Source organism: Desulfosporosinus sp. FKB, from assembly GCF_002196705.1.
In the GTDB taxonomy this organism is placed as follows: Bacteria; Bacillota; Desulfitobacteriia; order Desulfitobacteriales; family Desulfitobacteriaceae; genus Desulfosporosinus.
Window position 1 is genome coordinate 1 of record NZ_NADJ01000024.1, and the last position, 57,671, is coordinate 57,671.

General features: G+C 43.0%; 60 protein-coding genes, 1 pseudogene and 1 riboswitch (1 of these 62 running past the window's edge). Of the genes and pseudogenes, 12 read left to right on the top strand and 49 right to left on the bottom strand.

The annotated features are described in order from the left end of the window. Positions 1 to 175: 175 nt before the first annotated feature. From B5Y67_RS07005 to B5Y67_RS07035, 7 genes are all read right to left on the bottom strand, one after another. Complete coding sequence (locus B5Y67_RS07005) at positions 176 to 2,056, bottom strand: Z1 domain-containing protein (RefSeq protein ID WP_088225788.1); 1,881 nt, start codon at positions 2,054 to 2,056, stop codon at positions 176 to 178. Beyond that, complete coding sequence (locus B5Y67_RS07010; protein ID WP_021315221.1) at positions 2,056 to 3,123, bottom strand: restriction endonuclease PLD domain-containing protein; 1,068 nt, start codon at positions 3,121 to 3,123, stop codon at positions 2,056 to 2,058. Before B5Y67_RS07010 ends, B5Y67_RS07005 begins: the two co-directional genes overlap by 1 nt. A 14-nt stretch (positions 3,124 to 3,137) precedes the next feature. Next, the gene (locus tag B5Y67_RS07015; RefSeq protein WP_088225789.1) at positions 3,138 to 4,247 is read right to left on the bottom strand and encodes a DNA cytosine methyltransferase; all 1,110 of its coding nucleotides are present in this window, start codon (positions 4,245 to 4,247) and stop codon (positions 3,138 to 3,140) included. 39 nt (positions 4,248 to 4,286) lie between these two features. Next, entirely contained in the window at positions 4,287 to 4,520 is a 234-nt protein-coding gene (locus B5Y67_RS07020; RefSeq protein WP_034378010.1) for a helix-turn-helix transcriptional regulator, read from the bottom strand. A gap of 571 nt (positions 4,521 to 5,091) precedes the next feature. Then, a complete protein-coding gene (locus B5Y67_RS07025; RefSeq protein ID WP_021315226.1) occupies positions 5,092 to 5,475 on the bottom strand; it encodes a DUF6527 family protein in 384 nt (127 codons plus the stop codon). Further along, the gene (locus B5Y67_RS07030) at positions 5,465 to 6,631 is read right to left on the bottom strand and encodes a ThiF family adenylyltransferase (protein ID WP_088225790.1); all 1,167 of its coding nucleotides are present in this window, start codon (positions 6,629 to 6,631) and stop codon (positions 5,465 to 5,467) included. The genes B5Y67_RS07025 and B5Y67_RS07030 overlap by 11 nt, the downstream gene beginning before the upstream one ends. Then, positions 6,606 to 6,851, bottom strand: coding sequence for a multiubiquitin domain-containing protein (locus B5Y67_RS07035; protein WP_088225791.1), 246 nt, complete (start codon positions 6,849 to 6,851; stop codon positions 6,606 to 6,608). Before B5Y67_RS07035 ends, B5Y67_RS07030 begins: the two co-directional genes overlap by 26 nt. A gap of 181 nt (positions 6,852 to 7,032) precedes the next feature. On the opposite strand from B5Y67_RS07035, the gene B5Y67_RS07040 reads away from it, so the two are divergent. Continuing rightward, positions 7,033 to 8,109: an XRE family transcriptional regulator gene (locus B5Y67_RS07040; protein WP_088225792.1), complete on the top strand. Its 1,077-nt coding sequence runs from the start codon at positions 7,033 to 7,035 to the stop codon at positions 8,107 to 8,109. A gap of 238 nt (positions 8,110 to 8,347) precedes the next feature. Here the strand turns inward: B5Y67_RS07040 and B5Y67_RS07045 are convergent, their stop codons facing one another. The 8 genes from B5Y67_RS07045 to B5Y67_RS07075 all read right to left on the bottom strand — a co-directional run bounded on the left by B5Y67_RS07045 (position 8,348) and on the right by B5Y67_RS07075 (position 15,546). After that, positions 8,348 to 8,836 carry a DUF4314 domain-containing protein gene (locus B5Y67_RS07045; RefSeq protein ID WP_088225793.1) on the bottom strand — a complete coding sequence of 163 codons (489 nt, stop codon included), beginning with the start codon at positions 8,834 to 8,836 and terminating at the stop codon, positions 8,348 to 8,350. A 68-nt stretch (positions 8,837 to 8,904) separates the two neighbouring features. Further along, positions 8,905 to 10,560, bottom strand: coding sequence for a recombinase family protein (locus tag B5Y67_RS07050; RefSeq protein ID WP_088225794.1), 1,656 nt, complete (start codon positions 10,558 to 10,560; stop codon positions 8,905 to 8,907). Between the two features lie 21 nt (positions 10,561 to 10,581). Next, positions 10,582 to 11,481, bottom strand: coding sequence for a recombinase family protein (locus B5Y67_RS07055; protein ID WP_075365494.1), 900 nt, complete (start codon positions 11,479 to 11,481; stop codon positions 10,582 to 10,584). Beyond that, positions 11,450 to 13,081, bottom strand: a complete 1,632-nt coding sequence (locus tag B5Y67_RS07060; protein ID WP_075365495.1) for a recombinase family protein — start codon at positions 13,079 to 13,081, stop codon at positions 11,450 to 11,452. Before B5Y67_RS07060 ends, B5Y67_RS07055 begins: the two co-directional genes overlap by 32 nt. 81 nt (positions 13,082 to 13,162) lie before the next feature. Then, on the bottom strand, positions 13,163 to 13,324 hold the full coding sequence (locus B5Y67_RS25245) for an SHOCT domain-containing protein (RefSeq protein ID WP_170871510.1): 162 nt from the start codon (positions 13,322 to 13,324) through the stop codon (positions 13,163 to 13,165). Between the two features lie 16 nt (positions 13,325 to 13,340). Further along, on the bottom strand, positions 13,341 to 14,048 hold the full coding sequence (locus B5Y67_RS07065) for a recombinase family protein (protein WP_075365496.1): 708 nt from the start codon (positions 14,046 to 14,048) through the stop codon (positions 13,341 to 13,343). Between the two features lie 562 nt (positions 14,049 to 14,610). Further along, a complete protein-coding gene (locus tag B5Y67_RS07070; RefSeq protein WP_139314481.1) occupies positions 14,611 to 15,204 on the bottom strand; it encodes a sigma-70 family RNA polymerase sigma factor in 594 nt (197 codons plus the stop codon). Positions 15,205 to 15,330: 126 nt separating this feature from the next. Beyond that, positions 15,331 to 15,546 (bottom strand): hypothetical protein, encoded by a 216-nt coding sequence (locus B5Y67_RS07075; RefSeq protein ID WP_075365498.1) that lies wholly within the window; start codon positions 15,544 to 15,546, stop codon positions 15,331 to 15,333. A 101-nt stretch (positions 15,547 to 15,647) separates the two neighbouring features. Beyond that, positions 15,648 to 15,735: riboswitch (cyclic di-GMP riboswitch) on the bottom strand. A 241-nt stretch (positions 15,736 to 15,976) separates the two neighbouring features. Between B5Y67_RS07075 and B5Y67_RS07080 the strand changes: the two genes are divergently transcribed. The 4 genes from B5Y67_RS07080 (at position 15,977) to B5Y67_RS07095 (ending at position 19,828) form a co-directional block, all read left to right on the top strand. Continuing rightward, the gene (locus tag B5Y67_RS07080; RefSeq protein WP_075365499.1) at positions 15,977 to 16,393 is read left to right on the top strand and encodes a helix-turn-helix transcriptional regulator; all 417 of its coding nucleotides are present in this window, start codon (positions 15,977 to 15,979) and stop codon (positions 16,391 to 16,393) included. A gap of 42 nt (positions 16,394 to 16,435) precedes the next feature. Further along, a complete protein-coding gene (locus tag B5Y67_RS07085) occupies positions 16,436 to 16,957 on the top strand; it encodes an ImmA/IrrE family metallo-endopeptidase (protein WP_235838835.1) in 522 nt (173 codons plus the stop codon). 27 nt (positions 16,958 to 16,984) lie between these two features. Further along, positions 16,985 to 17,194: a hypothetical protein gene (locus B5Y67_RS07090; RefSeq protein ID WP_075365501.1), complete on the top strand. Its 210-nt coding sequence runs from the start codon at positions 16,985 to 16,987 to the stop codon at positions 17,192 to 17,194. A gap of 279 nt (positions 17,195 to 17,473) precedes the next feature. After that, positions 17,474 to 19,828, top strand: a complete 2,355-nt coding sequence (locus B5Y67_RS07095) for a heavy metal translocating P-type ATPase (protein ID WP_088225795.1) — start codon at positions 17,474 to 17,476, stop codon at positions 19,826 to 19,828. Positions 19,829 to 19,941: 113 nt separating this feature from the next. On the opposite strand, the gene lspA is transcribed toward B5Y67_RS07095, so the two are convergent. The 9 genes from lspA to B5Y67_RS07135 form a co-directional block, all read right to left on the bottom strand. Further along, the gene (lspA, locus tag B5Y67_RS07100; protein WP_075365503.1) at positions 19,942 to 20,406 is read right to left on the bottom strand and encodes a signal peptidase II; all 465 of its coding nucleotides are present in this window, start codon (positions 20,404 to 20,406) and stop codon (positions 19,942 to 19,944) included. A 263-nt stretch (positions 20,407 to 20,669) separates the two neighbouring features. Beyond that, positions 20,670 to 22,853, bottom strand: coding sequence for an FTR1 family protein (locus B5Y67_RS07105; RefSeq protein ID WP_075365504.1), 2,184 nt, complete (start codon positions 22,851 to 22,853; stop codon positions 20,670 to 20,672). Positions 22,854 to 23,048: 195 nt separating this feature from the next. Beyond that, positions 23,049 to 23,651, bottom strand: a complete 603-nt coding sequence (locus B5Y67_RS07110; RefSeq protein WP_242975896.1) for a hypothetical protein — start codon at positions 23,649 to 23,651, stop codon at positions 23,049 to 23,051. Between the two features lie 225 nt (positions 23,652 to 23,876). Further along, complete coding sequence (locus B5Y67_RS07115) at positions 23,877 to 24,254, bottom strand: carboxymuconolactone decarboxylase family protein (protein ID WP_075365506.1); 378 nt, start codon at positions 24,252 to 24,254, stop codon at positions 23,877 to 23,879. 201 nt (positions 24,255 to 24,455) lie between these two features. Further along, positions 24,456 to 24,716, bottom strand: a complete 261-nt coding sequence (locus B5Y67_RS07120) for an SHOCT domain-containing protein (protein ID WP_075365507.1) — start codon at positions 24,714 to 24,716, stop codon at positions 24,456 to 24,458. 159 nt (positions 24,717 to 24,875) lie between these two features. Further along, positions 24,876 to 25,211 (bottom strand): hypothetical protein, encoded by a 336-nt coding sequence (locus B5Y67_RS07125; RefSeq protein WP_088225796.1) that lies wholly within the window; start codon positions 25,209 to 25,211, stop codon positions 24,876 to 24,878. Between the two features lie 125 nt (positions 25,212 to 25,336). Further along, positions 25,337 to 25,525 carry a hypothetical protein gene (locus B5Y67_RS07130; protein WP_075365509.1) on the bottom strand — a complete coding sequence of 63 codons (189 nt, stop codon included), beginning with the start codon at positions 25,523 to 25,525 and terminating at the stop codon, positions 25,337 to 25,339. Positions 25,526 to 25,675: 150 nt separating this feature from the next. Then, the gene (locus B5Y67_RS25250; RefSeq protein ID WP_170871512.1) at positions 25,676 to 25,849 is read right to left on the bottom strand and encodes a hypothetical protein; all 174 of its coding nucleotides are present in this window, start codon (positions 25,847 to 25,849) and stop codon (positions 25,676 to 25,678) included. A 148-nt stretch (positions 25,850 to 25,997) separates the two neighbouring features. Beyond that, positions 25,998 to 26,351: a metal-sensitive transcriptional regulator gene (locus tag B5Y67_RS07135; protein WP_075365510.1), complete on the bottom strand. Its 354-nt coding sequence runs from the start codon at positions 26,349 to 26,351 to the stop codon at positions 25,998 to 26,000. A gap of 370 nt (positions 26,352 to 26,721) precedes the next feature. Between B5Y67_RS07135 and sigI the strand changes: the two genes are divergently transcribed. Further along, on the top strand, positions 26,722 to 27,444 hold the full coding sequence (sigI, locus tag B5Y67_RS07140; protein ID WP_075365511.1) for an RNA polymerase sigma-I factor: 723 nt from the start codon (positions 26,722 to 26,724) through the stop codon (positions 27,442 to 27,444). Between the two features lie 12 nt (positions 27,445 to 27,456). Then, complete coding sequence (locus tag B5Y67_RS07145; RefSeq protein ID WP_075365512.1) at positions 27,457 to 28,653, top strand: anti-sigma factor domain-containing protein; 1,197 nt, start codon at positions 27,457 to 27,459, stop codon at positions 28,651 to 28,653. 74 nt (positions 28,654 to 28,727) lie between these two features. Here B5Y67_RS07145 and B5Y67_RS07150 read toward each other — a convergent pair whose 3' ends face one another. The 12 genes from B5Y67_RS07150 to B5Y67_RS07210 all read right to left on the bottom strand — a co-directional run bounded on the left by B5Y67_RS07150 (position 28,728) and on the right by B5Y67_RS07210 (position 41,938). Then, positions 28,728 to 30,164, bottom strand: coding sequence for an ATP-binding protein (locus B5Y67_RS07150; protein ID WP_170871515.1), 1,437 nt, complete (start codon positions 30,162 to 30,164; stop codon positions 28,728 to 28,730). Next, a complete protein-coding gene (locus B5Y67_RS07155; protein ID WP_075365552.1) occupies positions 30,149 to 30,832 on the bottom strand; it encodes a response regulator transcription factor in 684 nt (227 codons plus the stop codon). The genes B5Y67_RS07150 and B5Y67_RS07155 overlap by 16 nt, the downstream gene beginning before the upstream one ends. A 194-nt stretch (positions 30,833 to 31,026) precedes the next feature. Continuing rightward, a complete protein-coding gene (locus tag B5Y67_RS07160) occupies positions 31,027 to 31,326 on the bottom strand; it encodes a hypothetical protein (protein WP_075365514.1) in 300 nt (99 codons plus the stop codon). A gap of 405 nt (positions 31,327 to 31,731) precedes the next feature. Further along, a complete protein-coding gene (locus B5Y67_RS07170) occupies positions 31,732 to 32,109 on the bottom strand; it encodes a metalloregulator ArsR/SmtB family transcription factor (protein WP_075365516.1) in 378 nt (125 codons plus the stop codon). A 122-nt stretch (positions 32,110 to 32,231) separates the two neighbouring features. Further along, positions 32,232 to 34,658, bottom strand: coding sequence for a heavy metal translocating P-type ATPase (locus tag B5Y67_RS07175; protein ID WP_075365517.1), 2,427 nt, complete (start codon positions 34,656 to 34,658; stop codon positions 32,232 to 32,234). Between the two features lie 450 nt (positions 34,659 to 35,108). Beyond that, complete coding sequence (locus B5Y67_RS07180; protein WP_235838833.1) at positions 35,109 to 35,471, bottom strand: YckD family protein; 363 nt, start codon at positions 35,469 to 35,471, stop codon at positions 35,109 to 35,111. Between the two features lie 123 nt (positions 35,472 to 35,594). Further along, positions 35,595 to 36,977, bottom strand: coding sequence for an ATP-binding protein (locus tag B5Y67_RS07185; protein ID WP_170871513.1), 1,383 nt, complete (start codon positions 36,975 to 36,977; stop codon positions 35,595 to 35,597). A 20-nt stretch (positions 36,978 to 36,997) separates the two neighbouring features. Next, a complete protein-coding gene (locus tag B5Y67_RS07190) occupies positions 36,998 to 37,699 on the bottom strand; it encodes a response regulator transcription factor (RefSeq protein WP_075365519.1) in 702 nt (233 codons plus the stop codon). Between the two features lie 49 nt (positions 37,700 to 37,748). After that, positions 37,749 to 38,258 (bottom strand): hypothetical protein, encoded by a 510-nt coding sequence (locus B5Y67_RS07195; protein WP_075365520.1) that lies wholly within the window; start codon positions 38,256 to 38,258, stop codon positions 37,749 to 37,751. A 247-nt stretch (positions 38,259 to 38,505) separates the two neighbouring features. Next, entirely contained in the window at positions 38,506 to 38,853 is a 348-nt protein-coding gene (locus B5Y67_RS07200; protein ID WP_170932620.1) for a zinc ribbon domain-containing protein, read from the bottom strand. 212 nt (positions 38,854 to 39,065) lie between these two features. Next, on the bottom strand, positions 39,066 to 41,498 hold the full coding sequence (locus B5Y67_RS07205) for a heavy metal translocating P-type ATPase (protein ID WP_075365522.1): 2,433 nt from the start codon (positions 41,496 to 41,498) through the stop codon (positions 39,066 to 39,068). A 59-nt stretch (positions 41,499 to 41,557) separates the two neighbouring features. After that, the gene (locus tag B5Y67_RS07210) at positions 41,558 to 41,938 is read right to left on the bottom strand and encodes a metalloregulator ArsR/SmtB family transcription factor (RefSeq protein WP_075365523.1); all 381 of its coding nucleotides are present in this window, start codon (positions 41,936 to 41,938) and stop codon (positions 41,558 to 41,560) included. A 331-nt stretch (positions 41,939 to 42,269) separates the two neighbouring features. On the opposite strand from B5Y67_RS07210, the gene B5Y67_RS07215 reads away from it, so the two are divergent. Continuing rightward, complete coding sequence (locus B5Y67_RS07215) at positions 42,270 to 43,691, top strand: Na+/H+ antiporter NhaC family protein (protein ID WP_075365524.1); 1,422 nt, start codon at positions 42,270 to 42,272, stop codon at positions 43,689 to 43,691. Positions 43,692 to 43,760: 69 nt separating this feature from the next. Here the strand turns inward: B5Y67_RS07215 and B5Y67_RS07220 are convergent, their stop codons facing one another. The 9 genes from B5Y67_RS07220 to B5Y67_RS07260 all read right to left on the bottom strand — a co-directional run bounded on the left by B5Y67_RS07220 (position 43,761) and on the right by B5Y67_RS07260 (position 50,345). Continuing rightward, entirely contained in the window at positions 43,761 to 44,087 is a 327-nt protein-coding gene (locus B5Y67_RS07220; RefSeq protein ID WP_075365525.1) for a YnfA family protein, read from the bottom strand. 3 nt (positions 44,088 to 44,090) lie between these two features. Beyond that, complete coding sequence (locus tag B5Y67_RS07225) at positions 44,091 to 44,561, bottom strand: (2Fe-2S)-binding protein (protein WP_075365526.1); 471 nt, start codon at positions 44,559 to 44,561, stop codon at positions 44,091 to 44,093. A 306-nt stretch (positions 44,562 to 44,867) separates the two neighbouring features. After that, the gene (locus B5Y67_RS07230; RefSeq protein WP_075365527.1) at positions 44,868 to 45,677 is read right to left on the bottom strand and encodes a glycosyltransferase family 8 protein; all 810 of its coding nucleotides are present in this window, start codon (positions 45,675 to 45,677) and stop codon (positions 44,868 to 44,870) included. Positions 45,678 to 45,813: 136 nt separating this feature from the next. Beyond that, positions 45,814 to 47,088: a DedA family protein gene (locus tag B5Y67_RS07235; protein WP_075365528.1), complete on the bottom strand. Its 1,275-nt coding sequence runs from the start codon at positions 47,086 to 47,088 to the stop codon at positions 45,814 to 45,816. A gap of 22 nt (positions 47,089 to 47,110) precedes the next feature. Next, a complete protein-coding gene (locus B5Y67_RS07240) occupies positions 47,111 to 47,965 on the bottom strand; it encodes a hypothetical protein (RefSeq protein ID WP_075365529.1) in 855 nt (284 codons plus the stop codon). Continuing rightward, a complete protein-coding gene (locus B5Y67_RS07245; protein WP_075365530.1) occupies positions 47,962 to 48,462 on the bottom strand; it encodes a zf-HC2 domain-containing protein in 501 nt (166 codons plus the stop codon). Before B5Y67_RS07245 ends, B5Y67_RS07240 begins: the two co-directional genes overlap by 4 nt. Before the next feature lie 20 nt (positions 48,463 to 48,482). Further along, a complete protein-coding gene (locus tag B5Y67_RS07250; RefSeq protein ID WP_235838837.1) occupies positions 48,483 to 48,995 on the bottom strand; it encodes an RNA polymerase sigma factor in 513 nt (170 codons plus the stop codon). Between the two features lie 65 nt (positions 48,996 to 49,060). Next, positions 49,061 to 49,672, bottom strand: coding sequence for a DedA family protein (locus B5Y67_RS07255; RefSeq protein WP_083642605.1), 612 nt, complete (start codon positions 49,670 to 49,672; stop codon positions 49,061 to 49,063). A gap of 19 nt (positions 49,673 to 49,691) precedes the next feature. Continuing rightward, positions 49,692 to 50,345 carry a DedA family protein gene (locus tag B5Y67_RS07260; RefSeq protein ID WP_075365532.1) on the bottom strand — a complete coding sequence of 218 codons (654 nt, stop codon included), beginning with the start codon at positions 50,343 to 50,345 and terminating at the stop codon, positions 49,692 to 49,694. 220 nt (positions 50,346 to 50,565) lie between these two features. Here B5Y67_RS07260 and B5Y67_RS07265 point away from each other — a divergent pair, with 220 nt between their 5' ends. The 4 genes from B5Y67_RS07265 to B5Y67_RS07280 all read left to right on the top strand — a co-directional run bounded on the left by B5Y67_RS07265 (position 50,566) and on the right by B5Y67_RS07280 (position 54,443). Beyond that, a complete protein-coding gene (locus B5Y67_RS07265) occupies positions 50,566 to 51,186 on the top strand; it encodes a phosphatase PAP2 family protein (protein WP_075365533.1) in 621 nt (206 codons plus the stop codon). 51 nt (positions 51,187 to 51,237) lie between these two features. Further along, positions 51,238 to 52,392, top strand: coding sequence for an MFS transporter (locus B5Y67_RS07270; RefSeq protein ID WP_075365534.1), 1,155 nt, complete (start codon positions 51,238 to 51,240; stop codon positions 52,390 to 52,392). 31 nt (positions 52,393 to 52,423) lie between these two features. Continuing rightward, positions 52,424 to 52,870 carry a divergent PAP2 family protein gene (locus B5Y67_RS07275; protein ID WP_170871514.1) on the top strand — a complete coding sequence of 149 codons (447 nt, stop codon included), beginning with the start codon at positions 52,424 to 52,426 and terminating at the stop codon, positions 52,868 to 52,870. A gap of 112 nt (positions 52,871 to 52,982) precedes the next feature. Further along, positions 52,983 to 54,443 (top strand): metallophosphoesterase, encoded by a 1,461-nt coding sequence (locus B5Y67_RS07280; RefSeq protein ID WP_075365536.1) that lies wholly within the window; start codon positions 52,983 to 52,985, stop codon positions 54,441 to 54,443. A 189-nt stretch (positions 54,444 to 54,632) separates the two neighbouring features. Here B5Y67_RS07280 and B5Y67_RS25830 read toward each other — a convergent pair. The 4 genes and pseudogenes from B5Y67_RS25830 to B5Y67_RS07300 form a co-directional block, all read right to left on the bottom strand. Continuing rightward, positions 54,633 to 54,734, bottom strand: a pseudogene (locus B5Y67_RS25830) ((2Fe-2S)-binding protein); the annotation flags it as partial. 284 nt (positions 54,735 to 55,018) lie between these two features. Continuing rightward, a complete protein-coding gene (locus tag B5Y67_RS07290; protein ID WP_075365537.1) occupies positions 55,019 to 55,288 on the bottom strand; it encodes a helix-turn-helix domain-containing protein in 270 nt (89 codons plus the stop codon). 11 nt (positions 55,289 to 55,299) lie between these two features. Further along, positions 55,300 to 57,117 carry a VirD4-like conjugal transfer protein, CD1115 family gene (locus B5Y67_RS07295; RefSeq protein ID WP_075365538.1) on the bottom strand — a complete coding sequence of 606 codons (1,818 nt, stop codon included), beginning with the start codon at positions 57,115 to 57,117 and terminating at the stop codon, positions 55,300 to 55,302. 13 nt (positions 57,118 to 57,130) lie between these two features. Further along, a protein-coding gene (locus B5Y67_RS07300) for a DUF3991 domain-containing protein (protein WP_075365539.1) crosses the window boundary here: on the bottom strand, positions 57,131 to 57,671 show its 3' end. 893 nt of this gene lie beyond the right edge of the window; only the last 541 of its 1,434 coding nucleotides appear in the window; the start codon falls outside the window, past its right edge — the gene reads right to left on this strand; its stop codon occupies positions 57,131 to 57,133.

The window sequence follows — 57,671 nt, forward strand, 5'->3', positions numbered from 1 at the left end:
CAATTTTGGTAGATTTGTACGCAATCAAATTATACCAAAACCCTGTGTTCATGCGGAATTTTTATATCTGTTTGACCCAATTAAGCCGGAATTAGAGCTGATTTATTAGGTGCGAAACTTCAGTTATAACTGCGCTCTTCAGGAGAATGATTATCTGCCAAGAACACCCCTCCTGTCAGATACAGTAATATACTTCTTTTCCGGGCAGTTTGATGTTCGGAATCCAAATCTGCCTGCTATTCCATCCCTTATCTTTGTTTCCGGTGATTTTATACATTGTAAGTACAGCCTCATCTTTAATAGAATCACCCAAAGCACGATCGGTCGGCGAAAGCAATGTTCCTGTACCTTTACCTATATCCCTGTTGCGCCGCACAATTAGTCTGCCTTGAGCGGAGGGATTTTCAGTCCTGATAGTTTGTATAAATCCCTTGAAGTCCTCTGGCTCCCAGTCATCAGACTCTGAGATAATGTTTTCAAGAATTTCCTCAAACAGCCGGAGGTTAACGGAATAGGTATCTTCTCCGAATCGTTCAAGAATCCCATCCAATGTACCGATATCCTTGTTTTCAGGGTAAAACGGGAAGTAGTTAACTCCGCCTGTAAATGTTTTAACAACCCCCTCATCAAGTACATTTTTTCTAGTTGGGCGGAGTTTTTCGGGATAGTGAATATTCACTTCTTCCGGGCATCCTTTTTCAATTTGAGAAATTATACTGTTGTTTGCAGCATTAATTTCCGCAAACAGCTTATAAAGCACCGGCGGAATGAAAACCCTCATTAATCCTAAGTCACGGTCATATCCGAACATACGAGAATGCTGCCACATTGTGTCAGCTTGCGGGCTTTTAGCAACACGGCAATAATATGTGGTTTGAAGTTTCGGAATTGTAACACCGCGTCCGAGGCTGTTACCTCCGACAATGATGTTCACCCCTGACTCATATTTTACATTATCTTCGAAAGAATTTCGTGAGTTTATGACAAGTATATTTACTCCGTCAGTTTCAAGCATCAGAGTTATATTTTCCATTATCACATCAAATGGGCTGATACTCGGCTTTGTTACTGCAAGGTCATTGTAGACCGCTGTAAACGCATCATAAACAAATGGTTCATCAATTGACTGATAAATTTCATTCAAATAATCTCCAACTTTTTCGGCAAACTTTTGATGCTGGTCGGTTTTGACACTCGGATGTATTAAAATGTTTGAAACCGTTCCACCGTTCAAAAAAATCTCAGCAGATGAAACAAGATGGTATAGGACAGCCTTTTTAAGACCATTCTCCGCAAATTCGTCATCCTTGAGCAATTCTGTTGCTTCCTCATTATCGGTGAGAATAACATAAGGCGGACGATCATAAGGGAATAATTCATTTCCTCCAATATAGCCTTTACCGGGCGAAAAATAGTGAGTAAAATACGGACGCCACCCGCTTTGATGTGACTGCAGGAGCAAAGCTTGAGGGGTTCCTGTAACCTGTATATAAATACTGCTCGAAGCAGTTTTTTTAATTTCCTCTAAATTTTTATTGACTGAGCTTTGTTTGTTTCTATTAATCAGCGTATTCAAACTTGCGGCATCTGCCTCATCATCCACGATAAACAATGGGTTGCCTTCGCAGAAGTGAGAAGAAGAAAAGTTATTCTTCCAGCGCTTCAAAACTTGGCTGTTTTTCTTAAGCACAATTATAGCAGGACGCTTCATATTGTTTGTAAAGAAAGAGTATTCATCAGATTCGCCGCAAACACAGAAATCAGGCAAATCCTTTCTCACACGATAAAGAGTCTGCTGTTGCAAAAGATTATTATCCGTAGTTAGAAGGACAAATAGTTTGAAGCCCTCGTCGGCGGCAGAGCAAATGAGTCCGAAGAGATGGCTGGTCTTTCCGCTTTGAACATTCCCTTCGAGTAAACTCACAACGTGATCTTTGTATGAAAATGTCGCAATGTAAGCCGGAGTAATCTTGTCAACAGTATCCCTTACTGCTTCAGCAAGCGCAGGATTCCCGCTCTCCGACAAATGGTTGAGATAATTATCTACGTAACTCATTAATGATTCACCCCAAAATCAAGATACCATGAATTTCCCGAACCCATTTTTGTGAGAGAAAAGTTATCCCTTCCATATTGCTGAAATGTTTCGGGGGTAACGGGTTGTCCAACTTCAAGCACTCCTGCATTTTCTAAACGGCCTTTTATCCATTTGCCGAGTATTTTCAAATCATCTTCCGAACGGAAATTTTTGCTGTAATCCCCACTGACTTTACAGGAGAATTTCCATCCGTCGTCTGTTATAACGTCAAATACTGCTCCCGGTGTTTCTTTCTGCGGATATCCTGCCAAGGATGTTACGATGCTCGGAACAATTAATTCCACTTCGTACCAATGCCGAGGCTGAATCACTCCGGTCCGTGTCACCAATCTTCCTTTGCCAAAAAAGACATTAAGATTGCTTTTTTCAGGAACTCTTCCGTCTTTAACAAGCGGGATTACGAAGCGAGTATCCGTTAACGAACTGACACAGTCGGCTAATCGATCATGAGGAATCTTCTCAACATGCTCATGATTTTCTAATAGAAGATTATTTTGTCTGAAATCGCTTATTTCGCAATCTGCAAGGTTGTCTGTAGCTTTCACGGAGAGTTCTTCAATGAAGCCGCGCATTTTTTTTGCATACTCCGGCTCGCGAAAGAGCGAAGAAGCTTCGTAAGTCCGGCTCCCGCTCTCAACAATACTGCTCAGGTTATTAGAGCCTATTATTCCTGCAAATGCACCGCTTGAGTCTGAGTAACAATACAGTTTTCCGTGAAATTTAAATGGCGTAACTAAGCGTACTTCCCCTCGTCCTTCTCCCCGCAAATAATCATTCAAATCACTAGCCGCGTTGTATTCAAGCTTAGTAAATTTGTCCCAACGGTGCATTCCAATAAGCAAATTAAGCGTTTCAATGTTTGAGTTATAAGCTACAGTCTGTTTAAGTTCAGCCAATGAATCTGCAGTTATGTAACCGACAGCAATATCCATCCGTGTTGCTTCGGGAATAAGCGAATAAAATGTGTCGGCAAATGTATGATATGCTGTATTAAGAGGCTTGTAATTGGAAAAAAGAAATTCCATAGAGGTATCCTCCGTCAATTCATCTCTGAGGTTACATAATCCAAACGCTCTTTCACTGTCATTTTTGACAGCTTATCAAAAATATCATTTAAATCAATATGTTGATACTCGCCAGTAAACAATGGCAATAATCTGCGTGCCGCGGCACGTACTCCTTCCGGCGGTACGGCATTACCGATTTGTCTCCGGACTTCAGTGATATTTCCGATGAATTCGAAATCATCCGGGAAGGATTGGAGCCTAGCGCGTTCTCGATTGGTCAGTGCCCGTGGTTCGGGATAATGATATCCCCATGTACCTCCGCCTCCAGCAGCAATAATTGTTTTAGCAGGTTCGCTCCGATTGATTCTTCTGTATACATGGCTTATCATGCCTTTAACATATAGTGGATCATCTTTAGGGATATCTGTAAAATTACCTCCTTCAGGTATACGTTCAAGCATTTTCCTTGTTTTCGGAAGAGAATTGATAGGCTCATTATTAAATTGAACTTTTTCAACTCCTTCAAGAGCCTTGCCTGCCGTAACATACGGATGTGCCCGCCCTTCTCCATGAGAAGGAAGCGGATGGATGAAATCAAATCCCGTGTCTTTGCGCACACCGACGATTAACAGTCTCTCACGGAACTGCGGTACGCCGTAATCAGCAAAATTGTAGAGATGAGGCTTTACAACATAGCCTGGTTCTATGGATTCAAAATCCTTTATAATTGTCTCAATTGCCTTTCTCTTGTTAGCGGTCAGCAGACCTTTAACATTCTCCGCGACAAAGGCTTTAGGCTTTTTAGCATCAACAAATTCAAGGAAATGCCTGTATAGTCCTCCGCGCTTGCCATTCAGCCCCGGCTGTTTCCATATTACTGAGAAGTCCTGGCACGGGAAACCGCCGAGCACGATGTCACACTCAGGGATAGATTTATCCTTATATGGATTGATTTTTGTAATATCTTCAAGTCTTATTACATCCCCGAAGTATTTTTTGAATGATGCTACAGCCCATTCGGAGAAATCGTTCGCCCAAATAGTCGTGTATCCTTCAAGATGGAAGCCTAAGTCAAGACCACCACAGCCCGAGAATACCGATAGGATTTTCGGGGAAACGGGTTTCTTCTCATTGTCATTCATTGCCAAAACTCCCTAACTAAATAAATTTTATTCTGCTTCTTATTCTGCTTCACATTTGCTAAGTATTAAGAGTTCATTGACATCGCATTTGAACAGACAACATAATCTCAGCATGGTCTCGTAATCAATACGGGTAGCCTTATCATTATAAAGGCTTGAAATAGTATTCCTTGATAATCCAGTTTTTTCATGAACGTCCTTGATTGAATATCTATACTTTCCCATTAAAGTTGAAAGATTGCTTTTAAGACGCAAAGATTCGTTCGCGCTCATGTTTAGGCCACACTCCTTAATAAACCACATCCTGATTATTGTAACAAGGATATTTAGCATGGTCAATAGGATAGTTGCCGCAAATTGTTATTTTTGTTATTTAACATAAAACTTAAAGCATAAAACTTAGGCGCATCAAACACAAATAAAGCCACCTGCAATTCTTAATAAGTCAAATTGCAGTCATTTTTTAAGGAGTTTTCATATATTAACCTGTCAATTCTGCAAGTGACATTGAGGATTTTATTTTTAATAGCTATTTATCTTCAAGCAGGAACAGCTTGTTGGCCGTTCCTGCCTTGATTTAATCATAGTATGAAACCCGCTGATTTACCACGATTCCGGATTTGAATTGGATCTCTATCAGATCGTCCTTGACAGCCTTGATGCTTTGCTCCTACCAGGTCATTGTCAAGCTTCCAAACCTCGTAGGTAGTTTTCCTCAGGTAGGAATCCATATCATTAATCCTTTGAGGAAAATTGCGGCCAGTTTTACTTCTGTACCAGTTTCAGTTCTATTGTTTTAAACACGGATCTATTCTGCTATCCTCTGATACTGCTCGTCTAAACTTTAGTGAGATCTAAATATATTTTTCATCCAATCAATAAAGCCTTTCGATTTCGAACTGCCTCCGATATGTTTTTTCACTTCCTCTTTATCATTTCTTATTACTTTATTCATTTGATTATTAGTGATCTGGCCTGCCCATACCACATTATCATTAGTAATCCAGTAATGTGACTTACACCCATGGCTCCAGTTTCCAATCGAAGGATAAAGAGATACCGTTTCGCCATCATAGGTTAACTTCCATCTTGCCGGTGATAAAGATGTTACAATATCCGCTCCGCATCCACAGGGGCATTTATGCTTCGCAACATCGTATTCAATGGAAATATAAAGTATATCTTCTTCAATTTGTGATGGTATATATTCAACGAATTTATGTCTCATTTTTAATTTCCTCTTCATCAATTATAAAAGTTGAATTATAAAAAATATCCTCTGTTAAGTAAAAACCGTTCAACTTCTTCCAAGCTATAACACCCATGATTGCATTCAAAGCATTTAATTCTGAAATCTGAATATTTTGAGAATAAATATCTTCGCCTGTTGCTTTTTCAGTAGAAATCTTATTTAGGTAACCGCAATTTTCTGGTGTTATAAGCGTTTTCCTTATAGATCCCCGTAATGAATTATTAACAACACTTATTCCAATACCCAAATCCACGAACGGAATTTTGGAGGCCATGAGATGTTCAATTATTACCCTTTTAGCCTCCGAATTATCAATAGCTACAAACACAAAATCATGCCCATCCAGAAGAGCTACATTCGAATCATCAATAAATACATCATGGTCTATAATACCGTCTCGAAACTTCTCATATTTCTCCTTGAAATAAGTGACTTTGCTTGGCTTTTTTTCTAGCTCATCCAAAGTCATAGTGCCAGGAATCCTGAAAGCGTTATGATTAAGCATGTGGTCTCCATCAAATAATGATATTTGCTTAACCGGGGTTTTGCTGACAAAATCCAATACAAAAGAACCTGTCCCTCCCAAGCCTACTATAGCTAGCTTTTGATCTTTTAATCTCTCTGATATATTAGACAACCCTGCTCTGGCTGTAAAAGTATCAGGATATTTAAAAACACTGGAATCATTATAGGATTCATATTCAAAATTTTGTGCAGAAACACTTTGGTCAATAGATCTTGCAGGTGCAGATAATAATTCAATATACCTTGTCATCTTTGTATAGAAGTCAGGATAGCTTCCATTCTGCGGTTTTGAAGAGAAGTAATATGATCCAATAATATCTGCAGTCAAGGTATGCTGTTGAGCACTATTCACGAAAGAATTAATTTCCGTGCCAAATTGATTACTGGGATGCTCTCCCATAAATCTTACGGTATGATCCTGAGGAGGTACAGTTTTTTCCCCCGATAAAGTCAACGGGCAGTAAATGGCGCCAAATAGAATCTTTTTATCTTTATTTACATAAGGTATCCCTTTAATCACTAAATTCCCGCTAACTATGGAAATATTGTACCCTTCATCCTTAAGCCTTCTCAAGTCGTCATTAAGATCTATTAGTTGAGTCGACATTTATTCTCATCCCATCTTTCATTTTAATTTGGTCACCTAAAGAATATGATATTTTATGTTTATCCCCATCATCATTTTTCCTGGTTGATACCATAGTATAAGATTTCTGTGAATCATCATAACTTCCAAAGGCAAGCGTAATTACCTCCTGGAATGAATAGCTTCGCTTTTCAACTTCTACCGGCTGACCATTAATTATTACCGTTATTACATTGCTCATTATCGCTAACCTCCTTAAAATTGTTTATATCATATTGGCAATTTTTATTATAACAATTGTTATAGTAAGCCGTCAATAACATTAGATAATTATTTTTATAACATTTGTTAAAAATAATTGTAAAAGATGTTTTCCTCATGTTATTATAAATTTGAAAAACATATTGTAAGGAGGCATTGTTGTGTCCGTATCTGAACGAATTCTAAAAAAACGCGAACAGTTGGGGTTAAGCCAAACTGAACTTGCGAAAAGGGCTGGATTGCAACCACCCGCAATAAGTCAATACGAATCAGGATTAAGAAGTCCTTCATATGAAGCGCTACTTAAACTTTCCAACGCATTAAATGTTACTACTGATTATTTGATTTCAGGGAAAGAAGTAAGCGAGAATGTTATAAACGATCAAACTATAAGCTTATTATTAAAGATTGCTCAAGGCTTATCGGTGCAAGACAAAGATAAGCTTCTTGAGTACGCAGTTTTTCTTTCTGCTGATTATCCTAGGAATATTCCAATGCCTATTGAATCGGACTTTGCCGAATGGGTTCTGAGGAATCACTCGAATGGCACTCTTCCAATTGACGTACACCAAATCGCAGATAAATTAAATATTTTAATCTACGAAGACGAACTGGATGAAGAAGGGGAAGGAATACTTTTTAACGGATCTCAAAAAATTATTGTGTTGAACTCAAGAATAAAAAACAGTCAAAGAAAAAAATTTACTACAGCTATATTGATAGGGCATGCGGTGATTCCTTGGCATCTAAAACAAAAATATTATGTAAGGAAAAGTGGTTCATCTACTTTACTTACAGAAGATATTCAGGAAATGGAAGCTCAAGATTTCGCTGCTAAACTAATTATGCCTCAAGTTCATCTAAATAAAGACTTCATCAAAACAAGAGCAAGCATAGAAAGTTTAAAGCAGCTTGCTCTAGAAAAATACGATGTTTCACTCTTTGCATTGGTAAATAGGTTGGTAGAATATGCTAAAGACAAATACGCCGTTATTCAATCTGAAAACGGGGGGATCATTAAGACGTATCCTGGCAATAGGCCATTGAATCCAACGATAGATCTATTAAGCATAACAGCCACGTTTTTCGATAATCCGAGCAGCACAGAGGAGATACGTCAAGGAGATGTCCCAGCAAAATACTGGTTTGCAGATGCACAAGCTGATGAAGTGGTACATGAAGAATGCATATATAATCCCGAATATGGGAAAGTATTAACACTTATAATCAGAAACTAAGCCGTTTTATTTTTATCAACTAAATCGTAAGAATCTATTGCTAATATTTTTAAAGACATCAAATTACCACCGTAGTGAAAATGCTGCAAATATTAAGAATAAAGCTCTCAGTTTTTTGTGAAATCTGAGAGCTTTATTCTTAATAGCTATTTATCTTCAGGCAGGAACATCTTATTGGCTGTTCCTGCCTTGTGTTAATCAAAGTATGAGAACCGCCAACTCATCACCTATTCTCCCCTCATTCCATTCTCATTCCGAATTGCTCGTCCACGTCATTTGATTGCTCCGACTGATCCGCCTCAGTGAAATTGACGTACTCACCGATGATATTCAGCGCTTCCCCGTAACTGTCGGAAGCAGTGATCCTCTGATACATTTGGTTAGCCTGCTCCCGCATGCCTGCCACTTTTAATGTGCGTGAAGCAATCCCCATCAAATTGAAGATGTTTCCGTTGGAGCCGATGAGCGGAGCATCCGGCTTCTCAGTCCGTGTCTGCACTGGCTTTGGTTGTGAAATAGCGGAAAAGCTGTCCTCACCGGGAACAAGAGCAAGGGTTCTGCCATTGTCCCAGGTCATTTGAAGCTGACCAATGTCATCTACAAAATCCACTGTCCCTGTCAATCCTGAAGGCATATCCAGTTCTCCGGACATTGCAGTTAATCGAATGTGGGTTCCTTTAGGATACATTTCTTTAAGCCGTTCAACCTTATTTCGTTCATTTAGCATGTTCTATTCCCTCCTGTGTTTTTTAATAAAAGAACAGGGATGACCTTTTAGCCGTTCCTGCCTTGTGTTCAATCAAAGTATGAAACCCGCTGATTCATCACGATTCCGGATTTGAATTGGATTTCTATTAGATCGTCCTTGACGGCCTTGATGCTTTGCAGCAGCCTCCTTACCAGGTCGTTGTCAAACTCCCTGACCTCGCAGGTGGTTTTCTTCAGGCATGCATCCATATCGCCAAGCCTCTGCTGAAAATTCTCCGCCATTTTCTGCTCCCGCACAAGTTCCAGCTTTTTCTGCTTAAGGTCGTTGATCTGCTCCGCGATTCTCTTATATCTCTCGTCAAAATCCTCTTTGATAGAGCCTTGCTTGGCGTTTTCCTCTATCAGGGCCAGCATCTCGCCCTGCAGCTTTTCGATCTGCCCGTCTAACTCGGTGGTCACATTTTTAGTGGAGTAGCTGCCGATAACTCGTATTACGTTCTCGCGGAAGGCACCGACAAACTCGCCGCGGTTTTCTACGACGCTGTTAATGGCAGTCATTATCGCTTCATGCAGGATATCCTCTTTAAACGTAGGGGAGTGCTTGCAGTTCTTGGTTCCGTTCTTCAGACGGTTCTCACACCGCCACACAGCGCTTTTCTGACCGTATTTAGACCATACCTGCCTGCGGTATGGCTGACCGCATTCCTTGCATACCATGATGTCAGTCAGTGCAAATTTGGAGCTGTATTTGCTTTTCTCCTTCTCTTGCTTTGCCCTTCGGGCTGCCGCAGTTTTACTAAGGCTTGCCCGCCTCGCTTTTTCCTCCTGCACCTGATAATAAAGCTCCTTGGGGATAATGGCTTCATGGTCATCCTCTATGTAATACTGGGGGACGATGCCTTTGTTCTTCACCCGCTTTTTGGTGAGAAAATCTATGGTATAGGTTTTCTGCTGGAGGACGTCACCCATGTATTTTTCATTGCTCAGCATCTTATCGATGACGCCGGGACACCACTTTGTCAGACCTGTGACGGTGGTGATCCCTTCTGATTCTAAAATCTTAGTGATCTGTATGATACTGCTCCCTTCAAGGTAAAGGCGGAAAATGCGTCTGACCAGCTCCGCTTCCTCCGGTACGATGACCAACTCACCGTTTTTATCCTTGGTGTAGCCTAAAAACTTATTGTGGTTGACCGAGACGATGCCGTTCTCAAACCGTCTGACCAATCCCCACCGGGTGTTCTCACTTAAGTTCCGGCTTTCCTCCTGCGCCTGGCTGCTCAGGATGGTTATTAAAAGCTCGCCGGTTCCCTCCAGCGTATTCACGCCTTCTTTTTCGAAGAACACAGCGACGTTCTTTTCCTTGAGCTTACGGATGTTCTGCAGGCTGTCCACCGTATTTCTGGCGAACCGGCTGACCGACTTGGTGATGACCATGTCGATTTTTCCTGCCATGCAGTCCTCAATCATGGCGTTGAAGTCATCGCGCTTTTTGGTGTTTGTGGCGCTTTTACCGTCATCTGCGTAGATACCAGCGAGTTTCCAGTTGGGATTGCTCTTTATTTTTTCGGTATAATAGGAAACCTGGGCTTCGTAGCTGGTTTCCTGCTGTTCCAGCGTGGTGCTGACGCGGCAGTATGCCGCAACCCGCAGGGCTTTAAACTGAGGCTTTATACTCCTGTCATACTCCGGCTTGGAGGGTATAAGAGATATGCTTTTCTTTTTTGCTGTCGCTGTCTGCATCATGATTTCTCCTTCCTTGGTTTAGTATCCGGCTTCCATGGTTAATCCGTTTATAAATTCAAACACCAGCCGATGGTCAGCGTATACAGTGATTTGCTTTATCACTGCCAGAAACAGTTCCTCATCGAATTCTGTGAGAAGCTGTCTGCCTGAAAACGCCTGCTTCATCTTTTCGGTGTTATATTCGGCGTCATCTATTTTTGCCGTTTTGTAAAGGGCTTGTGCCCGCTTAAAAATAAGAGCCGGAAGTTCATTGGACGAATACCGCCCTTCTGCTTCCAGCTCCTTAATGCGCTGATCCAACATATTAAATTCAGGGTTATTGGGAATTGGCTCTTTCTTAGACTTCCGGTCGAGAATTTCTATCCGTGCCAGAATCCTATTGACTGCCTCGAGGAAGGCTTTTTCAATCTGTTCATCCGTGAGGAAACCGCATCGGCAGTACACTCGGTTCTTGTAAATATACCTCTTGCACTTCCAGAAGGATTTCTCAGACGTTCTGCCGCAGTGCTCGATGTATTTTCGGTAAACCTCGCCGCATTCTCCGCATCGGAGCTTTCCGGTGAATAGATACTGGCTGCTTGCACTGTTTGGCTGGATGCTTCGCCCCAGATGATCACAGCGTTCTTTGCGGCGTTTCTGCACCTGCTCAAACATCTCGGCGTCAATCATCGGCGGATAGAATTCATCCCCAAGGTATTTGACATTCTCCAGTATCTTGCCGATTGAGCCGTGATTCCAGGAGACTTTATTGTTGGCATTCGGAAATCCCATTTCGGTCAGCCGCTTGGCAAGAGCAGAGGTGGAGGTACCGGATAGATAATCTGCAAATATCTTTTTCACAACAGCGGTTTTGGGTTCATCAAGCTGTATTTTTCCTTCTGCCAGCTTATATCCGATGGGCATGTGCCTTTGCATCATCCTCTATCGCCTCCTTCCTGCAGGGTTCGGACAGCTCCAGCCTGTTGATGAGTCGGAAGGTAATTTGTCCGTTTTCCTGTACGATTACCTTGTCTATAGACTGTAAAAATAAATCCTCACGGTATTCTTCAATAACGTGAGGATTGTTTCTGATAAGCTCCAGCATTTGTTCTGTTCCCGCAATCTCTATATCGAAGCCGTTATTGTCCAGAAGCTGGCTCCTTTTCTTTTTCACAGCGGCAAGCTCTATAGTCAGGGCATTTTGCCGCTCTATAAATACCGCAGGGTCGATATACCCTTTCGATACAACTCTGCTGAGTATATGACCCTGCTCTGTCAGCTCCATGATTCTATTGCTGCATTCCCCGATTTCCTGCTCCTGATGTTCATCCATTCGGAGCTTTTTAAGCGTATCCAGCAGGGGAGTGAGGATTTCGTCATAATTGCTTACGAGCTTATTCCACATCACGGTGAAAGCCCATTGAACGTCATCCTCCCGGATTGCCTTCTGGCTGCATTTGCTGTTGTCCAAAATATGCTGGCGACAGCACCATTGGACCTTCTCATAGGGCTTGCCGATGTAGATTTTCTGCCTCCGCAGAATACCCCTGCATTCGCCGCAGAGGATTCTGCTGCTGAAGGCATATCGGCTTTGGTATTTCTGCAAATCGTCCATCCCCATCTGCATTCTACGGTATACAAAGATTTCCTTTACTGCCTCCGCCTGTTCATGTGAGATAATGGGTTCATGGTTGTCCTCAACCAGATACTGAGGAAGCTGACCTTTGTTCCTCTTTTTCTTAAAGGGCAGCACCTCTGTGGTCATGGTTTTCTGATATAGTAGATTTCCTATGTATATGGGGTTTAAAAGCATTTCCTTTATCACGCCATCGTTCCACTTTTCAGCCGAGCGTATTGTGGGGATTCCTTCCTCGGACAAATCCTTGGCGATTGCATAAGTGCCCTTTCCATTTAAGTACTCACGGAAAATGCGTCGGACTATAGCAGCTTCTTCCTCCTGAATTATCAGCTCGCCCTTATCATCCTTGGTATAGCCGTAGGCTGGAGTGCCGAGGATGAATGTGCCGTCTTGAAAACGTTTAACTGCTGCCCATTTATTGTTGGTGGAAATGCTTTCGGATTCGCCCTGCGCCAAAGAGCTTAAAATGGTCAGCATCAGCTCGCTTTTCTCTGACAGACTGTTGATATGCTCCTTTTCAAAATAGACGGCGACGCCAAGTCCCTTCAAACGGCGAATCGCCTCAATGCTGTCCACCGTGTTTCTGGCAAAGCGAGTTAAGGATTTCGTGATGATCATATCAATTTTGCCGTCCTCGCAGTCCTTCAGCATCCTCAAGAAGTCATCTCTTTTTGCAAGCTTTGTTCCGCTTCTTGCTTCATCAGCGTAAATTCCGGCAAACTGCCAGTTCTCTTGATTTTCAATCAAGGCGGTGTAGTATTCAAGCTGTGCGGTAAAGGAATTCTGCTGCTCACGGGAGTCAGTGCTTACCCGGCAATAGGCGCAAACCCGCTTTTTCGGCTGTAATTGCCGGGCGACCTGCTGCTTGACAGGGTCAATTTTTGTTATCTTTTTTGCCATGGCTTTCTCTCCTTTCTCTCGTTTTTGGCCTCCTGTCAGCAACACACAATACCACACAAGCTTTGAGATATCCAGGTGTTTTTACGCATATACCTTGGAAAGCTCCGGCGTGAAGGTTTGACGGTTCAATTCATCGATTTTTTTGTACTCGGCAGGGGAGATAAGGCCATTTCGGAGCATGATATCCAACAGCTTTATCGCTACCTTATACTTCACTTCGTTGGCTGCCTGATTTTTTGACATATTGCTCGCCCTCCTTTCACTGCAGAGAAAGGAAAGGGCTTTGACAATCCAACTGGATTTGACCCTCCAACGGCGAATAAAGCTCCACGCCCAGCTGTTCCAGCCCTCGTAAAAACTCCAGCAATTTTGCCGTATCCCGCCCCAGGCGGTCAACCTTCTTTACCAGCAATACATCCATTCTGCCATCACCGGCAGCCTTCATGATCTCTGCAAGGCCGTGGCGGTCAGAATCCAGACCGCTTCCTATATCCTCAGATTCGCCAACGATCACAAATCCTATCTGCTCGGCGTAATCCATGAGCTCCCTTTTCTGCCCTTTCAATACACCGTGGGTATCCTCCGGTGCATCGATTCTGCAGTAAATCCATGCTCTTTTCTGGCTTTCCCGGCTCAAAAAATCAAGAGCTTCATCAATACTCACAATCGGAATACTGAGAGGTTCCTTTTCGCCCAGCTGCATGGGTACCAGCTCTTTCGTGATCTCCTGCAGAAGCTTCTGATCCGGGCAGCGGTTAATGAATTCGCCGAAGGTATCCAGAACTAGCCTATCCATCGTATCTGTTAAAACCATCTTGTCAGCATGCTCTTTTTTCAGCATGATAAAGCTTGCAATGCTGGACGGGGATTTCTCAAAATAGAATTCCTGATATTCTCCGTCAAGCCCATACACATATCCGATAATTAGATCCTTCTTCAGTAATTGAGACAATGCTTCCTTTTCCATTTCGTTTTCCTCCCTGATATTTTGAATTTAATCTCAGAAGGATACGGCAGGACGAAAAAAAGACCGCCCTGCCGCATAGTTTCCGAGATCAAAAATGATCTGCTTGTTCTTCATTACGAATTGCCGCTTCTATTCGACACTACTTCCCGAAGCGAAAAAGCCTTACGGCTTTTAGGGCGACAGCATAGACGGTTTGCCGGTTGAGCAAACACCATAGGATTCTCACCTCTCCCAGGATCTCTGGAAGCCGCCCCCATTGCTTTAGTCTGTGGCTGGACGGAAGTAGCATTATCACTGTCCATTTCATTGCGAAACAGTCCACCACGGACTGTTTTATGACCGGGCGTTCCCGCTCGTCACCTTCGATGCCATCGGTTCGACGGATAAAATTCATCCGCAGGCAGTCTTGGCGCGCCCGTCAACGTCGCTGCCGCTTTTCACACGGCTGGACAGCTCATGTATTTATGCTGCCGGATATGATATTCTCAAAGAGCAACAAGGGAATAAAAAAATCCCCTCACTTCTTTAGGGAAAAAAGTGAGGGGTTGCACGGAAAAACTTTTTACTTTTCCATCATTTTTTTTAACTTTTTAAGTATCTTGGTTTTGCGGTCGTGTATTGTCATCGATGGAATACCGGTTTCCTTGGACAGCTGACGCTCGCTTTTACCCTGAAGATAAAGCTCTGCAATGACCATTCTTTCAGACTCATCTAGCATTTTGATGCATTGGCGCAGTTTTACGATCAACATCTCGGTTATGATCCTCTCCTCCATAGAATCCGTTGCGGCAAAGATTATGTATTCTACAGAGATGCCTTTCTCGTTGCATCCTTCAAGCGAGATATTGTTTTCCTCCGCAAGCTTGTCCAGGTACTTTTCCCTATCCCGGCATTGGTAATAGGCTTTATAGACCTCTTTGGTTACTGGGATGTGCTTGCCCCTAACGAGCAAGCAATAATTTTCAACATGGTTTTCCATATAGCTTGTCCTCCATTTCGTGAATTTGAAAATCCGGAAATGAAGAACAAGCGGAGGAGATCGGCAGCAAGCTGCTGTTTTGTTATTGCATAAAATAAAAGCCACTGGTTTTGCTCCTTTCTGGGGAGCCAAACGAGCAGCTTCTTCTGAATGCAGAACCGGCCGGGCCTGACGCATAGCAATAAAGCTACTCGTCAGGCTCGGCCGGCAGATTTATAATCACTCCGCTTTTATAAGGGGAGGATAGCGTCAAGCGCTGGAATCGAATATCGAATGTTCATCTATTTGGTTGTGGAGTTTAGCCTATATCAAAGAGTCGGAGATCTGCTTGCTCATATAAACTTCGCTATTGTCCAACATAATTGAAACCTGAGACTTGCACAGGTGACATTTTACTTTTACAACATCACTTTCAGCCTCACTCGTTTCAGCTAACATCGCCAGCGCTTCAGAATTTCCGCTGTAATCAGCAATTCGACGACCGCAATTCGGACATTTCAGTTTTATCTTTTTCACCATCTCGTACCCTCCTGCATCTTTTTCACCATCTCGTACCCTCCTGCATCTTTTTCTCTATCAACACGAACGCCTGCTCTTGAAAAGGGCAGGCGTTCGCAATGATCGGCAACCAGGCTGTCATAGCGTGACATACGCCTTAGACCCTCGGCTTTGCGTCCCTGCCTTTTGGCAGGTTTGCCCTGAACTTCGTTATATTTAGACGTCATAGTAAGTAAAGCCGTCTTACTTCTTTGCAGACGGTCGTTTTAGGCAATTCTGTTGATTTCAAGTCAGGCTTAACGTTAGTAAAAAAATACCTCTTGACACTATGTGCAACATGGATTATTATGAATGTGCAAGTTATCTGCATATTTGAATTATAGGAAATTAACTTGCACTTGTCAATAGGTAATATGCAAATTATCTGCTTAAACATAGGAGGGCGGTCTGCATGAAATTCGGAGAAAAAATAAAAAATGCCCGCGTCGCTAAGGACATGACGCAGGCGGAACTGGCACAGGCGGTTGGAGTATCCCTCCGCACGATGGTCAGCTATGAAAACGGAGATTGCTATCCTAAGAAACGCGGGGTTTACGGGGAGCTGGCGACGGCCTTAAGCCTGGATGTGAATTATCTGCTGACCGAAAACGAGGAGTTTATTAGCGAGGCCGGTGAAAAATACGGCAGCAGAGGTAAGAAATACGCCCAACAGCTCGTTACGGAGGTCAGTGGCTTATTTGCCGGTGGTGATATGGACGACGAGGATTTGGACGCCGTTATGAGAGCAATCACCGACGCTTACTGGATAGCCAAGGAGAAAAACAAAAAGTTTACACCGAAAAAGTACCGCAAGGCAGACAAGGTATAGTCCGTTATTTTAGACTGCTGCTGTGATAGAATTAGCATGGGGGTGAATTCATTGAACAAGGCGCATATTTATGAATCAGCTGAAAAATATGTCCGGCGCTTCGGAACGCGTGATCCTTTTGCCATAGCAGACGGGCTGGGCATCGAGGTTCTGTTCCGCAATGACTTCGCCAAGCTGAAAGGGCTTTACCGCGTGATTCAGCGCAACCGCTTCATTTTTTTGAATAATAATCTGCCGGAGCAGGTGCAGACCCTGGTTTGCGCCCATGAGCTCGGACATGACGCTCATCATCGGGATCTTGCCGATGATAGTCCGTTCCGTGAATATGTTCTTTATTCCATGAATACACGTCCTGAGTATGAAGCCAATCTGTTTGCGGCTTCACTGCTTCTTCCCGATAATGAGGTTCATGAATATGCCCGTGAGGGCTATGATGTTGTCCAGATCTCAGCCATGATGAACACGGATATTAATCTCATGCTGATAAAGATGGGAGATATGAACTCCAGAGGCTATTCGTTCAATACAGCTTATACCCCACTGTCAGATTTCTTAGGCCGATAACCGTTCTTTTTGAGGAGGATTACAAACATGGCTGATACCAAGGTTTATGTGCCTGTCATAGCCGCCTTTGGCAAGGACGGTTTATTATTACCGCTCGAACTGACCTGGGAGGACGGCTGTACATATATCATTGACCGGATTTTTGACATCCGGCCTGCGTCGGCAATGAAAGCCGGAGGACAGGGTGATCGGTATACAATCAGCGTCAATGGACAACAAAGCTTTCTGTTTTTTTGAGAGAAACGCCTCGATTACCGGAAATAATATCGGACGCTGGTTAGTTGAACGGCGATAAAGATAATATTTACGAAAGCCCTTCTTACACTATGTGAGAGGGGCTTTTATTTGAACGGTATTGTTATGTGCTTTCATTCGGATATCTCAACGATAGTATATCTGAACGCACATGCATTTAGATTTATTCATTTAATGAAATAATCTTTTTTTGTGTATATTTCCCCTTATTTTGGCTTAAAGTACTAGCAATATCTTAGCCTATAAGGGGGATGGATTCTATTGTCTAACGCGCGTGATCAACTTACTTTAGACGGTCTGAACTGTGCTAGCTGTGCCATCAAAATAGAAGATAGCATTAAAAGCATTACAGGAGTACGCGAAGCATCCCTAAACTTCGTGACCAAAACTCTCAAAATTGAAGCCGCGGATTCAGACCAGTTAGATCATGTTTTAACTGAAGCCCAAAAAGTGATTCGAAAACTCGAACCCAAAGTCATCATTAAAAACAAGGAAATCGAAAAAGCCACCCAAACCTTGATTTTGGTTGGGCTCACCTGCGCTAACTGTGTCTCCAAAATAGAAAAGGAAATTAAAAACATTGCAGGAGTCAAAAATTCAACACTGGATTTTGCTACTCAACGACTTACGATCGAAGCAGATAAACATGAACTCAACCGAATAACCGCCGAAGCAGCCCAAGTGGTTCAACGGATTGAGCCCGGGGTAAGAATTAAAGAGAGTCAAGACGCTGTAAAAGTCTCAAGTTTCAAAAATAAAGAGGATGAAGAAAAATCTGATCATCGCAATGAGTTAATCCGGCTGACTCTCGGTGCCGCCATTTTTGCCATTGGTTTAATCTTCCGGTTTACATACTGGGTGGAATTCGCTCTTTATTTTATAAGCTATTTACTGGTCGGATCTGAGGTCTTAACGAATGCTATCCGCAACATTCGTCGAGGTCAAGTTTTTGATGAAAACTTCTTAATGAGTCTAGCCACAGTGGGGGCCTTTGCCATCGGTGAATTCCCAGAAGGTGTAGCCGTGATGCTCTTTTATCAGGTTGGAGAATACTTTCAAGATTTGGCGGTAAACCGTTCAAGAAAATCGATCACTGCCCTCATGGATATCCGACCAGATTATGCCAACCTCAAGGTCAATGAGGAAATTACGAAAGTTTCACCAGAGCAAGTCACTAAGGGACAGACCATCATCGTCAAACCCGGTGAACGTGTTCCCTTGGACGGTAAAGTGATTGATGGAATGTCTATGATCGATACCTCCGCACTTACCGGGGAATCCGTTCCCCGGGAGATTGAGCCCGGTATGGATGTATTAAGCGGCTTCATCAATAAAAACGGATTATTAACAATCGAGGTAACCAAAGAATTTGCAGAATCAACTGTCGCAAAAATCCTGGATTTGGTCGAAAACGCCAGTAGCCGTAAAGCCCCAACGGAAAACTTTATTACCAAATTTGCTCGGTATTATACTCCGGTTGTCGTTATCATCGCTTTACTTATAGCAATTATTCCTCCCCTCGTCTTCCCGGGTGCGACTTTTTACCAATGGCTCTACCGGGCCTTAGTATTTCTAGTTATCTCTTGCCCATGTGCTTTAGTTATTTCGATTCCTTTAGGTTTCTTTGGTGGGATAGGCGGATCATCCAAACAAGGAGTCTTGGTTAAAGGAAGCAATTATCTAGAAGCCCTCAAAAACGCGGAAATTGTAGTTTTTGATAAGACGGGGACTTTAACTAAAGGAGTCTTCAAAGTCACTCAAATAAAACCTTCCCAAGATTTCACTGAAGAAAAGCTCTTAGAATTAGCGGCCAAAGCTGAGATTTATTCAAATCATCCGATAGCTGAGTCAATTTTAAAAGCCTATAGTAAACCAGTAAATAAAGAAGACGTACAAAGCTATAACGAAATACCCGGTCATGGTCTAAAAATTCAGAGTAAAGGTGAAGAAATACTTGCTGGCAATGCTAAATTAATGATCAAGGAGAATATCCCCTATGATGATCCGATCAACGTGCCAGGTACTATCGTCCATGTAGCAACAAACAAGAACTATGCCGGTTATCTAGTAATCTCAGATGAGATTAAAGAGGATTCCCCTACCGCGATCCGATCTCTTAAAGAACTCGGGATTAAAAAAACGGTTATGCTCACTGGCGATGCCCGTTCAGTAGCAGAAAATGTTGGTCAAGAGCTTAATCTTGATGAAGTTCATGCAGAGCTACTTCCTGATCAAAAGATAGAGCGGGTGGAAAGCCTAGAAAAACAAAAATCTCCTCAGGGAAAACTCGTATTTGTAGGGGATGGAGTAAATGATGCACCTGTTCTGGCCCGGGCTGATGTAGGTATTGCGATGGGTGGATTAGGATCTGATGCAGCCATCGAAGCGGCTGATGTGGTAATTATGACCGACGAACCTTCCAAAATAGCTACAGCCGTAAGAATTTCCAGAAAGACCTATAGGATTGTTTGGCAAAATATTATTTTTGCCTTTGGTGTTAAAGTTGTCGTCTTAATTTTAGGAGCGGGTGGACTTGCCACAATGTGGGAGGCCGTTTTCGCCGATGTAGGGGTCTCTCTAATCGCGGTCTTAAATGCCATGCGAGTGATGAAATAGACACTGCTTCTGCTCTACTGCTAATCCCATCAGGGTTGAAAATAGTTGACTACAAACAAACGTTAAGCCAGTCTAAGATTTAAATTGGGATAAACCTTGTGCTTTTGTCATCTCTAAATGTCTTTTCGTGAATTAACCGATTTAGCAAATAAGACAAAATAGGCAAGGAATATAGAGCCTGATACGACGAAAATATCTGCCGTATTGAAAATTGGATAGTTAACCAAAGTAAAATCCAAAAAGTCAACTACATAATTTAGTCGCACCCTGTCAGTAAGGTTCCCCAAAGCCCCGGATATAAAAAGGGTGAGGGATATAAGCAATAAATGGTTTTGTGTTTTATAATTCTTAATTAAGTAAACTACTAGAGCTATAGTAACAATAGACGTAATAATGATGAGGAATGCTTGCTTACCTTGTAAAATACTAAATGCCGCTCCAGTATTTTGCCCATAGGTTAAGTGAAATACATTCTTAACGATTGGCAATGTACCTACGGGTTTGAGAAAAGTTTGTGCCAAGTACTTGAACACCTGGTCTACAGTTACTAGCACAGCTATAATAATAAAATAATTCATTTCATACCTCCGATACTACTTGGATAATCGATATCACAAAGGCATAAACCACGAGTCCCAGTAAGGTATTCGTGGTTCATATTTTTATACGTTAACTGAAATAACCGATGCAATGGACCGATCCACAGCAACTTGTGTATATCCAACTTGAAAAACGTACGATAGGAATTTTTGAATGTCCCGGTAGAATTCCCATCGACATATGTCAAAGGAATTATTCTTTTTACAAGATCTTTGCAGTTATCATGATAAAAACTGAATTTTTAAGTCAGATCAATAACTTGGCCGGATAAGAATCGAATGGACCAGAACAATAGCAGCAGGAACAAGGCTACAAACACCGGGAGTAGTCCCATTATCGCTCGCTTTTTACTAGGAGCCCGATGTAACAAGATCGATGTTCCAAGTACCAAGCTCCAGATGAAGCCAATTCCTAGAAGGATAGCTGAGGCCGGCACAACGATATTAAAGAATTCCAGAGAATCGTCTCCCATAGTAATAATAGCCGTGGCCCATTCCATAGGTAGAAAACTATAACCAATGGTAGTGACGACTTCTCTCCAAGAGATACGTGCCAACGCTGAAACCAAATAACTCAAACCGGCATAAACTACCGCCGATAAACCCATAAACAAGGCGAGTGTCAGGAGAAACGGGTTCTGTGGCCATACAATTCCTTGCATTGTCACTGCCATATACATTCCTAACAACGCGGAGATATAAACCGCTTCTCCGAGATCCGGAGCGTAGGGTTTAAAGAGTTCGGCACCGGGAAAACGCAGGCCAACCCGCATCCCGCTCCGTTCCTTAGGGCAGTTCTTTACGCAGTTCCAGCACTGGAGACAGTGTTGACTAGATTCTAAACGGTTTGGCGCTAAGAAGACAGGGCATCTCTCTGCGCGTACCACTGGTGCAAGTGGAATTCCCCCCATAGCAGTGGCCGCTACTTCTTGGCTCACATCGCTTGGGACAGTTAGCGCCCTTCCTTGTAAGCAAGTTCGTTCAACGCAAGTCTCACAAGCGGATGTACGAGGGCGAACACCGAGAACACTTAAACGGGCAATACGAGCCAACCATCCTCCAATCGGACAAACGTATCTGCACCATGTACCCTTCCGGAAAAAGAGACCGATGATCAAAGCGGCAAATACGATTCCCAGGAAGAGATAGGCACCGTAGCGAGCTTCACTCTGAAAATCAAAAACACGCACAAGGATCGTAATCAAAACAAAGGTGCTTGGCAATATCCAGCCCGCCCGCAAATACGGAGTACTGGATGAAGGCCGCCCCCTGAGCCACTCGCCTATTTTACTTGCTCCTTCAGTGAGCAGACGGAGCGGACAAAGATTGCCACACCAGAAGCGCCCAAGAATAACGGCTGAAATCGAGATTAGAGGTAACCAAATTACCCATACTAAGAAGATAAACAGGTTGTTTTCTGCCTTAGCTCTGAACCACCCCCACTGAAGGTCCCCCTGTCCGGAAAAAGGCCCTACCGGTATCTTCCATAGTGCGATTACGAGCAGCGCTACAAAAACAAATGTTAAAAGGAGCATTGGCAGCTTAGGTATCCACCGGCTGCGTAAGAGACGGTACACCGGGTGATTGTAATCAGCGCCGATTGCCCGGAAAGGGTGGCCGTATTCCGAAATTGTGCTGGTCTCTTGTTGCCCTGATGCCCGAAAAAGATACAGGGCAGTAATTAAGTACCCCAGGTAAACGAAGACTTGTAAGAGAGTAGGACTGGAACTGTACCCTAGAACTCCGCTAAGAAGCGCCCCAATAGGTGATGATTCACTTACAATTCGACTGGTATCCCAAGCAGAAATTGTGCCGGGCAACCATCCTGCAGCCTGTAAGTCTGCCGTTGCCTTGCCCAGTATTCCGGACCCAAATGCAATCAACAAATAGGCTGTCCAAGTAAAGAATTTATGGAGATTCACTCTTAAAAGGCCCCGGAAAAGCAGTGCAGCTAAAAGCAAGGCCATCAAGATACCCAAAGCCGCGCCTGTAATGACTTGGGCCAACGGTGTTGTGTCAGCCGTTGAGACTAAGAACAAAACCGTTTCAATGCCCTCCCGTAATACGGAAAGAAAAGCCAATATGCCAAGACTCCATGACTGTCCGCTCGAAAGTGCGCTTCCAGCCTTTTCACGCAGTTGATGCTGTAAATCTTTGGCCTGTTCCCCCATCCAAAACACCATGTAAGTTAATAAGGCTACCGCCAGTAAGCCAGATATGCCTTCCACCGAAGTTCCGAAAGTTTTATACGCCTCCCCGAAAATCTGGGCGACTGCCACACTGACTAAGACGGCAACTATTGCGCCACCATAAACCATACTTGCTCCATACTTAGGTCGCGTCTTGTTTACCAATGAGATCAAAATGCCAATAATTAGGACGGCCTCAACTGCTTCGCGCAGTGTCAAGACTAACGCTGTAATCACCACTATTCTCCTCTCTTACTTTGATATTGATAATCATTATCATCATTCTACAATAAAAATACTTCCGTTGCCATCGATTGTCAAGGAAGGATTTATTTTTTTGTCTTGAATTAGCTAGCTACCCCATAACACACAAAAAAAAGTAGGACAGGCACCCACATTGTAAGCTGCCGGTCCTACTTCAGGCTCATTTTATTACCAGCCCATGTTACTAGACCAGTTACCGGACATCCGGTTCCCACCCCAGCTATTTCCATTATATCCACTGTTGTTGACACTTCCAGATTTTTGTACATTTTGGCGTTGTTGCATGGCGTTTTGCCATTGTTGCTGCATTGCCGCTTGATTCTGTGGATTCACTCCATATTGCTGCATCATTTGTTGATCCCACTGGATACAGTTGTTGACCATTTGGTTATAAAGAGCGTTTTGGTTTGGAGCAGGGGTTTGGGGAACGGGTTGCTGACTAGCGGGTTGTTGAGGTAGCGGCTGTTGGGGAGCGGGTTGACTTGGTGCTGGTTGCTGAGGAGCAGTTTGTTGTGTACTGCTCTGCGGCGTTTGATTTTGGTTGCCGCTATTTTGGGCCGCGTTTGTGTCAGCAGCCGTTGCAACTGGTGTACTGACTGTCGATGCAGAAGTGGCAGTTGCAGTAGTGTTCGTACTGGTGGTAGCTCCCGTATTAGATCCGGTATTCATGTTCATGACCATCGGATTAGGGTCATTTGTGACCCAGTTAGCGATTTTTTGCTGATAGTCCGTGGAAGTGGCAGCACTGACAACCCCCACTGCCCCGACCACTAAACCAAGTGATAAGGCACTTACCAAGAGCGTGTTTTTAATGTTTTTCAATGTAAAATCATCCTTCCCTTTTTAAACCTGTGATTACGACAATGTTTTAGATCAGTACCATCGCTTAACTTGCAAGCTTGTGTTAACCACTCTCTTCTTTCTTTTGACCACCCCCCGTTTTCATCCAGTTATTCGTTAAGGGTGAATCTTTTTTGAGGGGTAGGTGATATTTTTTTACATTTCCGGCTTTACAAGCATACCGTTATTAAAATGATTCATGGCACCAACAAAATCAACGACCGCCAAGATTTCAATCATCTGTTGTTCCGTAAATCCTGCATCGCGAAGTTGTTTAGCATACATACTGATGCAAAAGGCACAGTTATTAAGTGTTGAAACCGTAAAAGCAATGGCTAACTTTGTTCTCAAATCCAGAACATCGGAGCCCATCACAGCTTCCATCTTACTCAAAACAAGCTTCAGGTACTTAGGATGGTGAGCCATTGCTCGATATGGTGCAGGTATTTCACCAAACTTTTCCCTCAACTGGCGGAAAATTTCCTGAACTTCCGGGTTAACATTTTCTTCCGATAACAATTCTACATTTGGCATTTAAATATTCCCTCCTTAACCTATTTGAATTAAAATCATCTAAGCCTATGAAGCCTATTTTAACCTGAAATAATCACAAGAAGATTACGGGTTTTTAACAATTTTGTTAAATAGTAAAAAACAATCCCCCTGTGCTTAACCTTTAATTAATAAAAACGGCTATCCATTATCGGACAGCCGCCCTATTTGAATAAAATATAGTTACCGTAGCAATTCTTTCTTACGCTTTTGATATTCTTCCAAATCAATCTCACCACGGGCATAACGTTCATGTAAAATATCCAAGGCCTCATCTTGTCCGATGAACCCACGTATCGGAATCCGAGAACCTATCCGCCGAAATAAATATACCAAAAATCCAATTAATACTATCCAAAAAAGCAATTGGATTCCCATCCCAAGTATCCCCATCCCCCAAAATCCGCTGCCAAAAAATGGGCCACAGCCCCAACCGCCAAACATAAATCACTCCTCCTTTCCGTGAACTTTCCATTAAAAAACAATAATAAAGCAAGCTGGAGACATCGACATTCTGCACAAAAGTCTAGCGAACAGGTGTTGAAAAGGATTACGATGAAAATAAGACTCCATTTTAGGGAGTCTTATTGAGGCAAGTAAGTTTTACCAGCACCCCCAGCCGGACTGCCACATGTTCCCACCGTTCCAGCGGTTATTTCCCGGATAGTTGTACCAATCGTAATCCCGCCAATAATTGGGGTTCGTCGGTCCATACCAGTATCCATAACCGGGGGCATAAGAAGGACCTTGCTGCCCAGGTTGCTGTGTGTTCGGCCCAGGCTGCTGTGTATTCGGCACAGGTTGATTTGGGTCTGCTTGTTGTGTCGTCCAGTATATTTGCGGAGAAACTGGCGATGCCAAGACTTTGGCAATAGGTACCCCTACGGTAAGTAATGCAACAACTCCCAGAAGTACTAGGACTATTTTGGATAACTTCACTCTGTTCCCTCCTTTCAACATTGTTAAGCAAAGAATAAACTTGTCATTTTACGCCCACGTCACAGATTCTTAACATTTTTGTTAAAGTAGGCTGCAGGGCCGTACGTCTGGGAGAAAATCCTACTTTAAGTTGATAATTGCTGGTTATTGACTAGCCCCAATGACCATGATTTGAGTTCACTAGCTAGAATTTCCTCTATCTCGTCATCAACATCCATGAGCATGGTCAACAATTTTACTCGATTCTTGTTCTCTTTCCCTAATGTCTTAATGATTCTTTCTCTTTCCACACGTAAAATCTCTAACCTGTTCATGGTTAGATACCTCCTTGACTGTAACGAATGTTTGATTCATCCTTTTATTTTCTTTGTAACTGGTCGCAAAGAGAGCGTGCGCGGCAAAATCGACCCACACCATGATTACCACATAATGGACACTGCTTCATGAGAATCGTACCTCAGCGTTTATCGAATCTTTTGTGAGGCTTCTTTTCCAACGGTTAAAAATCTTCTGTCAAGTTGCTTAAGCCCGCTCAAAAAAGAGTGGGCATAAGAATAGTAAAATCCTTTGCTCAAGTCGACTGAACGAACTTTTCCATCCTCACGTTTACGAAATAGGACTACTCCACCTGCACACATTTTTACAACCTCCTATTATCAGAAAATAAAAACTGAAGCGTCTGAATCCGAGACCACAGAACAACAGTTATTCCTGACTCATTGAATAGATTCTATTCACTAAGCCATTCGTTTAAGTTTGATTATTTTTAGGGGTATGCCACCTTGCTCAAGCTAAAACTTTTTTCTTCCGTAAGGAAATAGTTCTTAAAATTACTTTGTCGTCCAATAGCGTCGTGTCCCTGCGCGGCAGCGGCACACACACCAACGATTGATTTAAATCCATCAGCATCTTAATTGCTTCATTGACCTCTTGCCCATTATCCATACTTGTTTGCGCATAGCGCTGGGCTTCCAAAACTATAACTTGATGGATTGCCGAGCGCACTGCCGTCAGTTGCAATAAAATCTCTTTAAAGGGTTGTTCTTCCTCAATCATTCTTTCTACTGCAGCAAAGTGCCCGCGTATGATCTTTACCCGTTTTAGAATTTGTTCTTGGTCTGTTGATTTAACTTTTTCCATAGGCTCTATCCTCCCATCTTATAATTAAAAACTCAAGGTACTGTTCAAAACCTACACCGCGATCGGCGGTTGAGTTATGCCTTATGCTTATACTATTTGCTATTTTAAAGAAAGAGTTTCACGGCAAAGTTACAGGTTTTTAAATTATTTGTTATAAATCTCTTAGTTTAAAGTTATTGTGATCATTCTAATCATTAATAGAAACCTGCGTAACTTCTGTACTTGCTGATCTTTTTGCTTATGTAACACAAAAGAAACAATAATGTGACAATGTTGTAACATTCTATACCTATAATGGGTATCGAATGTTTTTTTCTACCCCTCAAATATGCTTCAGTGTTACGAATGACTATTAAGCGGAGTGATTAAGGTGCAGGAACAGGTTTTGAGAGATACCTTAATATCAGCCAAGAGCGGGGATGCTCTCGCACGAGAGGAACTTATAAAATCTCATAAAATATTTATAATTAGGGTAAGCTCCAAGGTCTGCAACCGCTATTTAACCTGGAATAACGATGATGAGCTAAGTATTGCCCTTATAGCCTTTAATGAAGCGATCGACAACTTCGACCTGCATGGAGGAGCTTCTTTTTACAGTTTTGTTCAAATGGTGATCCGAAGAAGATTAGTGGATTACTTCCGCAAAGAAGGCAAACATCAGCATCTTGCCCTCTCGCCCATGAATCCCGAGGATGAAGAATTGAGTCGCTATGATATGAATATCTCCCAAGAGCAATATCAAGAGGAACAAAATAATACTCAATTTGCTGAAGTTATCGAGAATTATGTCCGGGTTCTCAGTGAATATGGGGTAAACTTAGATGACTTGGTTAAGGTTTCTCCCAAGCATCGGGACAGTAAACAAACTCTCATTCGTGTGTCTCTGACTCTGGTTCACTACCCTCACTTACTGTCCCATCTAAAAAAACAAAAGCTCCTCCCGATTAAGGAGCTTGAACTCTTGACAGGGATCAAACGCAAGGTCTTAGAAAAGGGAAGAAAATATATCATCGCTCTCGTTTTAATCCTTTCGGAACCTGAATTTTATGCCCTCAAAACCTTCTTACAAATCAGTTCAGAACTTACGGAATAAGGTGGTCGCGAGATGAAAAAGAGTCAAGGAATCGTTATGAGGACATCCAAAAAAACGACGGTTATCTTAACGGAAAAAGGAGACTTTCTGGAAGTTCCTACACCCAAAGCTCTCCCGAAGGTAGGGGATACGATTCAAGTCGATCTCAAACCTAAACAAACCCCGCTTCACTATCGATCTTGGTCCAAGTACACTGCATCAGCAGCCGCCTTGTTGCTTGTCATCAGTCTCACGGCGTTCTATGTTTTTGCCCTTCCCAACATGGCCGTCGCATCGGTTGCACTTGATATGGATCAAAGTAATGTGGATAAGAGCATAGAACTTCTTGTGAATAAAGACGGAAAAGTCATCGAAGTACGCGATATGAACGGTAGGACTTACACGCTTGATAAACGAACTCTCACAGGTCAAGATGCTTACCAAGCTATCGATCTCATCATTGAAAGTGCTGCAAAAGAGGGCAACTTAAAGGAATCTGACAACCTTGTTTTCGCTCGAATTATTCCATTGTCTAAATGGATGGATAGTAATCTCGATCGCGAAACCTTAAAGAATTCGATCCAAAATGAAATGTCGCGACTCAATCTCCACGGGAACTTGGTTGTTGGGGAATCTGATGAAAAAGTTCGTCAAGAAGCCCTCAATCATGGTATGTCTGTGAATAACCATTTGATTTATGAGCGTTGCCAAGAAAAAGGTATTGATCTTCCTCCTGAAGCGATCCAGGGCGGTAACCTTCAAAAAGCGCTCTCTAATGCCCAAACCAATGTAATGAGTCTTTTTCCAGAAGAGAGTATTGAAATCAAGTCACCTCAAAAACCGGGAGGAAATGAAACCCATGATCAAGAACACTCCGAACCTTGGAAGCCGGATTCGAATTCACCTGAGGAGAATCATATAAATCCATCGATGATGGGGCCAAGCAAACAAAACACTTCACCCATGAATGTGAACGGACAATCGAGTAATACAAACAATTCAGTAAATCCTCCCTCTATGAACATGAACGCACCCCCATCCATGCCTGAAAATCCCTCTCAACAAGAGAACCCAATGACTAATTCGCATTCTACAGACGATAACCAAAGCAGAGACTGGAATTCCGAGACAGGACATGATCGTGAGTATCAATCTTCCAAGCCTATGAACTCCTGGCAAGATTCTCCCTCCACTCAGGAATCGAATCAGGGCAGCTATCGTTCCTGGTAAACACGTAAAGGAGAAGGCGAGCATCATCTCGACCTTCTCCTTTACTTTGAATTAGCTATTTCCACCTAAACCAGCTATTCCGCTAACGGTAAATAGACGCTAAACATTGCCCCCTTTCCTAATTCACTTTCTGCTACAACCTTCCCATGATGCATTTCAATTATCTTCTTCACAATCGAAAGTCCTAAGCCGGTCCCGGTTCCTCGCCTAGATCTGGACTTGTCGACTTTGTAAAATCTTTCCCAGATATTTTCGAGCTCTTCGTGAGGGATCCCCGGACCCGAGTCCTTTACCGCGATGAAGGCCCCGTCTTTTTCTAGCCCAAGTTGAATTCTCACCTTCCCGCCGGATTCAGAGTGCTTTATCGCATTATCCACTAAATTCGTAAGAACTTGTTTCAGTCGATCACTATTGCCCCAAATCGTAACCTGTTGCTCCGGTATAATAACCTCTAATTGAATCTCTCTCGATTCAGCCAATTGCTTTAATCGCTCGATTGAAATCTGAACGAGCTTATTCAAAACAACATAATCCATCTCATCAAAGGTTTCGACAGCTTCTAATCCTTTGAGATCGAGCAAATCATCAACGAGGCGTCTAAGCCTTTCCGTTTCATCGATGATCAGTTTTAAGTAGTGCTGCTCTTGTTCTTTAGACTTCACTAATCCGTCTAAAACTGCCTCTGAAAACCCTTGGATCACGGTTAATGGAGTACGCAATTCATGAGAAACATCCGATAGGAGTTCCTGACGCAAGCGGTCATAACGCTCAATCTCTTCAATTTTTTCCTTAAGTTCGGCGGACATGACGTTAAAGGAATGTGCTAGACGTCCGACCTCATCTTCCGAGGTGACTTCAATTTGTCGGCCAAAATCCCCTTCCGCGATATGTTTCGCTGTATCCTCCATTTTAATGAGAGGCCGAATGAGCTTTCTGGAAATGAACATACTGAGTATGGTTGCTAATATAATTCCAATCAGTGCTCCAATGAATGCAATCCATAATAAGCTTTGAACATGTTGCCTAATCGATGATAACGGGCTACTGATAATTACTGTTCCTATAACTTGGTTTTGGCCTTTTAATGGAACGCCAACGAGAAAGGTTTCATCCGTTACTCCCGGAAGCTTTCCGGAGTAAACCACATTATTTCCGCTTAGGATTTTTCCTTTAAAAGCTGGCTCCAGAAGAATCCGTTTTAGGGGTACGCTTATTGGCTGACCCAATAACTGCCCTCCGTCAAGATTCACTATGGCGATATCCGCATTTAAGAATTTTCCAAGAATCTGAAACCTTTCATTGATAAGCGTACTCTCATCCGCTTTATAAGTATTGTATATTGTAACAACTTCTTCAGCCTCATAGATATAAAACTTGGCCTGCTGATTATAAATTAAGGTCCTAATCTGTTGAGCTTGAATTAGAATTGAAAATAAAAAGACACCCAAAACTAAACCAACAATCGTCAGCCAAAGTTTAAGGATAAGGCTTTTTTTTAATGACCATTGAATTCGAATCTGTACCCCACTCCTCTAACGGTTTGAATAAAATCACTGAAACCCACTTGACTTTCAAATTTCGAGCGTAAACGGTTGATATGTGTATCGACTGTCCTCGAATCTCCGCAATAGTCGTACTCCCAGACCGTGTTAAGTAACTGGTCCCGGGTAAATATCCGATTTGGATTCTTGGCTAAAACTAAGAGTAAATCAAACTCTTTCGTTGTCAGTTTCGCCTCTGTTCCCTCCACGATCACCTCGCGGGTGATCTGATTGATCGTAAAACCAGGGTATGTAATAAGATGTTCTTTCGTCTGTTCTCCTTCTAGTCTTCGTAGAACTGCTTTTACTCGTGCACTGAGTTCCCTTGGACTGAACGGTTTTACTACATAGTCATCGGCTCCTAAATCAAACCCGAGTACCCGATCATTTTCTTCTCCTTTAGCAGTTAACATGATAATTGGAATTTGAGTCTCTTTCCTCAAGATTTTGCATACGGTCCACCCATCTAAACCCGGCATCATCAAATCTAAGATAACAAGGTCGAATGCGCCATTGCGAACCTTCTCTAAAGCACGATTTCCATTTTCAGACTCTTCAATTTCATAACCCTCGGCTTCAAGGTATAGGCGAACAATCTCTCGTATCCGTTCATCATCATCTGCCACCAAAATTCTCATATCCAACCACTTCCTCCTCAGAAAAATAATCGAGTGTTAACTAAATATTGGGTTCAAACCTCTTCAATCTTCTGCTTCAAGTTGCAACGTCACGTGGTTAATTACGAAACGTTCCTGAAGGTTAATGCATTAAAAAAGCGGCTTTAGGCACAGTATTTATCATCAAATCCGAGATTATACCATTTAACTAGCTTCTACCAACACCAATCATCGTTTCTGTCATTCTCACATTGATCCTTAGGGAGAGTATACCAATCAAATTGAGGATTGTAATTCGGTTTCATTGGACTATACCACATCCCCCCTCCCCCAGCTCCATTTTCCACATTGGAGGATGGTTGAGAATTATTTTTAGTGACGGGTTCACTGGGCTGGGCAGCGGGTAGACTTTGAGTCCAAACCGAGGGGCGTAGCATCGCTATGGCCTTAGGGATGAACATCCCACTCAAAAAGGCCATGACTACGACTAAGATGACAATGATTTTACTTTTCATCCGGCTCCCCTCCGACTAACCCAGTTCTCTTTTCCTATACATTTTCCCATAACTCTCTTTACTGCTCCATCTGGGAAAATCGTGAATATTTGTACTCCCCTTTCTCCATCTGTCCACTCATGGTAGCACTCTGAGCAGTAATATCGATCACGCCCAATCTTTCCGATTTGACGCCCCTTGCATAATACACAACTTCTCATAAAACTTCGACCCCTCGTCTATTGGACATTACTTATGCCATCTTATCAAAAACATATTTCCCTCTCTTTGTATAGTCCCTCTAATGGAATATGTTAATTATAGGTTTTTTTTATTACAATAATCTAACATGAATTTAACAAATTTGTTAAAAACCCCGTACCACTCAATCGTGATACGGGGTGACTATTTTAGAGTTATTGATACTCATTCGTCGATATGCTCTAGCCCCTGGCGGTAAAGCTCTTGCACGTGATTATCCTGGAGGGAATAATACACCATTTTCCCATCCCGCCGGTATTTCACAAGATTACTATTACGAAGAACTCTCAGTTGATGAGAGGTAGCAGACTGACTTAAGTCTAGAAGCTCAGCTAAATCACAAACACAGAATTCCGACTTAGCGAGTGCGTCCATTATTCGTATACGTGTAGGATCTCCAAGCGTCTTAAATAAATCGGCAAGTTCAGTTGCTCGATCTAGACTTAAGATTTGATCAGAATACGTGCGAACCACATCCGGATGAACACAGACAATATCACAGATTAGGTTTTCACTATCATTATTATGCTTATTAGGCATCATAGTACGATTCACCTCATAATGCTAATACCTGCTGATTAGTAATATAACAGTAAATCTCTATTCTTACAAGCGGATTACAGACCAAGAAAAAATCCGACACAAACATGGCCTAAAATTAGTTTTTAACGTGCTGTTATTTCTTTCATCTGAGTGTTAGTATGAGCTTCTCCCTTTTCCGGGTTAGAATAGCGCCTTACGCGTGTTGCGTTTAATATAGCGAGCAAGGCTACTCCAACATCTGCAAACACAGCTTCCCACATATTGGCTACACCAAACATCCCTAACACGATGAATCCCAGTTTAATCACTAATGCAAAACCGATATTCTGCCAAATAATTTTCTTCGTGAAACGGGCAATATCGATTGCACTAACCAGTTTACTCGGTTGATCTTCCATGAGAACAACGTCTGCTGCTTCAATCGCCGCATCTGATCCTAAGCCTCCCATAGCGACTCCAATATCGGCTCGGGTTAATACCGGTGCATCGTTAATTCCATCTCCAACAAAGACAACCTTACCTTTTCCATTTTCTTTCTGCAAATATTTTTCAAGCCAAGTGACCTTATCTTCCGGAAGTAAATCGGCATGATACTCTTTAATTCCTAACTGCTCAGATACAGCCTTCGCAACGGTACTATGGTCACCTGTCAGCATCACTGTGGTAATTCCTACTTGATTTAAGTTGGCAACTGCTTCTTTGGCTCCCTCTTTTGCCCGATCCGAAATAAGGAGATTACCTGTATATTTGCCATCGACCGCGATATAAACTTGAGTACCCACTTCATTCATTTTCAATTCCGGAACCGAAATTGAATTCTGAAGCAAGAGGTCTTTCTTCCCTGCGAAAACTGCTTTTCCATTCAATACGGCACGGATTCCTTTTCCACTGATTTCTTCATAACTTGCGATAGAAGCCGTGTCAATCTCTTTACCCCATCGATCCCGAATCGATTTTGCAATGGGATGACTGGAGTGGGCTTCAACGGTGGCAGCTATTTCGAGAAGTTGCTCTTCTGTGTATTCATTCATCGCTTCAATCTTATTGACTTCAAACACCCCTTGAGTGAGTGTACCTGTCTTATCAAATATCACAGTACGAACATCAGTTAAAGCTTCTAAATAATTAGCTCCCTTCACTAAAATCCCGTGACGCGATGCGCCACCGATTCCCCCAAAATAACCGAGAGGTACAGATATCACCAGTGCACAAGGACAAGAGATAACCAGGATCGTCATGGCACGATAGAGCCACTCCCTAAAATCGCCTCCCATAAAGAACGGCGGAATCAGTGCAATCCCTAAGGCAACAACAACAATGGCCGGCGTGTAGTACCGAGCAAACGTCGTAATGAACTTCTCCGTCTTTGCCTTACGTGTACTAGCGTTCTCCACAAGGTCAAGGATTTTCTGAACCGAGGAGTCTGCGAACTCCCGGGTGACTCTAACAGTAAGAACACCCGAATTGTTTATCATACCCGCGAGAACTGTATCTCCAACTTCGACTTTTCGAGGTACGGATTCACCCGTTAAAGCCGAAGTATCTACGAATGAGGTTCCATGAACAATTTCACCATCCAACGGAACCTTTTCTCCAGGTCGAATTAAAATCTGTTGCCCGATATGAACCTCTTCAGGGTCAACTTTTTTTACATCTAATTGATTCACTAGGTTAGCGTAGTCTGGACGAATATTCAGCACCGCTTGAATCGAACGGCGTGAACGATTCACGGCACGATCTTCGAAATACTCTCCTACGGAATAGAAGAGCATGACACCTACAGCTTCAGGAAGCTCGTGAATGGCAATGGCTCCAATCGTAGCTAGGGCCATTAAGAAGTTTTCATCGAAAATTGATCCACGAATAATATTTCGGAATGCTTTCTCTAAAACTTCACGTCCGACCAATAAATAGGCCGCTAAATATACAAGATACTCAAGAATTTCGAACGAAGTATTGTGCCATTTTGATCCGAATATCAATCCTATAGCAAAGAGAATACCTGCAATCAAAATTGTTGTTAATTTTTGACGCGTTTCTTTTGCTTCCTTTTCTTCGTTCTCAACAGGACTCTTCGATTTACTTCTTTCAATCGGAACGAGTTTAACCCCTGGCTCAATCCTCTCCATGATCTCTTGCGCCTGACTCATCATCGAAGGAGGCAAGTAAACGGTTTTCGTCGCATAGTTAATCGCTGTTTCTCCGATTCCTTCCGTAGCACTGAGCGCCCGCTCCATTTTCGCAGAGCAGTTTGCGCAAAACTCCCCTTCAATACGGTATTGAAGTTTGTCTGAGGAACTAGCAGACTTTTTCTCATTCGCTTCGACAAGTTTAACTCCCGGTTCGATTTTCTCAATGATAGTTTGGGCCTGGTTAACCATTGAAGGAGGTAAGAAAACCGTTTTCATCGCATAATTGATGCTCGTCTCCCCAATTCCTTCGGTTGAACTCAATGCTCTTTCCATCTTTGCCGAACAATTCGCACAGAATTCGCCTTCGATTCTGAATTTCACACGTTCCTCAGATCGATTAAAATTTTTATCTACCATTTCTTTCCCTCCAAACATCTTTTGTATTTCTCTTATCTATTGCGGCCTCAATTCGATATATGAATATCTGTTCATATGTAGTATATCAAAAGAATTCAGTTTCTACAAGATTGTTTTTAGTATCACTCGCAGCTTATCCTGTAAATTTATCACCGTCTATCAATCAGTAGTTTAACCAATCATTCGCTAATGCTTAATTCAGTAAACTGTTATCATGAGAAGCTTAATTGCTTCATTTAAGTTTGCTGACATATCTACTTTTTATAGCCTATTCTCTTTGTTTTTTCTTCCTTCAAACCCCTCAGAAACCCTCCTCACGAATAAGCCTTGTCTCCTTGGCTAATGCTTCCGTGTTGTTACGGCACGAGGACATTAACCTTTGCAGATAAAACTGCCTGACACACAAAAACGGCTCTAATGAGCCGTTTTTTCCAACGAGATATATATTCTTTACCAGCAACCACCGTAATAACCACCAGCATTTGCTCCCCAGCCTCCGTAGTAGCCCGGTCCATATCCTAAACCTGGGCCATAACCTTGAGCAGGCGCTGCAGAACCAAACTGCTGGGCATATTGTTGCCTATACTGCTCTGAGAGGTCGATGTTAGCCTTAGTTGAATCCGCTTGAGCCTTAGTAATTTCTCCAGCCTCAGCGTATTTATCAACGATCTGTTTCTGCAACTCTGCGATCTGCTTGTTCAAAGCATCAATTTCTGTTTTCTGCTGATCTGTTACTGCAGCATATGTAGGAACTGCAACCATAGCTAGGATAAAGACAGACGCAAGAATTAGAATGAATTTTTTCCTTTTCATAAGAAGTGCCCCCTTTATATTTGTTAGCTACAGTTTACATGAAGAATTTTACAGATTGGTGACGGGATTTTAACATTTTTGTAACATTGAGAGCACCGATAATAGCACTTTTATATATGGCACTCATTCAGCCAGCGGTAGGTAAACTGTAAAAATTGACCCCAACCCCAATCGGCTGTCAGCCGAAACCTTCCCGCCATGCTTCTCCACAATCTGCTTGACAATTGACAGCCCCAACCCAGTTCCGGTCCCACGCCGGGATCTGGACTTGTCCACTTTATAAAAACGCTCCCAGATATTATCCAACTCTTCCGGAGGAATTCCGGGTCCATCATCTTTAATGGCTATATAGGCTTGAGCATCCTTGACCCCCAATTCAACAATAACCTTACCACCGGAATGATTTAAGGCATTATCGAGCAGGTTTGTGAGGACTTGTTTCAAGCGGTCGATATGCCCCCACACCGTAATTGTATTTTCGGGTACAAGAATATCGATATTTATTCCTTTGTCAGCAGCGAGTGGTTTAAGTCGTTCCACCGAGACACTAACTAATTTGTTCAAGACAACGTATTCCATGTTGACAAAGGCTTTGTCCGTATCCATAGTTTGCAGCTCTAGCCAATCGTCTACTAAACGCTTCAAACGGGCTGATTCATCTGATATATTTTGTAAGTATAATTTCTGTTGCTCCTCAGAGTGGACTAGCCCATCCAGAATCGCTTCGGAATATCCCTTGATAACTGTTAGTGGAGTACGGAGTTCGTGCGAAACGTCGGACAGTAATTCCTGTCGCTGCTTGCTTAGCTGTCCGATAGCTTGGATTTTCTGGCCCAATTGTTTAGACATGCTGTTGAAACTGCTTGCTAAGCGTCCTACTTCATCCTCTGACTCAACATGTATTTCACGTCCAAATTCACCGGCAGCGATATGCTGGACGTTTTCCTCCATTTTTACTAGTGGCCGTACTAATTTCCGCGAAATAAATACACTGATTACCGTGGCCAAGGCAATACCGAGCAATGCACCGCTGAGAGTAATTAATAGCATGCTGTTGATATGTTGACTGATTGAGGTGAGCGGACTACAAATCACCACAGCTCCCGTAGTTTTGCCATCTTTGACCATCGGGACTGCAGCCAGAAAAACATCCTGATTAAAACCGTTGACCTTTCCCGCAAAGACTACGTTGCTGCCGCCTAATACTTTTTTCTGAAAATCGGATTGATCGAACAATGTAGATTGAATCTCACAGGTATTTCCTTCGTATAATTTGTTGCCGTTGGCATCAATAACCAAAATGTCGGCATTGAGAAAATTACTAAGAACAGCCAATCTGTCTTTAAATGATGTATCGTCAGTTGATTGGCGACTATTAAAGATCGTTACGACCTCTTCCGCCTCATAGATAAAAAAACGGGCTTGCTGGTCATAAATATCTAAACGAATTTGGCGGGCCTGAATGGCTACGGATACCAAAAATACCCCTAAAACCAAAAAAACCATCGCCAACCACAGTTTCGTGATTAGACTTTTACGGAGCGACCATTTAACTCGAATTTGTACCCCACCCCTCTAACTGTTTGAATAAAATCACTGGAACCAGCTTGTTCGTCCAGCTTAGACCGCAGCCGGTTAACATGAGTATCCACTGTACGGGAATCACCGCAGTAATCGTACTCCCATACAAGATTTAGCAGTTGATCCCTGCTGTAGATGCGACCAGGGTCTTGCACCAGACAGAGCAACAGTTCAAACTCCTTGGTTGTTAGTTGTACACTTGTACCGTTTACTTCTACTTCTCTCCTGATTCGGTCAATCCTTAGTCCCTGATAAGTAATCGTATGTTCAGAGGATTGTTCAACATCAAGCCGCCGTAGAACAGCTTTAACCCGGGCTGCCAACTCACGGGCACTAAACGGCTTCACAACGTAATCATCCGCCCCTAAGTCAAAGCCCAATACCCGATCGTTTTCCTCACCTTTAGCAGTTAACATAATGATGGGGATCTGTGTTTCCTTCCTAATTATCTTACAGACGGTCCACCCGTCAATTTCCGGCATCAATAAATCTAAAAGAATTAAGTCAATGGAATGGTTACGAACCAAATCGAGTACCTGTTTTCCATCAGCGGCTTCAGATACTACAAAACCGTCTGCCTCCAAATAGAGCCTCACAATTTCCCGAATTCGTTCGTCATCGTCCGCGATCAACACGTTATTCCGCATATGAGTTCCCCCACTCGTCCAGGTCTGGTTAAAAACAACTCCGCTCAGATTAATCGTGCCAGTAAGTTCCAGACCCACTGTTCCCGCCGCTCATACCATTTGCAGGATACCAACTATAGGACGGGCGAAAGTCTGGACCCATCGGTCTGCACCAATAACCCGGACCGCTCGGGTTCCCTGGGGTAGCCGTACCCGGTGTTGGTGTTACCACTTTAGGAGAAACCGACTGAATAGAGGCAGCCTGATTAGTTGTAGCAGGAGGAGCAGTTGAAGAAACATCTGGCTTAACTGGAGTGATTGACTGAGACGGAGTAGATGGAGAAACTGAAGCAGGTGAAGTCGAGGCGGGTTCAGAACCAGGAGAGTTTGATGGTGCTGGTGTCGAAGATACGAGAGCAGCCGGGGATTTTTTCGATGTCAAAGCCTGATCCTGTGCTGTGTTGGCTGGCCAAGATTGTTCCCATGGGGCCGGTGCGGCAATAGCCCTTACAATGGAAATACCAACAACCGCAAATACGGCAAGGCCGCAGATAACAAGCACATTTTTTAGTTTTCTCACAAATTCTCAACTCCTAGACTAAAATGCAATTATTCTTGACTGTTTTCTAACACCTATTATACCCCTAAGCTAAAGTTGTGGCTGCATGAGGATTCTAACATTTTTGTTACATAAGAAAATCAGACAATACCGGTAAGACATGCAAGCTAGTTATTTCAGAAAAAAGACAAAGGTGATTTTTTCAGTAAACACCTTTGTCAATTATTTTCTTTATCGACAAGTTACTTTTGTATTACTACAAATAACTTTACTCTTGCTGAATACCACAATTGGAGCAAAACTTTGCTCCGACCGGTACAGCGCTTTGGCACTTGACACAGCGCCTTTCCCTTCCCATTGCCGTTCCACACTGGATACAGAAAAGCGCTTCGGGCTTGCCCGGACTACCACAGTTCGGGCAATATTTGGCTAATGTATTATAACCTTCTTCACCAACGTTCAAGCTATCATTAGAATAGTGGTTGTACCGATCCTCTCTTTTATGGTGTGAGTCGTGATGACCACCGTGATGTCCACCGTGATGTCCACCGTGATGTCCACCGTGATGTCCACCCTGACGGCGGAAAAGTCCCTCCAACAAATGATCAAAGCCCAATTTATTTCCTCCCTCAATAAATTAAGATTTTCTCGCTAATTCTTGCATTTTTTGACTTTCGCCTTACAAATTTCAGCTCATATATTATGGTTATCCACTGCGTCCAAAAGTACATATGAGTTGCCTAAAAATGAAGACACGTCACCGTGAAAATACCCCCCTTCCCTAGTAAAGGTTGCTGACCGCTCCTTGTTTGGTCGCCTTTGAGCCGCTTACTTAGCTGAACTTCCACTCAAAACATTGATTATTTTTTTCTCACTAACATTGCCCGTTTGAGGTGCCAAATAGGTTCTGACCCTGGTTGCATTGAGGATAGCCAGTAAAGCCACACCTACATCGGCAAAAACTGCCTCCCACATATTTGCCACACCGAAAGCCCCCAGGATTATAAATCCAAACTTAATAACCATAGCAATAACGATATTTTGCCAAATAATCGCTTTTGTGTAGCGGGCAATGCTTATAGCGCTTAACAGTTTTTCAGGTTGATCCTCCATGAGTACGACATCGGCAGCTTCAATCGCGGCATCCGAACCTAAACCTCCCATAGCTACCCCGATATCGGCCTGTGTCAAGACCGGCGCATCGTTTATACCGTCGCCTACAAAGACTACCTTGCCTTCACCTTGTCCCTTTGATTCCTCAATAAGTTTCTCCAACCAAGTTACTTTATCTTCTGGCAACAAGTCAGCGTGATACTCCGCAACACCTAATTCCTCAGAAACGGCTTTAGCTACGGACTGATGGTCACCAGTTAACATTACTGTTCTTACCCCGGACTTGTTTAGAGCTTGAACTGTCGCTTGGGCACCGGCTTTCGGTTTATCTGATATCAGTAAATATCCCGCGTACCTGCCGTTGACAGCGAGGTGAACCGTCGTACCAGCTCTATTATCAGCCTCGGTTAGAACATCTACCCCTGCCTGTTCGAGTAACACGGCCTTGCCAACCAGAACTTCTTGCCCACGCAGGCGCACTTGTATCCCTTTGCCGCTTATTTCTTGATAACCCTCAATTACTCCAGAATCGATGTCCTTGCCGAATTTATCCCGAATCGACTTGGCGATAGGGTGGCTGGAGTGAATCTCTGCGGTTGCAGCAATCTCCAAAAGTTCGTTCTCAGTAAAACCATGCGCCGGATTAATTTTCACGACCTGAAATACCCCTTGTGTCAAGGTGCCTGTCTTGTCAAAAACTACGGTGCGTACTTTGGTCAACGCTTCTAGGAAGTTCGCTCCTTTAACCAAAATCCCATGCTTGGAAGCGCCGCCAATACCCCCGAAATATCCTAAAGGAATAGAAACTACCAGGGCACAAGGGCAGGATATTACCAAAATGGTTAAGGCACGGTACAGCCATACTTTTAATGCCCCGCCAAAAAATAACGGAGGTAAGAAAGCAATCGCTAACGCCACGATTACGACCAAAGGAGTATAGTATCTGGCAAATGTCGTAATAAATTTTTCGGTGTTCGCTTTACGGGTACCGGCGTTTTCGACCAGGTCTAATATCTTTTGTACAGAGGATTCGGCAAACTTACGGGTAACACGGACAGTAAGGACACCAGATTGATTGATTGTACCCGCCAAAACCGTATCTCCGGTATTAACTCGCCGGGGTACCGATTCTCCAGTCAAGGCGGAAGTATCAAGGAATGAACTGCCGTTCAGAATTTCTCCGTCCAGCGGAACTTTTTCACCAGGGCGCACCATGATATGTTGGCCAATTTCCACATCTTCCGGATCGACCTTGACCACATCCAACTGGTTAATCAGGTTCGCATAATCCGGCCTGATATCCATTAAATCTTGAATGGAACGGCGGGAACGGTCAATTGCCCGCGCCTGAATATATTCACCGACAGAATAAAACAACATAACGCCAACGGCTTCGGATAACTGGTGAATCGTGATAGCGCCAATTGTTGCAATAGCCATCAAGAAGTTTTCATCAAACACCGAACCTCTGAGAATATTTCTAAAAGCCGTGCTCAGCACTTCATAACCGACCAACACATAAGCCGACAGGTAAACAACGTACTCAATCGGTTCTAATGAGGTGCCATGCCACTTAGAACCGAAAAGCAAGCCAATAGCCAAAAGGATGCCGGCAATGATAATGCCCGTTAGCTTTCCGCCAAGCAGAGACTTCTCAGGTTGCTGGTTGCTGCTCTTGTCTCTTTGGTTTTCCACGGCTACCAGTTTTACTCCGTGTTCGATGTTTTCCATAATACGCTGGGCTTCTTGGACCATACCAGGTGGCAAAAATACGGTTTTCGCGGCGTAATTGATACTGGTGGGTCCAATCCCATCCGTTTCACTCAAAGCCCTCTCCATCTTTGCAGAACAATTTGCACAGAACTCGCCCTCGATGCAGTATTTAACCCGCCCATCAGACCCTGCTAACTGTTTCTTTGCTTCCACCCGAACAAGCTTTACCCCAGGCTCAATCTTTTCCATGATTTCTTGGGCCTGTTCTTCAGCGGAAGGGGGAAGAAAGACTGTCTTCGCGGCATAATTAATCACGGTTTCCCCGATTCCAGCGGTTGCACTCAATGTCCTTTCCATTTTAGCCGCGCAATTAACACAGAACTCGCCTTCAATTCGATATTTTACACGTTCTTCAGCTTGGTTTATATCTGACATTTTCTTTTTCCTCCAAACATTTGTTGTAAACATTTCTATCTTTGACCAACTTCTAATCATTACTTTTCATTGATATGCTCTAATCCTTGGCTATAAAGTCTTAACACATGGTCGTCATCTAAAGAATAATAAACCATTTTGCCTTCGCGACGGTACTTAACTAAGTTACTATTCCGCAGAACTCGAAGCTGATGAGAGATTGCCGATTGGCTCATATCTAACAGTTCCGCTAAGTCACAGACGCAGAACTCGGCTTTGGATAGGGCATCCATAATTCGGATTCTTGTCGAATCCCCCAGGGTTTTGAAGAGATCGGCGAGATGATTGGCTTGAGCAGAAGTTATAATCTGATTGACGTAAGTTCTGATTAGATCAGAGTGAACACATTGCACTTCGCAAACTGGGTTTTGCTCTATGTCTTTAGGATTTTCTACTTCCATAAGTTCCACCTCAATTTTATATATGAATATTTGTTCATATGTAGTATATCAAATAAGATTATTCTTGACAACATTTTTTCCTTCTCCAACTTTAAGATTTGCATAAAGGAATAAAGGTTAAATATTTCTTTTTTATGTAATGCTTGTTAATGCTTGAACTTTTTCTCCATCCAAGATACGAAAACCGTATAAAATGTCGATTCAAACTGACACTATATCTATGCATAAATAGGAAATCTTCTAAAGAAAAAACTAACAGCAAATAAAAGCCCCCCGGCGCACAAACACAATCACGTTTGTGCCGCACCGGTGGGGCTAAATGGAGGTTAAAATGAATGGAAATTGGTTATCAATTATTCCTGCCTTAATAACGTTAGGAACCGCTATCCTAACTAAACGGATCATCCCTTCTCTTTCACTTGGGCTCATAGCCGGAGGAATCCTGGTTACGGGCAACCTATTTTCAGGTATATTCAAAACATCCGACTACATCATAGCAGCATTTTCAAGCCCTGAAAACGCTTACATCATCTTGTTTCTCTTTTTATTAGGTGCACTTACTGAAATCTTTAAAGTTGCAGGCGGGATTAAAGGTTTTTCTTCTCTGGCAAGTCGTTGGGTGAAAAATGAGAGAGGTGCCCTCCTCTCCGTCTGGGCTGTTACCCCTGTTACTTTTTTGGACTGTTGTTTCCACGTCATCGCAACAGGAACCGTCTCTAATCCTCTGATTGAAAAAGCTAACGGGTCCAAAGAAAAGCTTGCTTTAGTAATTAACGTGACTTCCTCTCAACTCATTGTTTTAATCCCCGTAGCAACCACCTATGTCGGTTATATTCTTGGCGTTATTGCCTCAGCCATAAAAAAGGCCGGAATATCTGGCTCACCCTATACACTCTATCTTAAAAGTATTCCATATAACTTTTTTTCCATAGGCATGATTATCATCAGTTTTTTAATAATCTTCCTTGGGCTTGGATTTGGTCGCTGGCGCTTCAAAGGAGATGGAAAATTAGCGGACGGAGTTCATAATAGTCATGAAGCCCACGAAGAATCAGAATTTGAGCAGAAGTTTCCCCCGAGAGCAAGCAATCTCTTCATCCCTTTAGTCCTTTTAATCAGCCTGATTATTTTTCTTTTTTGGTACACCGGACAAGGCAAAGGAAGAAGCTTCCTCGAAGCGCTTATAAACGCCCAAGTTGAAAAATCTATTTTTATCGCAACTTTGGTAACGCTTCTTTTGACGACTCTTTTATATGTCCTGCAAAAAGTTCCGCTGTCTGAGATCGAAAGTTTCTTTTTAGCCGGTGGAACAGAACTCCTTCCTCCAATCGTCATTCTCATTTTGAGTTGGTCTCTATCCAGTGCTACTCAAGATTTGGGATTTATTGAATTTATCTCACGTACAGTAGGAACAACAGTCCCAAAACTCTTCATCCCGGCGATTGTATTTCTTGTCGGCACTTTTACTTCTTACTTCATTGGATCCTCGTGGGCTACATGGTCTTTAATCATGCCGATTGGTCTACAACTGGCCATAAGCTCCGGGGCAAATATTCCTCTCATTGTAGGTGCAGTGTTAGCCGGAGGTTCTGTAGGAGACAACGTCTCCCCTCTTGGCGAGACCCCGGTTTTAACAGCTTCTGTTACTGAAGTGAGCATTATCGATCACGTTCAGACCACTTTACCTTATGCTTTAGTGGTAATCGGACTTTCGACTATACTTTTTATAGTTACTCAAGCTTTGTTAGGATAATATAGCCAAAGTACGGATAACTCACGGTAACAAGGAATTGTTACCTATCAATGTGGATGGGGATGGTCTTCAATGGCGTGGTGCCCACAACATTATCGACACACCAACTAAACAAATAGCAGTTCCTATCCAATCGTATGTATCAGGTACTTTCTTATCAATTCCCCAGCCCCATAAGACTGCAAGAAAAACGAAAACTCCTCCATAGGCTGCATAAACTCTGCCAAAGTTCGGGAATTTCTGCAAGGTGGGTATGACGCCGTAAAGAATGAGGATTAGTCCTCCTAGAATCCCATACCAAAATGGCTTTGCTTCCCTCAGCCAAAGCCAGATTAAGTAACCTCCCCCTATTTCGGCTAAACCAGCGAGAATAAATAGTATAATTGCGTTAAACACGAATTAACCCTCCTTAGTAATTGACTCTAAAAGGCGTTTTATGTTACCGATGCAACAAGAACCCTCTGGGTTATTTACCTCACAGCCACAACGACCTGCCTTTGTATGTACGATTATCTCCTCTAAGGCAGTAGTTCTGCCCGTTTCCTCAAATTCTTGTATCACTCTTTTCTTAGTCCATCCGAAACAGTAACAAACTGGGCAGTCTTCGTCATCACTTTTTGTGTATACTTCAACTTTCATGTCTTTCGTTTCAAATACATCCTGTTTTTCGCTAAAATAAACAACGGAACATGCTTTGTTGGTACACATTTTGTAAGAAACTGAAGGTTCTAGTTTGGCTAATGCACTTGGCACTAACAGGCTTTTTAAAGTAATTATTTTCATCGGTCTGCCCTTATCGCCGCACTCCGGGCAACTATACCCAAAGTCAAATTTTATTGGTTCAATTTGAATAGCACAACAGCCCTCCATTTTTTCTCACCATCTTCCCAAATAATTGTATTTATTATATCACATCTGGTAGGCGTGAGTTTTAGAGCCTCATTAGAATAATAACCTACGGCTCCACATGCCGGTTCCAGGCAAACATATTACCCAAAAAATAAATTTACAATGAAGTAACGCCAACGTGCCCGGACCCTGCACAATGTCGTAAAGTGTCTCGACAGAAAACACAGCGAGACTGTTAAAATGTCGGTTTTGAAAACTCTTGACAAATTGACGGCTAGCCGTATAGAGCGAAAAACCCTCGGGCTAAATGTTTACCCGAGGGTTAACTTATAAATACTGTTGAAAACTTTGATAGAAGGCACCCAGTTCACCCTTATAGTTATCCTTCCATGGCTTATTCTTTCCGCAATAGTGAATAATCACTGTGTTTCGACGAATCCAATCTAAATCTATTTTACATTCCCTGTTTTTAGGGTGGAGGTTATGGATAATAAAATAACGTTCACTAAGATTGTAGACCTTAGGATCAACGATAATTGTTCGGCCACCGTACAGACCATTAATAACATCTTGGTCTGGGAAAATCAAACGATTCTTATACTCTTGAATATAATCAAAGACCTCGTCAATATTTTGCTGCTCCCGCAGCAGGGACAAATTCAGCATCATGACACCTGAGTTCACATATGTGCTGTTCTTTGGCATTTTGAGACGAACCCTATTGAGCCTTTCGAGAGGTTCATAAACATCAGTCGCAGCGGCAAAAAGATTTTCCTGAAAATCAATGTTATAAAGTTCATTAAGAGAATTGATTGCCACTACGTCGGGATCGAGATATAGAATGCGATCCAGTTTCTTAGGTAGAAACTGGGCAGCGAAGATACGGTAGTACATTTCTTTGGGATATCGCCTGGTAATCGGCGCATCACTGAGCAAATCATTTGGTATTTTAATTTCCGCAATTGTACAGTTTAAGGTATCTACGTGTTGGTTAATAAACTCAAAATCCCGACCGGTCATTGAGGTATGGGCGATATAAACGATGAAGTGTATCCCTGGGTTCGACTGTATTAAGGATGTAAGCATAACTGCCAACTGTTTTAAGTAGTTAGAATTTAAGGTCACGAGAACATTCATCTGCTGCCCTCCCCGTAGTGTTAAAAAATCCCCATAACTTTTCCTCCGATAATTGTCTCCATTCTAATACAGTAATTATGCATTTTCAGATAATAGTTTGTTCCACTTAAAAGCACGTCAGTATAAACGATTGAGATTATTCATTGGAATATTGACCAAATTCGTATACAAAAAGACACATTAAAGCCAAAAGTCCACTCACTGTCAAGCTCATAACCATGGTGCTCGGGGGATGAATTCGCAGATAAACCGGGCTTAAAGCTAAGAAAAGCAAGAGGAAAAAGTCGGCAATGACAATTAGAAGTTGAGTAATCCAAGTTCTGTGTCGCCCCAAAAGATAACCAAGCACAGCGTAAAAGGCTAGAGCCGCGAGGAGAAATCCCTGGCTTGGGGCCTGAAATGGTGTGAGATTTTCAAAAATACTTAAGCTATAGCCTTTAAAAATGAAACGAAACAGGTAATCGATGAGAGTACCACCAACCCAAGCAAGGGCCAGAGGAAGTACATGTGTCCAGTGTTTTGTCGAGAGCCGGAGTATCACCACAGCGATTACAAAAACAACCAGAATAAACAGTTGAGTCCCTATGGCATTAATCTTTTGCATTAGCAAAACAAGGAAAAGAGGTGTAGAACCTGCTAACCAATCAACCACAAGGCCGTCAAATTGGCCAACTTCCTGGGCCACAAAATCTTGGATTAAGCCCATTAAGACAATAAACAGTGTCAAAAAGAGCAACCCGGCAACAGTCACGAAAAGACGCCGCTTGCCCAGGGACATGTAGCGTTCTGGCAATCGCTGCAATTGACTATACAGCCAAGGCCCCAATCGTTCATGATTTTTATAGAATAGATAGATAGCCAGAAGCAGTACTGCTGCCGTTACTCCCAAAATCAAGGCATACCGGTGAATGATTGGGAGAATAGCTTCCCAACGGCTCCCTAATAACCGTCCTAGAATAACCCATAGAGTAACCCATATAATTGCTCCGAGATAAGCAAAGAAGGCGAAACTTCTGTACCTTAAACGGCTCATTCCGGCAATGTAACCCGATAAGTGGCGGACTCCTGGGATGAAGTATCCAATCGTTAATAATTTCCCGCCATGCCGTTGATACCAATTAATTACTTTCCCCAGACGAGCGCTTCCCGCATGTTTTTCCAGATGGGTCAATACCTTTTGCTCGAAAAATCTTCCCAATAAATAGGCAATGGTAATCCCGCTTATGCTTCCACTTGCTGCTGCTAAGACAGCTAAAAAAGGGTTAAGTTTTCCTTCGAAAGTCATGTAACCGATGAATACCATTAAAGTCTCATCGGGAATGGGCAGTCCTAAAATGGATATTCCCAAAATTACATATAAGCCCAAATATCCATATTGGGTGACATAGGCAATAAGATGTGCTGTGGTCATAGAATCTCCTTTCGGTCGGATGTTATTTAATGTTTGGCGTTCGACGCTTACGCTCTTTGAGATACATCCAGAAAGTGGTTAAGGCTACTCCTAAACCTGTGAAAGCTACACCAAGAAGAACAATTACGCCGATAAGAGGAAGATTAGAAACCGAAACCAAAAGTAGGGCTAAGATAAACCATTTGCTTAAGGCCGGATATTCCAGTAAACGTGGAGATAGGGTTTCTTTTCCGATGTACTCCATAACTGGTAGGATTCCTAAGAAAATGGCTGCTATTCCTACAATGAAAATCAAAATAGCCAAGGGAATACCAACTACTGTCAAAGAAAGCAGAATCATTAAACCAGTTATCATCAACGATGCTGCTAGACCGATTGCAAACAGGCGTAAAAAAGAGGTCGATAGCAGATTTTCTCCTTGTTGCAAACGTTTACGCAGAACAAAACCTAAACCGGTAAGTAATACGATACCGAAAACACTGATAATTAATCTGGCCAGCCATAGACCTAAAATCATAGCTAACCCAATAAATAATTGATTAACAAACTGCGGGGTCAAACTTAAGCGGAAAACGCCGGTTTTCACGGTTACATTTGCGGGGTTAAAAACCTGCCCGCCTAAATCAATCACCAGATCAGTCTGAGCCGTCGGCTCAAGATAAACATCACCATTGATCACTAAAACGACCTCTCTGACCGATCCTGCAATATGGGCATCCGTACTCAGGGCAAAGACGGATTCCACTGAATGTCCAACCGGGACCACCAAGGGGTTCCCGCCAAATTGAGCTGATAATTCATCGGCTAGCGCTTGACCGGGGGAAAGAAGAAGCAAGGCTATGACTAAAAGTATACTAAGTTTCACCTGTGGCTTCATAGGACCACCTCGTTAACTTCAAATTTGGTCAATAGCGTTTTAATAATATAAAGGCCCATGACCATCAGAAATAAGGATATAATTCCCATTGTCACCGTAACCCAAGGAGAAAAAAGCGTAACAAGGGTCATGAGTGAGCGCCAGAAAGCAGACCCTGTGGCATAAACTAAGTGGAACACACTGGAGAAAGTGCGCGAGAAAATGAGTAAAACTGGGCTGGCGAAAACTGCCAAGAGAATGCTTGTCAGCCATATGTCTTTAGCAGTATTATGCTGCTCCTTCTCAATAGCGGAAAAAATCCGTACCGTTAAATTAGTAGGAATTGGGATGCTGGCGATACTCAGGTTAATTTCTTTGCTTAGAGCCGCTAAGTCGTCCATAACCTTACGGCAATCAGGACAACACTGTAAATGCACTTCTATATCTCGGTATTTGTTAGCATCCAGTTCCCCGTCAAGATATTCTGATAGCCGTTCCATACATTGCAGGCACTCCATAATGGTCCCTCCTCCTTGGCCTAATCTGAAAGTATTGTTCTTAAATGCATTCTAGCGGTATGGAGCCGTGATTTGACCGTTCCCAGCGGAATTTCTAAGAGTGTGGCAATTTCCTGGTAGCTATAACCTTGCCAATCATAAAGAACAACTATTTCCCGTTCCTCCTGGCTAAGCTTACCGAGAGCTTCCCGGAGTTCAATCTGGCGATCCCAATGGTCAGGTGTAGTGGTCGAAACAGATTCAATGTTACTGTCAGGAACGAGATCTAGTTGTTTACCTTTCATCCGGTCCAAGCAGACCGTAGTAATGACTTTTTTCAACCAAGCCGGAAACGCATGGATATCATTAAGTCGATGGATTGATCGATAAACTTTTAAGAAGATTTCCTGAGAAGCGTCTTCTGCCTCTGACTCATTGTGAAGAAAGGCAAATGCCGTACGGTAAACGTAACCACTATAATTCAAGACGAGTTGTGTAAAAGCCTTTTGGTCCCCCGCCTGAGCTTGCTCAATAAGTCTAAGATCTATCTCCATCACAGCATTTGCCCCCCTCCTTTCCTTAAAAATCTTGTAATGCTTTTCCAGGTATCAACTTGTAATTATTTTTTCAAGGAAGATCGGTTTTTCACGTTATGAATATAAACAAGAATGAGAACTGCACCCAAAAATATGCCCCCAGGAATAAGCAGATGCCTGATCTTCGTTACGGTACTCTCCCAGTATATACCCAAAAACATTCCCATCGTAATAAAGGTAGCGGTCCAGAGGATGGCACCCACTCCGGAGAATGTTGCATACCGCATGTAGTTTATCTTACTTATTCCCCCAAAGTAAGCTATTAAATGGCGCAAACCCGGAAAAAAGTATCCTACGACAACCATTTTACTGCCAAACCGCCTGAACCAAGCCTCTACCCCGGATAGTTTGTTTTCTGTAAGGTGCAGATATGGGGCAATGCGGTCTAATAAAGGCTTTCCTACCCGTCTACCGATCCAATAGCTTAGATTCGTACCAATAAAACTGCCGAGAGCTGCTATAAGTAGTGTTTTGCTGAAACCCATGCGCCCAAGGCTAACTTGGAAACCGCTAAATGCCATCACAAATTCATCCGGCACAGGTAGCCCAATCATTCCCAAAGAAAGCAGCAGAAGAAGCGCAAAATACCGGTATTCAAAAACAACACGAAGCAACAGACCTTGTATATCGTCCATCTTCTATACCTTTACCATATTAATAACGCTTTAATATCAAATGTTGTTTTGCTTTTAGGAAATTAAGAATTCCAGGTAAAATCGAGATGAAAATTATAGCCAGGATTACTGTGGTGAAATTGTTTCTGACTATCGGCAGGTTACCAAACAGATAACCACCAAAGAGCAAGATCGTCACCCAAGCGATTCCTCCAATGAGGTTATACGACAGGAAGCGCAGGTAAGTCATCTCCCCTATTCCGGCTACAAAAGGAGCAAACGTACGGATTACCGGAATAAACCTCGCGATAATTATCGTTTTGCCCCCATGTTTTTCATAAAACAGTTGAGTTCGCTCTAAATGTTCCTTTTTAAAAAGGCGAGTATTACTTTTGGTAAATACTTTGGGACCGACAAAATGACCAATTTGATAGTTGGCTGTATCTCCTAGGATAGCAGCGATGCCAAGCGTAATAAAGAGCAAGACTACATTTAACGAACCGCTGGCGGAGAATGCACCGGCAACAAAAAGGAGTGAGTCCCCCGGTAGAAATGGAGTAACGACCAATCCTGTTTCGAGAAAAACAAGGATAAAGAGAATTAGATATGTCCACATGCCATAACCTTGAATTACCAATTCTAAATTCTTATCTAGGTGAAGAAAAAGATCAACTAGCGTTTTAATGAAATCCATCAATATTTCCTCCTTAAGGTGCTTCCATATTAAACTCTCTAAACATAAAGACGACGTACTTGGAGTAAAAGTTCATGGGTTTATAAAATATTTCCCGTTTGTTAATATTTTTTAAACGGTCGAACTTTTACCAACATTCTCTCGTCCTAATAATTGAGTATTGTTTTTGGGAGAAACAGTTTTTGTTACTTTTTGAAAAAGGACAGGAGGAAAGGACAGAATGAATTCATTTGATCTTTTTGGGTACCATTTCATCAATCAATGGGCTGGGCATCATCCCGTGCTCGACAAACTAATGGCATTCTTTGCCCAATATGCTCTAGAGTTATATGCGGTGTTGTTTTTATTGGCTTGGTTTACCTTACCCAAATCCGATTCCGATAAGCGTCATGCAATGGTTGTGGCCGGATTTTCGGGTGTACTGGCATTAGTCTTTAACGCTATTATCGGGCAGTTCTTCTTCCGTCCACGACCCTTTGTGACTCTTCCGAAAGGGACATTTACCCAGCTCATTCCCCATTCGTTTGATACGTCATTTCCCAGTGACCACACCTCAGGAAGCTTTGGTTTTGCTGCAGGGTCCTGGAAGAAAGCTTCATTTTGGGTCAGATGGAGCTTTACAATTTTAGCTGTTCTCGTAGCATTTGCCCGTGTTTATACAGGAGTGCATTGGCCAACTGATGTACTTGCAAGTGTTATCATAGGTTTCGTCAGTGCTAAAATTGTATGGCTGATTAACCCCTTATTTAAGCCTTTGACAAACCTAGGGCTGCGGCTATTCCATTATGGGAAATACTCAAAGGAGACTTCAAAGTTAGTCATCAAAAAATACGCAAAGTAATAAACAGGTGTTGAGTACTCAGTCGGTTGGATATTGAGGAGTGTGCGTTTTATGTTTAACGTAATGCTTTTTGGCATTGTCAGCTTGTTAACAGACATAAGCAGTGAAATGGTTTATCCCTTACTCCCAATATTCCTCTCTACTGCGTTAGGAGCAAGTCCGGCTATTATTGGCATCATTGAAGGGATAGCTGAAAGTTTAGCCAGCTTACTTAAAGTTTTTTCCGGATACTTAGCCGATAAAACGCAAAAGAAAAAGGAACTCACAATCACAGGTTATAGTGGTTCCTTGTTAGGTAAGTTAATCCTCGTTTTGGCCGGGTCTTGGGGAGGGGTATTGTTTTCCCGGATTATCGACCGTTTCGGCAAAGGAATACGCACCGCCCCTCGTGATGCTCTTATTGCCGACTCAACGCAAAAAAGCACCCGTGGTCATGCTTTTGGTCTGCACCGGGCCATGGATACTATGGGAGCGGTTATCGGGGTAATTATAGCTTATATACTAATTAGAGGAAACATTACCGATTTTAAGCGTATTTTCTGGTTTTCGACGATACCGGCCCTATTGGGAATAATAGCCCTTCTCTTTGTTAAAAGGCCAAGTAGGGATAAATCTGTAAAGAAAGAATTTTCTTTTGCCTGGTCAAAACTGGACACAAAGTTAAAGCAGTTTTTAGTATTGGCTTTTATTTTTGCACTTGGTAATTCGTCTAACCAATTCCTGCTCTTAAGAGCAAGCAAATTGGGCCTTTCAACTCCTAATGTTTTACTCCTTTATTTGGCCTTCAATATTAGCTATGCTTTGGTATCTTTACCTGCCGGAAAATTATCGGATTTGATTGGTAGGAAACGTGTTTTGGTGACGGGTTATTTTATTTACGCTGCCGTCTATTTCGGATTCGCTCGGGTTACACACACTTCAAGCTTATGGCTGTTATTTATTGTTTACGGTCTATATTCCGCCTTCACAGATGGCGTGGAAAAAGCCCTCCTGTCCGATATTGCACCCTCGGCCTTAAGAGGTACGGTAATCGGTATGCATGCAGCTTTAGTTGGAGTTGCTCTCCTTCCAGCTTCCTTTATTGCCGGAATCCTTTGGGACAAATTTGGTGCCCAAGCCCCGTTTTATTTTGGAGCCGGGATGGGGTTATTAGCTGTTATAGGTCTATTGTTTATATTTAAAGATAAAAAGACAGGTTCTAAATAAAGAATACCTAATCGCAGGAGGTAATTTGTGCTTGCATAACCCACTTCTATTATCAGCTTTGCTTTCTACAATAGCCGCTCAAATCCTGAAAATCCCGGTATACTACTGGGTTCATCGTTCGTGGAATTGGCGGGCTGCCTTAAAACCGGGAGGAATGCCTAGCTCCCATACAGCCCTTATGATTGGCTTAACCACAGCAACGCTGCTTAAATACGGTTGGAATAATCCCTATTTTGCTATTACAACATCGGTTAGTATGATTGTGATTTATGATGCGGCAGGTGTACGTAGGCAAGCAGGGCAACATGCGATAGTCCTTAATGAATTAACGGCAACTATTGAGACTCTAAATAGAAAATTAAGCACGGAAATTTTTATTAAGCCGACACGCCTCAAAGAGGTCATTGGGCATTCTCCGATTGAAGTTCTGGGTGGAATAGTTGTCGGAATTGTCGTCGGATTATTCATTGTTCGCTGAGTATAATAGGTAATTTTTCCTACATTGGTTATACTAGGTAAATGAGGTATAATATTTTAGGTATCCATTTAAGAAACAGCCAGTTCAACGATGGATCGAAAGGTTGAGGTAGATGCGGAAAAAAGGGTTGGTTCTAATTTTGCTTGTTGTAGGATTGCTGGTTACAAGCGCCTTTATCTTACATAGCTACAAGAATTTCAAGATCCAACAAGGTTTTGTGCCCCTGCCGTTATCTTTTGACCCTTACACTTCGATTTCCTCCTATGACTTGAACGGAAATACTGTAAGCATTCAAGGCGGATTTGCAAAAGGAAAAATAGCAGAAAACAGTAATCAAGAGAGTTTACTGCTTCATTCTCTTTCTCCAACGCCGGTAATAACCCTCAAAAGCACGACTGAGAAATCATATAGGCTAAGGTTGGAAAACATAAGTCCATCCAAAATCACTACCAGTGACGGAATCGCTAATCTTAAGGTTATTGACCCGCACACGATTTCATTTACGGTTGACTTAAAGGCAAACCAAATTAAGGCTATTCAATTCACTTTAAAACCCAGCGAGAATCCGGAAGTCGTGATGTTGGGAGATAATAGAAACGGTTATGGCACGTTTGCTCAAATCATTAGCCAAGTTAACGGAATTAACCCTGCCTTTGTCGTTGACAACGGTGATCTCGTGTACGGAGGAGAACCGAACAGATATAGGCTTTTTTATGAGACCGTTTCCAAGCTTCAAGTTCCGCTTTACACCACTTTGGGAAATCATGACATCCGGGAAAATGGCCGTAAGATATATACGGAGCTTTTCGGGCCTCCCTACTATTCTTTCGACTATTTAAACAATCATTTTATCTTCCTGGACAGTTCAAGAGGTTGGACAGAGAAGACAGCTATTCCTGAAGAAGAGTATAAGTGGCTGGAAGCTGACCTACAAAAAGCTCAAGGGAAACGCATCTTTGTTGTTTCCCATATTCCTCCTACTGACCCCAGAGCTAATCTGACCCCCAATACATATCCTGAATTAGCTCAATCACAAAAGAACAGCTTATTGCAAAATGAAATGAATAAGCTTAGTGGTACCAGCAATATCGACCATGCCTTCCATGATAAACAAGAAGCTGCGAGATTTGAAAATCTTATGACTAAATATAAGGTAGATACTGTTTTCTTATCTCACATCCACAGCTTTTTCAGTTTTGTTAAAAATAACGTAAGATATATCATTACTGGAGGAGCAGGTGCCGAACTTCTTACGGAGGGAAGCTATTATCATTACATTCGTGTTCATATTACTAATTGGGAAAATTACCTTGAGATTGTACAATTACCATCCCCACCGAATCAGATCGTCGATAGATATTTAGCCGCAGGGCAGATGTTTGCTAGCTCTATTTATAAGGAATATACAACTTTAGTTTTAGCCATCGCTGTTTTTCTAGCTTTAATTATTGGCTGGATACTCTGGATATTCCGCCAAGGATGGTGGTCATATCTCAAACGGTTAGGGCTTTGGTTTTATGAGGTTGCCAAACTTTCCATCCTCAAATATAAAGAAATCGTTCGAAAAAGTTAGTGTCCTTAAAAAATTGAACTCTCGGAAAAATGAGTTCGACCAAAGCTTTAAACTTGTACGCTTTAATAAAGCCAGTTAAAGTCATCTTAACCTCGACCGGCATTTTACTGATGATACTTATAAACCCAAAAAACTATTTCTCATAGCCATACCTTTGGCAATCACCGATTGCACTACGGATGAACATCAGCCACCGGCAGGGTTTTTCGTGAGGCATTCACATCCAGTATTGGCCCCTGTATGTCTCTTTATATCGTCTAAGGTAGAGCAACATTGTGCTACTGCTACATGCTGTAAAGCCTGTATAGAAAGCGGTTATAATGACATGCCTCTGGAAAGCCGTATTTATACATCAAATCATCTCGTGCCTAGCAATATCCTGCGTGGTCATAACATACTCCTGTTTTACATATATAAAATTCACTGGTGTGTATATGATATTGTTCATGTTCTTTTTCTGGCGTTATATATTCTTAGAGTGATAGGTTCGCCTTCTCAGTTCATCATGAACCCTTCCATAGTCCATTGATAGGGCTGACCTTCCCCTTGGCGGGGAAGGTCATTTTTTTAACCAATTAGCTGGAATTAGGTTGCGCTAAATAATACAGATTGCTGCTCTTGCCGCCGTTCTCGCGCCACCTTTGCTCCTTACGCAGACGGCCGCTTTTTTCAAGGTCAGCTATGGCGCGTTTCACGGTGCTTCGGGACAGCTTCAGTTCCTTGGCGATGGTACCAATCGCTGGGTAGCATTTGCCTTCCTTATCTGCGCGGTCATGTAAGTACATAAATACAGCCCTCGCGCGATGCGGAAGCTCCGAGGAATAAAGAGAAGAAAAGTAACCCACAGCTTCACCTCCTATTCAATCCGAACAGGTGCTTTTGTCCTGGTCGGCGCTTCCGGCTCCTGATTCGGCGTATGGAGTAATCCTCTTGATGCGGCAGCTTCAGCTTCATCTTCCTCCGGCACATCCACACAGGCAGAGTGACGGCGGATGATTTCTTCCTCCACTCTGCGCCTGTCGGCATACTCCACTTCTCTGGCTGATTGTTCGGCAATCTCATAAGGCTTGCCGAAGGTAATGCCCCATTCCGTGAATAGCTTCAGCCAGGTGCGCATTGGGTATTCTCCGGTCTTGGTAACGATAAAATGGCCCTTTGGCATGGACTTTAACTCGTCGGGAGTCATCAATGGCCGCTCGATCATCTGCAGACTCTGCGACGGGTCGTTTTTACCCCGGCTGATCGAACCGCTCATGACGGTCTTGCTGCCCATGGCTTTTGACAAAATCTGTGCCGATTCACTGTTGGGAGCAAAACCGCCGAACACAGTATCCTGACAGTTGTCTATAATGATGGCCGAACCCTCTCGGCCATAGTTTTTCTCCAGCTGTGCAAAGCTCTGTATGATGGCAACGATAGACACGCGTCGGGAGCGGGAAGCGGAAAACATCATCTCTGCCGACTCAATTTTAGGGATGGTACCGATCTCGTCGAGGAACATCATTACACGATTGGGGAGCTTGCCGCCATGCTCGTCGGCCACCGACAGGATCTCGCGATAGAGCTGCTGTACGATCAGGCTGATGATGAAATACTTTGTGTTATCTTCTTCCGGCATCACCAGGAAGATTGCGCTTTTTTTGGTGCAGAACCTTTCCGCATCGATTGCCGTGTCAAAGCATAGAATTTGCTCCAGCTCGGAATCCAGGAAAGCGTTCAATCTGGATAGGGCAGTTGAGAGGACACTCTGCATGGCCTGCTCCGCCGAATTGAGTGCCGCCCCGGCGAACCACTTGGTCTTGTGCTCATCCGGCAGATGAGCAAGAAGCAGCTGAAACAAAGTCCTACCCTTGACGCCGCTGGGCGCCAGCAGATCCTGTATGAGCTTGAATACCGACACGATGTGCCTCTGCCTCGGCTCACAGTATTCCGCAATAAGCAGAATCACGGAAGTCAGCAGCCCTTCCGCCGCGTCATAGAAGAAGGCGTTTTGTCCAGCCATCGCTGTATCGAAGCCACCGGAGGAGATGATGGTCTTGGCGGTGATCTTGGCATATTTCTCCGCTCTGGCTTTAAACGCAAGGTTCTGAGGATTATTAAGATATGCGTCCATATACCGGTTGACCAGATGGAGCAGATTGTTTCCGTCCGAGCGGGTGGGGTTTCTCAGGTCAATGACAGCAACATCGTATCCGTATTTGTCTTTTGCGATCCCGGCATAATTGCGGTAGAGGTCGCCCTTGGTGTCGGTGGTCACAAAGCTCATGCCGCAGGCACAGGCGTATTCCAGATTCGGATAAAGAAAGTTAGCGGTCTTGCCAACACCTGCGGCTCCGATCATCAAGCAGTGGATATCGTCATCGTCCACCAGCGCATATCCGTTCGGAGCGGTATTGTCAAACAGCGATGCCTTCCTCCAACCGACTATCAGTCCCTGCGCTTTCGGAAGGCTTTCGCCCTTTCGCCACTTCTCCGGCTCGTAGGGAACCTCGGTATATGTCTTTTTTATCTCCCGTTTTGTTGCCCAGCGAGCTGTACCGTGCTGACCGTCGCCGACTGTTTTGGACTTGATGCCGTTTAAAGTGTAGTAATGCGCTATGAGAGATAACAAACCGATAACGCCAAACATGGTCAGGCCGGCAGCAGTTAAGATTATGATTTGGGATGTCTTCAATTCGATCCCTCCTTTACATGGTCATAGAAAAATTTACTGCTTGCTCCTGCACCGGAAGCATCGACGGCAGCTCCTGCTCAACAAACATCATGATTTTGACGCAGTCCAGCGCAAGGCGTTGATAGGAGGTCAGGAGCTTATTCATATCCTCCAGTGTGCGGATACCCGATGCCTGAAGCTGACGGCTGATATCCGAAACATCCTGGCGCAGCTGTTCAGCTTTGGTACGCAGCCAGCCCCTATCCCCATGGGGACGGTAGCTGTCCTGCAGCTTTTGAATAAGCTGCTCTATTGTCACAGGCTGTTCTATCTGGCGGAGCTGCCTTTGCATGGCAGCAAGCGAGCCAGCCGCCATGCACTGCAGGCATTCACGAACAGCTTCCGTATTCAGTGCTGCTGTTTTGCCGGAGGCAAGAAGCGGCTCTACCACCTCGGCGCACTCCACGAGGAAGGCGTCAATATCTTTATGTGTTGCAAGGGCTTTGCACAAATCGTGCAGCTCACCAACAACCTTCGGCAGAAGCTCCAGCTTCGGATGTTCCCGCGCCGGGATG

Coding starts and splice junctions, on each gene's coding strand:
- B5Y67_RS07005 (WP_088225788.1), bottom strand. CDS start 2,056: ATGAGTTACGTAGATAATTATCTCAACCATTTGTCGGAGAGCGGGAAT.
- B5Y67_RS07010 (WP_021315221.1), bottom strand. CDS start 3,123: ATGGAATTTCTTTTTTCCAATTACAAGCCTCTTAATACAGCATATCAT.
- B5Y67_RS07015 (WP_088225789.1), bottom strand. CDS start 4,247: ATGAATGACAATGAGAAGAAACCCGTTTCCCCGAAAATCCTATCGGTA.
- B5Y67_RS07020 (WP_034378010.1), bottom strand. CDS start 4,520: ATGAGCGCGAACGAATCTTTGCGTCTTAAAAGCAATCTTTCAACTTTA.
- B5Y67_RS07025 (WP_021315226.1), bottom strand. CDS start 5,475: ATGAGACATAAATTCGTTGAATATATACCATCACAAATTGAAGAAGAT.
- B5Y67_RS07030 (WP_088225790.1), bottom strand. CDS start 6,631: ATGTCGACTCAACTAATAGATCTTAATGACGACTTGAGAAGGCTTAAG.
- B5Y67_RS07035 (WP_088225791.1), bottom strand. CDS start 6,851: ATGAGCAATGTAATAACGGTAATAATTAATGGTCAGCCGGTAGAAGTT.
- B5Y67_RS07045 (WP_088225793.1), bottom strand. CDS start 8,836: ATGCTAAATGAACGAAATAAGGTTGAACGGCTTAAAGAAATGTATCCT.
- B5Y67_RS07050 (WP_088225794.1), bottom strand. CDS start 10,560: ATGCAGACAGCGACAGCAAAAAAGAAAAGCATATCTCTTATACCCTCC.
- B5Y67_RS07055 (WP_075365494.1), bottom strand. CDS start 11,481: ATGATGCAAAGGCACATGCCCATCGGATATAAGCTGGCAGAAGGAAAA.
- B5Y67_RS07060 (WP_075365495.1), bottom strand. CDS start 13,081: ATGGCAAAAAAGATAACAAAAATTGACCCTGTCAAGCAGCAGGTCGCC.
- B5Y67_RS25245 (WP_170871510.1), bottom strand. CDS start 13,324: ATGTCAAAAAATCAGGCAGCCAACGAAGTGAAGTATAAGGTAGCGATA.
- B5Y67_RS07065 (WP_075365496.1), bottom strand. CDS start 14,048: ATGGAAAAGGAAGCATTGTCTCAATTACTGAAGAAGGATCTAATTATC.
- B5Y67_RS07070 (WP_139314481.1), bottom strand. CDS start 15,204: ATGCGTCAGGCCCGGCCGGTTCTGCATTCAGAAGAAGCTGCTCGTTTG.
- B5Y67_RS07075 (WP_075365498.1), bottom strand. CDS start 15,546: ATGGTGAAAAAGATAAAACTGAAATGTCCGAATTGCGGTCGTCGAATT.
- B5Y67_RS07080 (WP_075365499.1), top strand. CDS start 15,977: ATGAAATTCGGAGAAAAAATAAAAAATGCCCGCGTCGCTAAGGACATG.
- B5Y67_RS07090 (WP_075365501.1), top strand. CDS start 16,985: ATGGCTGATACCAAGGTTTATGTGCCTGTCATAGCCGCCTTTGGCAAG.
- lspA (WP_075365503.1), bottom strand. CDS start 20,406: ATGAATTATTTTATTATTATAGCTGTGCTAGTAACTGTAGACCAGGTG.
- B5Y67_RS07115 (WP_075365506.1), bottom strand. CDS start 24,254: ATGCCAAATGTAGAATTGTTATCGGAAGAAAATGTTAACCCGGAAGTT.
- B5Y67_RS07120 (WP_075365507.1), bottom strand. CDS start 24,716: ATGTTTGGCGGTTGGGGCTGTGGCCCATTTTTTGGCAGCGGATTTTGG.
- B5Y67_RS07130 (WP_075365509.1), bottom strand. CDS start 25,525: ATGAACAGGTTAGAGATTTTACGTGTGGAAAGAGAAAGAATCATTAAG.
- B5Y67_RS25250 (WP_170871512.1), bottom strand. CDS start 25,849: ATGTGTGCAGGTGGAGTAGTCCTATTTCGTAAACGTGAGGATGGAAAA.
- B5Y67_RS07135 (WP_075365510.1), bottom strand. CDS start 26,351: ATGGAAAAAGTTAAATCAACAGACCAAGAACAAATTCTAAAACGGGTA.
- B5Y67_RS07145 (WP_075365512.1), top strand. CDS start 27,457: ATGAAAAAGAGTCAAGGAATCGTTATGAGGACATCCAAAAAAACGACG.
- B5Y67_RS07155 (WP_075365552.1), bottom strand. CDS start 30,832: ATGAGAATTTTGGTGGCAGATGATGATGAACGGATACGAGAGATTGTT.
- B5Y67_RS07160 (WP_075365514.1), bottom strand. CDS start 31,326: ATGAAAAGTAAAATCATTGTCATCTTAGTCGTAGTCATGGCCTTTTTG.
- B5Y67_RS07170 (WP_075365516.1), bottom strand. CDS start 32,109: ATGATGCCTAATAAGCATAATAATGATAGTGAAAACCTAATCTGTGAT.
- B5Y67_RS07175 (WP_075365517.1), bottom strand. CDS start 34,658: ATGGTAGATAAAAATTTTAATCGATCTGAGGAACGTGTGAAATTCAGA.
- B5Y67_RS07180 (WP_235838833.1), bottom strand. CDS start 35,471: ATGAAAAGGAAAAAATTCATTCTAATTCTTGCGTCTGTCTTTATCCTA.
- B5Y67_RS07185 (WP_170871513.1), bottom strand. CDS start 36,977: ATGGTTTTTTTGGTTTTAGGGGTATTTTTGGTATCCGTAGCCATTCAG.
- B5Y67_RS07190 (WP_075365519.1), bottom strand. CDS start 37,699: ATGCGGAATAACGTGTTGATCGCGGACGATGACGAACGAATTCGGGAA.
- B5Y67_RS07205 (WP_075365522.1), bottom strand. CDS start 41,498: ATGTCAGATATAAACCAAGCTGAAGAACGTGTAAAATATCGAATTGAA.
- B5Y67_RS07210 (WP_075365523.1), bottom strand. CDS start 41,938: ATGGAAGTAGAAAATCCTAAAGACATAGAGCAAAACCCAGTTTGCGAA.
- B5Y67_RS07215 (WP_075365524.1), top strand. CDS start 42,270: ATGAATGGAAATTGGTTATCAATTATTCCTGCCTTAATAACGTTAGGA.
- B5Y67_RS07225 (WP_075365526.1), bottom strand. CDS start 44,561: ATGGAGGGCTGTTGTGCTATTCAAATTGAACCAATAAAATTTGACTTT.
- B5Y67_RS07230 (WP_075365527.1), bottom strand. CDS start 45,677: ATGAATGTTCTCGTGACCTTAAATTCTAACTACTTAAAACAGTTGGCA.
- B5Y67_RS07235 (WP_075365528.1), bottom strand. CDS start 47,088: ATGACCACAGCACATCTTATTGCCTATGTCACCCAATATGGATATTTG.
- B5Y67_RS07240 (WP_075365529.1), bottom strand. CDS start 47,965: ATGAAGCCACAGGTGAAACTTAGTATACTTTTAGTCATAGCCTTGCTT.
- B5Y67_RS07245 (WP_075365530.1), bottom strand. CDS start 48,462: ATGGAGTGCCTGCAATGTATGGAACGGCTATCAGAATATCTTGACGGG.
- B5Y67_RS07250 (WP_235838837.1), bottom strand. CDS start 48,995: ATGGAGATAGATCTTAGACTTATTGAGCAAGCTCAGGCGGGGGACCAA.
- B5Y67_RS07255 (WP_083642605.1), bottom strand. CDS start 49,672: ATGGACGATATACAAGGTCTGTTGCTTCGTGTTGTTTTTGAATACCGG.
- B5Y67_RS07260 (WP_075365532.1), bottom strand. CDS start 50,345: ATGGATTTCATTAAAACGCTAGTTGATCTTTTTCTTCACCTAGATAAG.
- B5Y67_RS07265 (WP_075365533.1), top strand. CDS start 50,566: ATGAATTCATTTGATCTTTTTGGGTACCATTTCATCAATCAATGGGCT.
- B5Y67_RS07270 (WP_075365534.1), top strand. CDS start 51,238: ATGTTTAACGTAATGCTTTTTGGCATTGTCAGCTTGTTAACAGACATA.
- B5Y67_RS07280 (WP_075365536.1), top strand. CDS start 52,983: ATGCGGAAAAAAGGGTTGGTTCTAATTTTGCTTGTTGTAGGATTGCTG.